This window comes from Pseudacidovorax intermedius (assembly GCF_003350475.1).
GTDB classification, from domain to species: domain Bacteria; phylum Pseudomonadota; class Gammaproteobacteria; order Burkholderiales; family Burkholderiaceae_C; genus Xenophilus; species Xenophilus intermedius.
In genome coordinates this window covers 373,093-428,885 of sequence record NZ_QQAV01000003.1, presented here as the reverse complement: position 1 = coordinate 428,885, position 55,793 = coordinate 373,093, and the positions used below count along the sequence as shown (strand labels likewise).

Sequence of the window (55,793 nt, the reverse complement as noted above, 5' to 3'; positions counted from 1 at the left end):
GATGCGGCGCCGTGGGGCGGAGGGTGCGCGCCGGGCCGGCGCGCGAGGGCTGCGACAGTGCTCAGTCGCGTCCCGTCATCTCGCGATGCCACACCGGATGGTTGAGCCGCGCCCAGCCTTCGGTGACGGTGCCGCGCGTCATGGCCCGCATGGTGCCCTTGACCCAGATGGCGGCGTACACATGCATGATCACCGCCAGCACCAAGAACACGGCCGAGGCCGCATGCAGCACCACCGCGATGCGGCGCAGCGTGATCGGGAAGTAGTGCACGAACCACGGACTCCAGAACAGGAAGCCCGTCGCCAGCAGCACCAGCAGCGACAGCGCCATGACCCAGAACACCAGCTTCTGGCCCGCGTTGTACTTGCCCACTGGCGGCATGTGCTCCTTGTGGCCGGCCAGCATCTGGCCCGAGCGCTTCATCCATTCGACGTCGTTGCGGTCGATCAGGTTCTCGCGCCAGAGGCCGAAGAACATGAAGACGAAGCCCAGCACCATCAGCAGGCCCATGAAGGGATGCAGGATGCGCGTCCACTGCCCGCCGCCGAAGAGGTTGGTCAGCGGAAACAGCGCGGGGTGGAAGAAGGCCAGGCCCGAGAGGGCGGCGCAGAAGAACATGACGACGATGAACCAGTGGTTCATCCGCGTGCCGTCCTTGTAGCGGCGCAGGTAGACACGGCTCATGGCTGGGCTCCTTCACGGCGGTCTGCGACGGGTTTCTCGATGACGACGACCTCGCCGTCATCGGCAACGCCATCGGCATCCTTGTCTTCCTTGGCCTCGACCGGCCCCACCTTCATGTAGTGGAAGAAGCCGCCGATCACCGCGCCGGCCATGGCCAGCAGGCCCAGCGGCTTGGCGATGCCCTTCCAGAGCGAGACCAGCGGGCTGATCGTCGGATCCTTGGGCAGGCCGTGGTAGAGCTCGGGCCGGTCGGCATGCTGCAGCACGTACATGACGTGCGTGCCGCCAACGCCTTGCGGGTCGTAGACGCCCGCATTGGCATAGCCGCGCTCCTTGAGGTCGACGAGGCGCTCGGCGGCGTACTCGTGCATGTCCTCCTTCGTGCCGAACTGGATGGCGCCGGTGGGGCAGACCTTGGCGCAGGCCGGCTCCAGGCCCACGCCCACGCGGTCGGAGCACAGCGAGCACTTGTAGGCCCGGTTGTCCGCCTTGTTGATGCGCGGCACATTGAAGGGGCAGCCCGTGACGCAGTTGCCGCAGCCCACGCAATGCTCGCTGATGAAGTCGACGATGCCGTTGGTGTACTTGACGATGGCGCCGGGCGCCGGGCAGGCCTTGAGGCAGCCCGGGTCCTCGCAGTGCATGCAGCCGTCCTTGCGGATCAGCCATTCGAGCTTGCCCTCTTCGGGCTCGACTTCCGAGAAGCGCATCACCGTCCAGGAGGCCGGCGAGAGGTCCATCGGGTTGTCGTAGGTGCCGTGGGTGGTGCCGACCTCGTCGCGCAGGTCGTTCCACTGCATGCATGCCACCTGGCAGGCCTTGCAGCCGATGCAGGCGGACACGTCGATCAGCTTGGCCACCGGCTGCACCTGCGGCTGGTGGCGCACCACGGGCGGCTGCACCGTGGTGGCCGAGCGCTTGGCGATGTCCAGGGATTGGAGTGAAGACATGGGTGCGCTCCTTCCCTAGGCTTTTTCGATGTTGACGGTGAAGGACTTGTATTCGGGCGTCTGCGTGTTCGCATCCCCCACGAACGGCGTCAGCGTGTTCACCAGGTAACCCGGCTTGGCCACGCCCACGAATCCCCAGTGGTTCGGCAGGCCGACGGTGTGCACCGTCTTGCCGTCCACCTGCAGCACCGAGATGCGCTTGGAGACCAGCGCGACGGCCTTGATGTAGCCGCGCTTGCTCGACACCTTGACCCAGTCGCCATTGGCGATGCCCTTTTCCTTCGCCAGCACATCGCTGATCTCCACGAACTGCTGCGGCTGGATGATGGCCGAGGTCATGACGTTCTTCGTCCAGTAGTGGAAGTGCTCCGTCAAGCGGTAGCTGGTCGCCACGTACGGGAAGTCCTTGGGCACGCCCAGGCGCTCCAGGTCGCCCTTGAAGATGCGTGCCGCCGGGTTGGCCCGCGCCACCTTGTTGTTGGGGTGAAGCGGGTTGTTCTCCAGCGGCGACTCGAAGGGCTCGTAGTGCTCCGGCAGCGGCCCTTCGGCCATGCCGGTGGGCGCGAACAGGCGTGCCACGCCCTCGGCGGTCATGATGAAGGGGCGCACCGCGTCCGGGTCGGCCGGGTTGGCGTCGGGGCGGATGTCCGGCACGTCGGCGCCGGTCCACTTGGCACCGTCCCAGAACACCAGCGGGCGCTTGGTCACCCAGGGCTTGCCGGTCTTGGGGTCGGCGGAGGCGGCGTTGTAGAGGACGCGCCGGTTGGCCGGCCAGGCCCAGGCCCAGTCCTGCACCATGCCGATGCCGTAGGGGTCGGCATTGCCGCGGCGCGCCATCTGGTTGCCCGCCTGCGTCCAGGCGCCGGCATAGATCCAGCAGCCGCTGGCCGTCGAGCCGTCGTCGCGCAGCAGGCCGAAGCCGGCCAGTTGTTCGCCGGCCTTGGCCAGAACCTTGGTCGGATCCTTCGGGTCGGTCAGGTCCGACAGCGCCTTGCCGTTGTATTCCATCGCCAGCTCTTCGGGGGAGGGCGAAGTCGGAATCTTGTAGTTCCAGGCCAGGTTGACGATCGGATCCGGGAAGGCGCCGCCCTCCTTGGCATAGGCCGCGCGCAAGCGCGTGAACAGCTGACCCACGATCTCGGTGTCGGCCAGCGCCTCGCCCGGTGGCTCGGCGCCCTTCCAGTGCCACTGCAGCCAGCGGCTGGAGTTGGTGACCGAGCCGTTCTCCTCCGCGAAGCAGGTGGAGGGCAGGCGGAACACCGTGGTCTGGATCTGCTTGGGGTCGACGTCGTTGTGCTCGCCGAAGTTGCGCCAGAACTCGCTGGTCTCGGTCATCAGCGGATCGATGGTGACCAGGAACTTGAGCTTGGACAGGCTGCGCACGATCTTGTGCTTGTCCGGGAAGGAGCCGACGGGGTTGAAGCCCTGGCAGATGTAGCCGTTGAGCTTGCCCTGGTCCATCAGCTCGAAGGCCTGGAGCACGTCGTAGAGCTTGTCGATCTTGGGCAGGTAGTGGAAGGCCCAGTCGTTCTCCTTGGTGGCCGCCTTGCCGAACCAGGCCTTCTGCATGCTGACGAAGAACTTGGGGTAGTTCTGCCAGTAGCTCATCTGGTTGGGGCGCAGCGGCTTGAGGGCGCGGGGCTTGTAGTAGTCGTCCAGCGTCTGCTCGGTGTCGCGTGCCAGCGAGAGGTAGCCGGGCAGCGAGTTCGACAGCAGGCCCAGGTCCGTCAGGCCCTGGATGTTGCTGTGGCCGCGCAGCGCGTTCATGCCGCCGCCGGGTGCGCCGATGTTGCCCAGCAGCAGCTGGACGATGGCGCCGGTGCGGATGATCTGCGAGCCCTGGCTGTGCTGCGTCCAGCCCAGCGCATACATGATGGTCATGGTGCGGCCGGGCACCGCGGTACTGGCGATGTACTCGCAGACCTTCAGGAACTTGTCCTGGGGCGTGCCCGTGATGCGGCTGACCATCTCGGGCGTGTAGCGCGAATAGTGGCGCTTCATGACCTGCAGCACGCAGTTCGGGTCCTGCATGGTCATGTCGACCTTGGCATTGCCCTGCTCGTCGAGCGCGTAGCCCCAGCTCTTGTTGTCGTAGCTGCGCTTCTCGGCGTTGTAGCCGCTGAACAGGCCGTCCTCGAACTTGTAGTCCGGGCCCACGATGAAGGGGGCGTTGGTGTAGTTGCGGACGTACTCGGTCTGGATCTTGTCCTGGCTCAGCAGGTAGTGGATGACGCCGCCCAGGAAGGCGATGTCGGAGCCGGCGCGAATGGGCGCGTAATAGTCCGCCACGGCGGCCGAGCGCGTGAAGCGCGGGTCCACCACGACGAGGCGTGCCTTGTTGTGCTTCTTGGCCTCGATGACCCACTTGAAGCCGCACGGATGCGCTTCTGCGGCATTGCCGCCCATGATCAGGACCAGATCAGCGTTCTGGATGTCCTGCCAATGGTTGGTCATCGCACCGCGGCCGAACGTCGGGGCCAGACTGGCCACCGTCGGTCCGTGTCAAACGCGGGCTTGGTTGTCGAAGGCGAGCATTCCGAGCGAACGGAATGCCTTGTGCGTGAGATAGCCGGTTTCGTTGGAGGAAGCCGAGGCGCAGAGCATCCCGGTCGAGATCCAGCGGTTGACCACCTGCCCGGCGGCATTGGTGGCCTGGAAGTTGGCGTCGCGGTCGGCCTTGAGCAGTTGGGCGAGGCGGGTGAAGGCTTCGTCCCAGCTGACTCGCTTCCATTCGGTGCTGCCGGGCTCGCGCACTTCGGGGTACTTCAGCCGGTTGGGGCTGTGCACGAAGTCGAGCAGGCCGGCGCCCTTGGGGCAGAGCGTGCCGCGGTTGACGGGATGGTCCGGGTCGCCCTCGATGTGAAGGATGGAGGCCTTCACGTTCTTGGCCTTGTCGCCCAGGCTGTACATCAGAAGGCCGCAGCCCACGGAGCAGTAGGTGCAGGTCTGGCGCGTCTCGGTGGTGCGGGCCAGCTTGAACTGGCGGGTCTCGGCCAGCGCGGCGGTGGGCGAGAAGCCCAGGGCCACCAGGCTGGAGCCGACCAGGCCGGCACCGCTGACGCGGAAGAAATGGCGGCGGTTCATGTCCATGACCGAACCTCCTGCAATGACACGGGTTTCGTGGGCTTCATCGTGGGTCGCGCTGTGATGCGTCTGTCGTGGGAATTCTTCGGGCCGCCGCCGGGGTGCTCTTCAGTTCTTGGGCGCCGCACCGTCGCCGCTGGACGGTGCCGGTGTGGGGCCATCGACGGTGTGGCCGCCAGCCGCCTGGCCTGCCGCCACCCCGCCGATGGCCGAACTGCCTTCGGCCGGGCCCTTGTGGGCGCCGGAGTCTACGCCCGCATGGGAGGGCGCGGGGTTGATGCCCTGAGGTGTCCCACTGGCGCCGGAGGTTGATGCGGCGGTGGGCGTCTCGGCCTTGGGTTTGGGGTCGCAGCCGGCCAGCAGGCCGCCCGCGGCGGCGAGGGTGGCAATGGCGAGGGCGGATCGGGCGAGGGCGTTCATGGGCTTCCTTGGACGTCGTATCGGTTGGGCCGCCATGGTTGCAGCGCCCGCCGCATGGCAGCGTCGGAGGACGCCGCGTCCGCCGGACCATCATGGCCGCCGGCCGCCCGGATGCGCATGCGGGAAATCCCTTCGGGATTGCCCCGCATTCCCGCGCGGCTGCAAGCGCTGGGCTATCGTGCGTCACTCCTATGAAAGACGCTCTTTTCCTTGGCTGGCGCACGCTGCGCCGCGACCTGCGTGCGGGCGAGCTGCGCCTGCTGATCGTGGCCGTGCTGCTGGCCGTGGCGGCGCTGACGGCGGTGGGCTTCTTCGCCGACCGGCTCAAGGGCGGGCTGGCGCGCGACGCCCGCCAGCTGCTGGGCGGCGACGCGGTGCTGGTCACGGACAACCCGCCACCGCAGGCGCAAGTGGACGCAGCCCATGGCCAGGGCCTGCAGTCGGCCCTGACCTACGACTTCCCCACCATGGCCCGGGCGCCCGACGACCGCGGGGGCGCGAGCCGGCTGGTGGCGCTCAAGGCCGTGACGGCCGGCTATCCGCTGCGGGGCAGCCTGCGCGTGGCCGATGCCGCCGGCGCGCCGGACGCCGCCACCCGCGACGTGCCCTCGCCCGGCGATGTGTGGGTCGATGCCAGCCTGCTCGAAGCCCTGGACCTGAAGGTGGGCGACACCCTGCTGCTCGGCGACGCCTCGCTCACGATCCGCCGCGTGCTGGTGATCGAACCCGACCGCGGCGCCGGCTTCCTCAACTTCGCGCCGCGGGTCATGATGAACCAGGCCGACGTGGCCCGCACCGCCCTCGTTCAGCCGGCCAGCCGCGTCCGCTACCGGCTTGCCGTGGCGGGCGAGGCGCCGGCGGTCAAGCGCTTTTCGGACCAGGTGCAGCAGCGCCTGGATGCCGGCGATCTGCGCGGTGCCCGGCTGGAGTCGCTGGACAGCGGCCGGCCCGAGATGCGCCAGACGCTGGACCGGGCCGAGAAATTCCTGAACCTCGTGGCCCTGCTGGCCGCACTGCTGTCGGCCGTGGCCGTGGCGCTGGCGGCGCGCGGCTTCGCGGCCCGGCATCTGGACGGCGCCGCCATGCTGCGTGTGCTGGGCCAGCGGCAGCGCACCATCGCCGGGGCCTACGCGGTCGAGTTCGGCGTCATTGGCCTGGGCGCCAGCCTGGCGGGCGTGGCCATCGGTTATGCGGTGCACCATGTGTTCGTGCGCCTGCTGGCGGGGCTGGTCGATGGCGACCTGCCTGCTGCCACGGCATCGCCCGCGCTATTCGGCGTGGGCATGGGTCTCACGCTGCTCTTCGCCTTCGGTCTGCCGCCGGTGCTGCAGCTGGCGCAGGTGCCACCACTGCGGGTCATCCGCCGCGAGCTGGGTGCGCTGCGGCCGGCGTCGGCGGCGGTGCTCGGCCTGGGCGTGGCCGGCTTCGCGGCCCTGCTGCTGGCCGCGAGCAGCGACCTCAAGCTGGGCCTGATCGCCGTCGGCGGCTTCGCCGGCGCGGTGGCGGTGTTCGCGGTGCTGGCCTGGCTGGCCGTGCTGATGCTGCGGCGTGTGGTGCGCGAAGGCAGCGCACCGCGCTGGCTGGTGCTGGCCACGCGGCAGGTGTCGGCGCGGCCGGTGTATGCGGTGCTGCAGGTCAGCAGCCTGGCCGTGGGCCTGCTGGCGCTGATGCTGCTGGTGCTGCTGCGCACCGACCTGGTGGACAGCTGGCGCCAGGCCACGCCGCCCGATGCGCCCAACCGCTTCGTCATCAACGTCATGCCCGACCAGGCGCAGGCCTTCCAGGACGCGTTGCGCCAGGGCGGGGTGGCGCAGTACGACTGGTACCCGATGTTCCGCGGCCGGCTGGTGGCCATCAACGACAAGCCGGTCACCCCCGACGACTACAGCGAGGACCGCGCCAAGCGCCTGGTCGACCGCGAGTTCAACCTCAGCAATGCCGCCGACCGGCCGGGCCACAACAGCATCGTGCAGGGTGCGTGGACCTCGGGTGAGGCCGATGCCGTGAGCGTGGAAGAGGGCCTGATGGAGACGCTGGGCCTGAAGCTGGGCGACCGGCTGCGCTTCGACATCGGCGGCGTGACCAGCGAGGGCCGCATCACCTCGACGCGCAAGGTGGACTGGGGCTCGCTGCATGCGAACTTCTTCGTGATGTACCCCTTGGCAGCGATGCCGGCCGAGGTGCCGGTCACCTATCTGGCCGCCTTCCGCGCACCAGAAAAGCTGCCCCCACGCTCCCCCGCTGCGCGAGGTCCGCTGCCCCCCGAGGGGGCGCCTTCCGTCTTGGGGCGGCCCGGCGACGGAAGCGCGAGCTTCGACAACACCCTGGTCCGGCAGTTTCCCAACGTGACCAATGTCGACATGAGCAGCACCATCGCCCAGGTGCAGCGCGTGCTGGACCAGGTGATCCGCGCGGTGGAGTTCCTGTTCGGCTTCACGCTCGCGGCGGGCCTGGTGGTGCTGTTCGCCGCGGTGAGCGCCACGCGCGAGGAGCGGGCGCGCGAGTTCGCCGTGATGCGCGCGCTGGGTGCCCGCGCCGCCCTGCTGCGGCAGGTTCAGCGCGCGGAGCTGGCCGGCACCGGGCTGCTCGCGGGTCTGTTGGCGAGCATCGTGGCCTCGGCCATCGGCTGGGCGCTGGCGCGCTGGGTGTTCGACTTCCGCTGGACGGCCTCGCCGCTGGTGCCGCTATTCGGCGCCATCGTGGGCGCGCTGCTGGCCCTGGGCGCCGGCTGGTGGAGCCTGCGCGAAGTGCTGCGCCGGCCGGTGGCCGCCACGCTGCGGCAGGCGGCCGAGTGAGGGGCGGTTGCTGGCACGCCGGGTGCTAAAGTCCTCGCGCCGTTGGCCGGGGTGCACTCGCGATGGCTCACCCGCTTGCCCATCGTGACTGCTTCCTCTCCCCCGCCCGAGTCCTCTTCAGAAGATTCCAAGCAGGTGCGCGCCGCGCGCCGCGCCCTCGACATCATCGAGCTGGTGGCCGAGGCCCGGCTGCTCAAGCATTCCGACATCGCGGCGCGGCTGGGCATTCCCAAGAGCACGACCACGCTCATCCTCGACACGCTGGTGCGTTCCGGCTACCTGCGGCGCGACGCCTTCAGCCGGGCCTATTCGCTGGGCTCCCGCATCCTCGGCATTGCCGGGCGCTACCTCTCCGAAGCCGACATCGTGCAGATCAGCCAGCCGGTGCTCAGCCGCCTGGTGCTGGACATCGACGAGAGCTGCTTCTTGGTGCAGGCCGAAGGCGACGAGGTGCTGGTGATGTGGCGCGAGGTCTGCCGGCGGCGCCTGACCTACATGTTCTCGCTGGGCGAGCGCGCCTCGATCACCGACACGGCCGGCGGCCTGGCCATGCTGGCGATGCGCGGCATGGCCCAGTGGGCGCCCACGCTGGCGCGCTGTGGCGTGCCCGCGGGGGCAGAGGCCGACGCGCTGCTTGCGCATCTGCGCGAGGTGGCCGATGGCGCCGTCGCGTTCCGCGCTCCGGGCCGCATTCCGGAGGTCGCCTCGCTGGCATTGCCCATCGTCAATGCCATGGGCGTCCCGCTGGCGGCGGTGTCGGTGGCCGTGCCTGCCCATCGGCTGGATGCGCCGCTGCGGCAGCGGGTGGAGGCTGCGCTGCGCACCGCGCAGGCGGACATCGCGGGCCAGGCCCGTGCGCTCGGCCCTCAGCAGCCCAGCGCGTAGAGACCGGCGAGCACGGCGCCGGCGACCAGGCCGCTGCGCAGCACGAAGCCGCGGTTCCACCCCAGCGCGATCTCGCGCGGCGGCACGCCGGTCATGGCGCCCGCCAGCAGCAGCGTGGCGCTCACGGGCGAGACCGTGATGGCCAGCGACCAGCCCAGCGTCAGCGCCAGCGCGTGCGTGAGCGGCGCTGCCAGTGCGGAGGCTGTGCCCGCGAAGACCTGCGCCCAGATCAGCACGGCGATGGTGGGCGCCACCGACAGGGCTGCCACCAGCGGAATGGTGACCAGGCACAGCAGCGGCAGCAGCCAGCCGGGCAGGCCGGTACCGCCCGCGCCCAGGCCCGCCGCATGCGCGACGGCCAGCACGCCCTGGCCGATGAAGATGGCGGCCGAGAAGATGAAGATCTCGCTGCGGGTCTCGGTGAGGACCTCGAAGAAGTGCGACAGTGCCGCCCGCGCGCCGTGGCGGCCATGGCCGTCCTCGCGCTGCCGCGACCGGGACTGCGCCAGCGCCCAGACCAGGCTGAGGGTGGGGATGGTCAGCGTGGCACAGGCCATGAAGCTCCAGCCTGTTGCCGCGTGCAGCGACAGCGTGGCCAGGAAGAGCAGCACGCTCATGCCCAGGATGAGCCAGAGGGCGCGCCGGTCCGAAGGCGAGGCGGGCACCGGCGCGGCGTCCGGGCCGGCGGGTTCGGTGACGACGCGGCGCTCGCTCCAGGTCTCCACGCCCAGCAGGAATGCAGCCACCAGCATCCCGGCGCCGACGAAGGGCAGCACACCCAGCATGGGGAAGGCCGCACTCACGATGGCGAAGCTGATCGCCATGGGCGACCAGGTGGTCGTCATGGCCAGTCCGCGGATCACGGTGGCCAGCATGCCGCGGGCGACCGTGCTGGAGCGCACATGCAGGCCTGCGCGCTCCAGCAGTTCGCCCATCATGGGCACCACGCCGAAGCTGAACATCAGACTCAGCCAGTGGCTGCCGAACAGCACGGTGCCGTGCCGCGCACCGGGGCTGGCGGCGAGCAGGGAGGCGGCGGCGCGGCCCATCAGCGGCGAGCGGCGCATCGGCAGGCGCAGCGTCGCCAGGGCGGCCAGCAGCGCGGCGAACTGCGTGCTCTGCCCCACCGCGGCTTGCAGCACAGGGGCCGGCGCGGGCGCCAGCAGCCACACCAGCAGTGCGCCTGGCACGGCCAAGCCGGCGAACAGCCGCGCCTGTCTGCTGACGCGCGACCAGGCCGCCGCAATGAACACCGCCAGACCCAGCGCGGCGGCCACCTGCCAGGCACGGCCGCCCAGCACGATCTGCAGGATGGTGCAGGCCGCCGTGATGGCCAGGCCGGCCTGGGCCAGGCGCTCGTGTGCCTTGGCGGGGCGCGCGAGCACGGTTGAACCTCCGGCTTCGCCTGCGACGCGGGAGCGCTCGGGAATGGCTGCGCCGCCGCTCACGCCGCTTCGAGGATGTTCACTGCCAGCGGCGGCCAATGCGCCCACACCTCGGTGCCGACGGAAAGCGGGGCCTGGCCGGCGCTCTCCTGCCGCACCAGCAACTGCTGCCCGTCGGGTAGCTGCACGGTGTAGTCCGAGGCATGGCCGTGGTAGATCGCCTGGGTCAGGCGGCCACACACGCGGGCCGAGGTGTCCTGGGCCTGTGGGGCCAGCCGGATGCGCTCGGGCCGCACGGCGATCTCCACCTCGCTGCCCGCGGGCAGCGCGCTGGCCGGCGCCTCGAAGCGCTGGCCGAAGGCGCTGAGCACGCTGCCCTGCGGGCCGGCCTGCTCGAGCCGGGCGCGCACGAAGTTGTCCAGGCCCATGAACTCCGCGACGAAGCGGTTGCGCGGCTTTTCGTACAACTCGGCGGGCGGGCCGACCTGCTCGATGCGGCCGCGGTTCATCACCGCCACGCTGTCGCTGAGCATCAGCGCCTCTTCCTGGTCGTGGGTGACGAACAGGGCGGTGATGCCCAGCTCGCGCGTGATGCCGTAGAGCTCGGTCTGCATGGCCTCGCGCAGCTTGCGGTCGAGCGCGCCGAAAGGCTCGTCGAGGATCAGGATGCTCGGCTCCACCACCAGCGCGCGGGCGATGGCCACGCGCTGCTGCTGGCCGCCCGAGAGCTGCTGCGGAAAGCGCTCGCCGAAGTCCTCCAGCCGCACCTGCGCCAGGGCACGCCGCACGCGGCGCTGCTGTTCGGCGCCGGAGACCTTGCGCATGCGCAGACCGAAGGCCACGTTCTCGTTCACCGACATGTGCGGGAACAGGGCGTGGCTCTGGAACACCATGCCGATGTTGCGCTTCTGCACCTCCAGCCGCGTCACGTCGCGGTCGTCGATCAGGATGCGGCCGGCGTCGGGCGAGGAGAGACCCGCCACGATGCGCAGCGTCGAGCTCTTGCCGCAGCCACTCGGGCCGAGCAGCGTGAGGAACTGCCCGCTGGGGATGTCCAGCGAGATGTCGTCGAGCACCAGCTGGCTGCCGTGGCTCTTGCGCAGGCGTTCGGCGCGGACATGGGCCATGCTCAGCTCCCCAGGATCTTCTTGAGGCCGAACACGCGTTCGACCACCAGCGCGATGGCCAGCGTGGCGAGGATCAGCATGGCGGAGATCGCCGCGATGGACGGGTCGAAGTTGTACTGCATGTAGGACATGATGGCGATGGGCAGCGTGGTGTGCTGGGCGCTGCCGAGGAAGAGCGAGACCGAGACGTCGTCGAAAGAGAGGATGAAGCTCAGGATGGCGCCGGCCGCGATCGCGCCACGCAGCTGCGGCAGCAGGATGTGGCGCAGCACCTGCGAGCGCGAGGCGCCGAACACGATGCCGGCTTCTTCCAGCGTCGGGTCCATCCGCGTCAGGGCGGCCAGCACGGTGCGCAGCGTGTAGGGCAGCACGATCAGCGCGTGGCCCAGCAACAGGCGCAGCGGCGCATTGCCGATGCCCAGGCCCGCCATGGCCACCAGCACCGCGATGCCGATCACGATGCCCGGCACGATCAGCGGCGACAGGAACAGCGACTCCACCAGCGTGCGCCCCGGCCAGCGTCCGCGCGCGATGGCGAAGGCCGCGGCCACGCCGACGGGCAGGGCCACCAGCGTCGCCGCCGCGGCCAGCCACAGGCTGGTGAGCAGCCCGCCCATGAAGTTGTCCGAGGCCAGGGCCTCGCCGTACCAGTGCAGCGACAGGTCGGTGGGCGGAAAGCTGGGCACCGGCCCGCCGTTGAACGACACCACCACCACCATCGCCAGCGGCGCCAGCAGGAAGACGTAGAGCAGTACGGTCAGCACGCGCATGCCCAGGGAAAGAAGGCGGTTCATCGGGCCAGGCTCCATTGGCGCGTGTACCAGCGGCTCCAGCCCACCACGGCCAGCAGCAGGGCCAGCGTGGCGGCCAGCAGCACGGCCACCATGGTGGCGCCGAAGTGCCAGTTCATCGTGACCGAGAACTGCTGGTAGATGAAGGTGGTCATCAGCCCCGAGCGGCTGCCGCCCATGAGCGCCGGCGTGACGTACGAGGACATCGACAGGCTGAAGACGATGATGGTGCCGCTGGCCAGACCCGGTACCGACAGGGGAAGGATCACATGCCGGAACACATGCCAGCGCGAGGCGCCCAGCGTGGCCGCGGCCTCGGTGAGCGAGGGGTCGATGCGGTCCAGTGCGCCCAGCAGCGACAGCACCATGAAGGGCAGGAACACGTGCACCAGCCCGATGAGCACGGCCGGCTGCGTGTACATGATGCGCAGGGGCTCGTCCGTCAGGCCCAGGGCCATGAGCACGCTGTTGAGCGCGCCCTTGTCACCCAGCAGCACGACCCAGCCGTAGGTGCGCGCGACGATGCTCACCAGCAATGGCGCCAGGATCATCACCAGCAGCATGCCGCGCACCGAAGGACGCGCGCGCCACACCGACAGGCCCAGCACCATGCCGAACACCGCGGTGAGCAGCGTGGTCAGCGCCGACAGCCACAGCGTGCGGACGACGATGCCCAGGTAGAAGTCGCTGCGCATCAGGCGCGCGTAGTTGGCCAGCGTGAGCTCGGCGACTGGCGCGATGACGCCGGGCTCGGGCGGGTTCAGGCTCATCCACAGCACCTGGCCGAGCGGCAGGAACAGGCCGAGCACCAGCAGGGCCAGGCCAGGCAGCACCAGCAGGCCCACGGGCGGCCGGCCTCGCGCCGGGGCGACGACGGTGAGGGAGTCGGGCGCCAGGATGGCGGCGTGCGCGGTCATGGGCCGGCGTCCTGCGGCGCAGCGTGGCTCTGCAGCGCCTCGGCGATGCGGGCCACGGGCTCGACCCGCGCGAAGTAGGTGCGCATCTGCTCGAGCGAGGCCTCGTGCAGCGCCACCACCGAGTTCTTCACGCCCACGGCGTCCTCGGCGACGACGATGTGGAAGTCCAGCATGGAGGCATCGCGCACCGTGGACTCGACGCAGCAGTTGGTGGTCACGCCGGCCACGATCAGCGTGCGGATGCCGCGGGCGCGCAGCATCACTTCGAGCGGCGTATCGACGAAGGCGCTGAAGCGGTGCTTGGTGATCTGCAGTTCGCCGGCCCGCGGTGCGACGGCTTCGAGCGGCGCACGGCCCCAACTGCCCGGCAGGCAGACCTCCACCTCGCCGGGCGCGAACTGGTGGGCATCGTCCACTTCCGCGGCCGACAGGCTCCAGACGGCGCCCTCACGCGTCAGCGCGCTCGGGAAGCGGTAGGGCGAACCGACATGGCGCACATGCTGGCCATATTCGGCATGCACATGCACGACGGTGCAGCCTGCCGTGCGCGCGGCCTCCAGCAGGGCCGGCATCTGGGCGACGGCCGACTGCACCAGCGGCATGGCCTCGCGCCGGCCGGTGGCGCCGTCGGCGCTGACGAAGTCGTTCTGCACGTCGATCAGCAGCAGGGCCGTGTGGGCGGGCGCCACGCGCTGTTCCAGCGTACGCAGCCAGCGCGAATGCTTGACCTGCGGCTGCCAGCTGCGCGGCGCATCCGATCCCGCGGGCCATCGCTGCGCGACGGCATGCGTCGTCGGGGCGTCCACAGCGGCCTGCGCCTGCAGACCGCGGGCGCGGGCATCGCGCAGCAGACTGGCCACGGCCAGATCCATCTGCAGGCCGGCCACGACGAGTTGCTCGATGGCGTTGGCGCGCAGGAGCAGGTTGAGCGTGCTGGCGCCGAAGGCGCCCGTGTCCGGTGCGCGGACCACGAACTCGTGCGGGCCCGGCCGCGGCACGAGGGCCTCGGGCCAGGCGAAGGCCGTCTCGACCGGCGCGATAAAGACGGTGAACACGCGGGCCGCCCGCGCGGCCTGCAGCAGCGCAGCCAGATCGTCCAGTGCGGCCGGTGCCGCTTCAAGGAGGGCGGCCGTGGCGGGAATCACCAGTGCGGCCGCGAAGGGATCGGCGCCCTGTGTCGGCTCTTTCAGGGACTGCTCGGCGCTCAACCTGCGATCTCCTGGTTCCAACGGTCGGTGATCTCCGACATCTGCGGAATGACCTTGGCCCAATCGAAGAGCTTGAGCTGATCGAGCGCCGGCACGCGCTCGGCCGCCTTGCCGCTCAGGCGGGCGAGGCGGTTGGTGGGGCCGGCGATCACGGCGTTGCAGAAGGCTTCCTGGCATTCCTTGCTCAGCGCGTGGTCGATGAACTGCATGCAGAGGTCGGCGTTGGCCGTGTTGCGCGCCACGTGGTAGGAGACCATGCCCACCATCGAGCCGTCCTTCGGAAACACGAACTTGACCGGCTTGCCGCTGTCGATGAGCGCGTAGGCCGGGATGTTGGTGGTCATCGCCACGACCGAGACCTCGCCGGTGTCGAGCATCTGCATCGCATCGGTGGAGCCACTGAAGAAGCGCCGGATGTTCGGCCGCAGCTCGCGCAGGGCCTTGAAGCCGGGGTCGAGGTTGCTCTCGTCGCCGCCGCGGGTGCGGGCGGCGGCCACCAGCATCTCCCAGCTGCCCCAGACGCCGATGTTGGGCACCGTGACCCGGCCCTTGAGGGCCGGGTCCCACAGGTCGCTCCAGGCTTCGGGCGGCTTCTTCACCAGGTCGGTGCGGTAGGCGATGCCATAGGCCACGTAGTCCAGGCCCACCGCCTCCTTGCGGAACTGGTCGAACCACATCGGGTGCACGTTGCGGATGTTGGGGATCTTGTCGGGCGACAGCGGCATGCCGATGCCCGCACGCACCGCCTTGATGCTGTCCGGGTAGGGCAGCAGCAGCATGTCGATCTCGGGCTTGGCGCGGTTGACCATGCCGTTGGTCAGCCACTCGCTGGCCGTGCCCAGCTTGAGCGCGACCTTCACGCCCAGCTTCTTCTCGAAGCTGTCGACGATGGCGGCGCGGTAGTTCTTCTCCCAGACGCCGCCGAAGACGGTGGACGTGAAGCCCCCTGCGGCCCGCGCCGGCAGGGCGAGGCCCACCGTCAGCGAGGAGGCGGCGCCGAGGAAGTGGCGTCGGGAGAAAGCGTCGCTCATGGTCATGCTCATCACTCCTTGTTCAATATATTGAACTAATTTCAATATGAAGAACAAAAACGAGCAAGACACATGCCAGTGTCCGTGCGGTCCGAAGGGCCCGCGTCGCACCGATTCCGGGCGTGGCACAGGAGCCGCGGACAATCGGCCCCATGCAGATTCAGGAAAAGCCGCCCTACGACACCGTCTTCGAGTGGATCGGCGGCGAAGACAAGATCCGCGCCATGGTCGAGCGCTTCTACGACCTGATGGAACTGGAGCCGAAGTACGCCGACCTGCGCGCCGCCCACGGCCCCAGCCTGGACAACGCGCGGCAGCGACTGACGTGGTTCCTGACGGGCTGGATGGGCGGTCCGCAGCACTACACCGAGCGCTTCGGCCATCCGCGGCTGCGGGCGCGGCACCTGCCCTTTCCCATCGGCATCAAGGAGCGTGACCAATGGCTCGCCTGCATGGACCAGGCGATGGGCGAGACCGCCGTGCCCGAGGCCCTGCGCGCGCGCCTGCGCGACTCCTTCTTCCAGACGGCCGACTGGATGCGCAACAAGGGCGTCTGAGCGCCCCGGGTTGCCTCAGCGCCCAGCCGGTGCCAGCAGCACCACCAGCGCGCCGGCACCACCTTCGGCCGGCTTGGCCTGCACGAAGGCCAGCACTTCCTTCTTCTGGATCAGCCAGCGCTGCGCCTTGGTCTTGAGCACTGGCTGCTTTCCGGGCGAGCCCAGGCCCTTGCCGTGTACCACCCGCACGCAGCGCACGCCGTGGCGGTGGGCCTCGCGGATGAAGCCGCCCAGCGCCTCGCGGGCCTCGTCGCTGCGCAGGCCGTGCAGGTCGAGCTGGCGCTGGATGGACCAGTCGCCCGCGCGCAGGCGGCGCGTCACGTCCAGGCCCACGCCGGGGCGGCGGAAGCTCATCTGATCGTCGGCGTCCAGCAGCGTGGTGACGTCGAACTCGTCGCTGATGGTTTCGCGCAGGGCCTTCGCTTCGTCGAGGTGAAACTGCGTGGCCACGGGCGCGGGCCGCTCCTTGGTCAGCACGACCATGGGTTTGTGCTTGAGCGGCTTGGTGGCGCCGGTGTCGGCGCCGATGGCGCGGGCGAACAGGTTCTGCCGCGCCAGGCGCTGCTCTTCCAGCTGCTTCTGGCGCAGGGCCTCGGCCGCTTCGCGCGCGCGGTCCTCGGCCAGCTGGCGCTGCACCTGCTTGAGGTCGGCCAAGCTCTTGAGGGCCGGGGTCTTCGGGGGCATCGGGGCAGTGTCTCACGGGCCCGCGGGCCGTTAGGCGCGGCTCACAGGAGTCCCTGCTGGGCCATCGAGAGGAAGCGACCCGGCCCGACGATCACGTGGTCCAGCACCCGCATGTCCAGCAGGGCGAGGGCCGCCCGCAGCGATTCGGTCAGCGCCAGGTCGGCCCGCGAGGGCTGCACGTCGCCGCTGGGGTGGTTGTGGGCCAGCACGACCGCCGCGGCGCCGTGGTGCAGGGCGCGCTGCACCACCTCGCGCGGATAGACGCTGGTCTGCGCCAGCGTGCCGCGGAACAGCTCTTCCATCGCCAGCAGGTGATGGCGGGTGTCGAGAAAGAGCACGGCGAACACCTCGTGCGGCTTGTGGGCCAGGTGCAGCTGCAGGTACTGCGCGACGGCATCGGGCGTCTCGAAGGCCGGGCGCTCGGCGAGCCGCTGCGCCATGGCGCGACGGGCCAGCTCCATCACGGCCAGCAGCTCGGCCCGCTTGGCCGTGCCGCCCAAACCGCGGATCTTGCGCAACGCCTCGCCATCGGCATGCAGCAGGCCGGCGATGCCGCCGCAGGCATCGAGCACGTCCTGCGCCAGCTGCAGCACGTGCCGGCCCGCGAGGCCGGTGCGCAGCAGCAGCGCCAGCAGTTCGGTGTCGCTCAGCGCGGCAGGGCCGCGCGCGAGCAGCTTCTCCCGCGGGCGCGCATCGGCCGGCAGGTCGTGGAATGCCATGTGGTTCCTCCCTTGGGGGCCGTGGCGTCGACGGCCCCACGGCACGGCGGCCCAACCCCCCTCCTTTAAACTCGCGGGCCAGTTTATCGGGGGCCTCCCTTGTCTTCGTCCACCCAAATTCCCGTGGTGCAGCCCGGCTCCTTCCTCACGCTGCACTACCGCCTGGCCGGCCCGGCCGGCGACATCATCAACACCTTCAACGACAAGCCCGCCACGCTGTCGCTGGGCGCGGGCGAACTCTCGCCCGCCGTCGAGCAGCGCCTGCTGGGCCTGGAAGAGGGCACGCACACCACCTTCGAGCTGCCGGCCGGCGAGGCCTTCGGCGAGCGCAACGCCGAGATGCAGCAATGGGTAGCGCGCACGCTGCTCGCGCAGCTGGGCGACCCCGACGAGCAGTACGCCGTCGGCGACGTGGTGCAGTTCCCCACGCCCGATGGCGCGGGCAGCTATGCGGGTGCCGTGATCGCGCTGTCGGACAGCGCGGTGCAGTTCGACTTCAACCATCCGCTGGCGGGCCAGCCGGTGACCTTCGAGGTGCGCCTGATCGGCGTCCTGTGATGACCACCGGTACCGCGCTCAACGAAATCCTCCTGGCCGAGCCGCGCGGCTTCTGCGCCGGCGTGGACCGGGCCATCGAGATCGTGGAGCGGGCCCTCGCCAAGTTCGGCGCGCCGATCTATGTGCGCCACGAGATCGTGCACAACACCTATGTGGTCAACGAGCTCAAGGCCAAGGGTGCGATCTTCATCGAGGAACTCGACGAGGTGCCGCCCGGCGCCACGCTGGTCTTCAGCGCCCACGGCGTGAGCAAGGCGGTGGAGAACGAGGCCCGCGCGCGTGGCTTCTCGATCTTCGACGCCACCTGTCCGCTGGTGACCAAGGTGCACGTCGAGGTGGCCAAGCTGGCCAGGGAAGGCTACGAGTTCATCATGATCGGCCACAAGGGGCATCCCGAGGTCGAGGGCACGATGGGCCAGCTCTCCAGCGGCATCCACCTCGTCGAAGACGTGGCGGACGTCGCCCGCGTGCAGCCCGGCCAGACCGACAAGCTCGCCGTCGTCACCCAGACCACGCTTAGCGTGGACGACGCCGCCGAGATCGCCGCTGCCGTGCGGGCGCGCTTTCCGAAGGTGCGCGAGCCCAAGCAGCAGGACATCTGCTACGCCACGCAGAACCGGCAGGACGCGGTCAAGCTGCTGTCGCCGCAGGTCGACGTGGTGATCGTGGTGGGCAGCCCCACCAGCTCCAACAGCAACCGCCTGCGCGAGCTGGCCGAGCGGCTGGGCACCACGGCCTACATGGTCGATTCCGCCGCCGAGCTGCAGGCCGAATGGTTCGAGGGCCGCGCCCGCGTCGGCCTCACGGCCGGTGCCTCGGCGCCCGAGGTGCTGGTGCGCGAGGTGATCGACCGCATCAGGTCGCTGGGCGCCGTGTCGGTGCGCAGCCTGCCGGGCGTGGAGGAGCACCTCAAGTTCCCGCTGCCCAAGGGCCTCAAGCTGGACGACCAGCCGCCGCCGCAGCACATCTCCTGATCCTTCCCGGACGCCATCCGCAGCGCGCAGGCGCGCGGCGCGAGGCCTCCCGCCAGCCGGCCGCATGATGCGGCCGGTGCCACTTCTGGACCACCCATGACGACTTCGACCTCTTCTTCGCAAGATTTCCGGGGCTGGCGCGCCGACATCGAGGCGGCCGCCCAGCGCCTGCAGCAACAGGGCCGCGGCTTCGTGCGCGAGACGCCGCTGTGGCGCCTGCCCGCCTCGGCCCTGGGCCTAGACGCGCCCGGCGCCGAGGTCTGGCTCAAGCTGGAGCACCTTCAGTCCGGCGGCAGCTTCAAGGCCCGCGGCATGATGAACCGGCTGCTGGCCAACCCCATTCCCGAGGCGGGCGTGGTGGTCGCCTCCGGCGGCAATGCCGGCATCGCCACCGCCGGTGCGGCGCGGGCGCTGGGCGTGCCCTGCGAGGTCTTCCTGCCCGGCGTCTCGCCCGAGGCCAAGCGTCAGAAGCTGCGCGACCTGGGCGCCACGGTCAACGTGGTCGGCCAGCTGTATGCCGATGCGCTCGAAGCCTGCCTGGCTCGCCAGAAAGCCACCGGCGCGTTGCTCACCCATGCCTACGACCAGCCCGAGGTCGTGGCTGGCGCCGGCACGCTGGGCCGCGAGATCGAATCCCAGGCCGGTGGCGTGCCCGATGCGGTGCTGGTCAGCGTGGGCGGCGGTGGCCTGATCGGTGGCCTGGCCGGCTGGTTCGAGGACCGCACGCGCGTCATCGCGCTGGAGCCCGAGGGCTCACCCACGCTCTACCGCGCCCGCGAGGCGGGCGAGCCGGTCGACGTGGCCGTGGGCGGCCTGGCCGCCGATTCGCTGGGCGCGGGCCGCATCGGCAGCATTGCCTGGGAGATCGCGAAGCACCATGTGCCCGAGGCACTGCTGCTGACCGAGGCCGCCATCCGCGACGCGCAGCAGTGGCTGTGGAAGGAGATGAAGCTCGCCGTCGAGGCCGCCGCTGCGCTGCCACTGGCGGCGCTGCACAGCGGCGCCGTGCGCCTGCAGCCGGGCCAGCGCGTGTGCCTGATCGTTTGCGGCGCCAACGTCGATCCGGCGACGGTCGCCTGAGTCCGGCGCGCACACCATGAGCCTGCCTTCCTGGCGACTGCTGCTGCGCCGCACGGCGCGGCGCATCTGGTTCCGTTCGGTCGTCTTCAGCCTGGTGGCGGTGCTGCTGGCGGTCGCGGCGCGCTACTTGGCGCCCTGGCTGCCGGAGCACTTCGAGGGCAACATCGGGCAGGACTCGGTGGGCGGCATCCTGCAGATCCTCGCGTCGTCGATGCTGGCGGTGACCACCTTCTCGCTCACGGCCATGGTGTCGGCCTATTCCTCCGCCACCACCCTGGCCACGCCGCGCGCCACGCAACTGCTCATTCAGGACCCGACCTCGCAGAACGCGCTCTCGACCTTCCTGGGCGCCTTCCTGTTCTCCATCGTCGGCATCATTGCCCTGTCGACCGGTTTCTACGGCGACCGTGGGCGGGTGATCCTGTTCGTCGGCACTCTGGCCGTGGTGGCGCTGATCGTGTTCACGCTGCTGCGCTGGATCGCGCACCTCACGGCCTTCGGCCGCATGTCCGACGTGATCGACCGCGTCGAGCGCGCGGCCGTCGAATCCGTCCGCGAATGGCGCGAGGCGCCGTACCTGGGGGGCCAGCCGGCCGTGGCCGTGCCCGAAGGCGCGTGGCCGGTCTTCGGCGAGCGCACGGGTTACGTCACGCATGTGGACGTGGGTGCGCTGCAGCGCATCGCCGCACAGGCCGACCTGCGCCTGCATGTGGCCGTCCTGCCCGGCACGCTGGTGCATCCGCAGCGGCCGCTGCTGCAGGTCGAGGGCCAGGCCGATGACGACGGCCGCGCCGCGCTGGCCCGGGCCTTCACCGTCGAGCGCCACCGCAGCTTCGACCACGACCCGCGGCTGGGTCTGGTCACGCTGGCGGAGATCGGCAGCCGCGCCCTGTCGGCGGCCGTCAACGACGCCGGCACCGCCATCGAGGTGATCGATGCGCAGCACCGCGTCTTCCGCGCCGTGCTCGCGCGGCCGGACGATGCGCCGGGCGATGCCGATTGCGACCGCGTCTTCGTGCCGCTGCCTGCGATGGCCGACCTGCTGGAGGACGCCTTCCGACCGCTGGCGCGCGATGGCACCGGTGCCATCGAGGTGTCGATCCGGCTGCAGAAGACGCTGGCCGCGCTGGCCGAGGCTGAGCCGGCCCATGCCGAGGCCATCGACGCCATGGCCCGCCAGGCCTTCGCTCGGGCGAGCGAGGCCTTCGCCAGCAATGCCGACCGCGCTGCACTGGCGCAGGCGACGCAAAGCCGTTTCCTACAATGAGCCGATGCTCGACATCACTCTCCTGCGCAAGGACCTGCCTTCGGTCGTTGCGCGTCTCGAATCCCGCAAGAAGAACCAGCCCTACCTCGACGTCGCGCGCTTTTCCGCCCTGGAAGCCGAGCGCAAGCAACTGCAGACGCGCACCGAGGAGATCCAGGCCCGCCGCAACGCGCTGAACAAGCAGATCGGCCCGCTCAAGGCCAAGGGCGAGTCGGTCGATGCGCTGATGGCCGAGGTCAACGCGCTCAAGGCCGAGATGGAGTCGTCCGCCGTGCGCCTGGACGCGCTGCAGCCCGAACTGCAGACCCTGCTGCTTGCGGTGCCCAACCTGCCGCACGAGAGCGTGCCGCAGGGTGAGGACGAAGCCGGCAACGTCGAGGTGCGGCGCTGGAGCCCGCAGGGCGGGGAGGGCGGCAACGCACCGCAGCTCGGCTTTACGCCGCGGGACCATGTGGAACTGGGTGAGCCGCTGGGCCTGGACTTCGAGATGGGCGTCAAGCTCGCCGGCTCGCGCTTCACCGTCATGAAGGGTGCCATCGCCCGCCTGCACCGTGCGCTGGCGCAGTTCATGATCGACCTGCAGACCGGGCAGCACGGCTACACCGAGTGCTACGTGCCCTACATCGTCAATGGCGAGACGCTGCGCGGCACGGGCCAGCTGCCCAAGTTCGAAGGCGATCTCTTCGCCGCCAAGAAGGGCGGGCAGGACGGCGAGCCGGTGCCCGACCTGTCCGCGCTCTACCTCATTCCCACCAGCGAGGTGCCGCTGACCAACTTCGTGCGCGACACCGTCGTGCCCGAGTCGCAACTGCCCATCCGCCTGACGGCGCACACGCCCTGCTTCCGCTCCGAGGCGGGCAGCGCCGGCCGCGACACGCGCGGCATGATCCGCCAGCACCAGTTCGACAAGGTCGAGATGGTGCAGATCGTGCACCCCGAGAAGAGCTACGACACGCTGGAAGAAATGACCCGCCATGCCGAGGCGGTGCTGCAGGCGCTGGAACTGCCTTACCGCGTGGTGCTGCTGTGCACCGGCGACATGGGCTTCGGCTCGTCCAAGACCTACGACCTGGAAGTGTGGATTCCGGCACAGGCCACCTACCGCGAGATCAGCTCCGTCTCCAACTGCGAGGCCTTCCAGGCACGCCGGCTGCAGGCCCGCTTCAAGAACGCGCAGGGCAAGAACGAACTGCTGCACACCCTGAACGGCTCCGGCCTGGCCGTGGGCCGTGCGCTGGTCGCGGTGTTGGAGAACCACCAGCAGGCCGACGGCAGCATCGCCATCCCCAAGGCGCTGCGCCCCTACCTGGGCAACCAGGCCGTCCTGCGCGCGTGATCGAATCGCTGCGACCCGCTTCCCAGCGGGTCAAAAGCCTGGCTATAATGCAAGGCTTCGACTGAATCGCACAGCTTGTGGAGAGGTGGCAGAGTGGTCGAATGTACCTGACTCGAAATCAGGCGTACGGTTTCCCCGTACCGTGGGTTCGAATCCCACCCTCTCCGCCAGTTACCGTCCATGACGGTTCCAGAAAGCCCGGTAGCGCACTGCTCACCGGGCTTTTTTCTTTGGGGCGGCGTCCGCCGTCGTTCAAGACTCCCGAGCGATGCTGCCCACGCCAGCGGCGAGGATATGGTGTGGGCCGCGCACAGAATGCCGCATGAACTCCCAAGACGCCCATTCCCAAGAGAGCGAACGCCTCCAGCGCGCCCGTGCGCAATGGCGCTATGTCGGCGACGCTCGCCCATCCTTCGCGCAGACACCGGGTCCAGGTCAGGAATCGGTCTGGGACTATCCGCGCCCGCCGCGCATCGAGGCGGATGGGCGCGAGATCGTGGTGAGCGTTGGCGATGTCGAGATCGCACGCACCCGCCAGGCGCTGCGGCTGCTCGAGACCGCCAGCCCGCCGACCTTCTACCTCCCGCGCGCCGATGTGCGTGCCGACGCGCTGGCGCCTGCCGCAGGAGCGTCGTATTGCGAATGGAAAGGGCAGGCGCGCTACCTGACCGTGATCGCCGGAACGGGGCGGTTCGAGGCGGCAGCGTGGTTTTACCCCCAGCCCGAACCAAGCTACTCGGCATTGCGTGACCACATCGCGTTCTATCCGCACCAGCTCGGCTGCTGGGTCGACGGCATTCGCGTGGTGCCGCAGCCGGGTCGCTTCTACGCAGGCTGGATCACGCCCGAGGTCGTGGGTCCTTTCAAGGGCGAGCCCGGGTCTGCGGGCTGGTGATGTGCGGAGTCGGTGGCCCCGTCCTCGACGCGAAGGCCCCTGCCCGCCCTCTCGACGCACGCGGCGGGGGCTTCGGGTTTGTGCATCGCGGGCGTGGCATCGGCGCGCCACAAGCGGCAACGCGAGGAACTCGCCCGCCTCGACCCTGCGGCCGCACCGCCTACACCGTCGGCACGGTGCCGCCGTCGATCCGCACCTCTGAGCCTGTGATCGAACCAGATCTCGGCGACGCAAGAAACGCGATCAGGTCGGCGACCTCGTCGGGCCTCGCGGGGCGTCCAACGGGAATGCCTCCGAGCCAATCCATGACGATCTTCTTGCCGCCCTCGTAATCGGTGCCGGCCTCTGCGGCCATCCGTTGGGCAAACTCGACGGACGCCTCGGTCTCGATCCAGCCGGGCGCAATGCTCAGCACGCGCACGCCCTTGGGGGTGACCTCTCGCGCCAGCGACTTGCTGTACGTGGTGAGGGCACCCTTGGCGGCGGCATAGGCCGTGGTGGACTCGGGCAGCGGCAGCGCGCGCTGGATGGAGCTGACGTGGATGATGACGCCAGCGCCTTGTGCCAGCATGCTTGGCAGCAGTGCACGGTCCATGCGGACGGCCGGCATCAGGTTCAGGTTCAGCTCGGCCAGCCAGTGCGCATCGGTGATCGCGGCGAATCCACCGCCGGGCGTCTTCGAGCCACCGAGCACGTTGATCAGGATGTCGGCGCCGCCCCAGTCCTTCAGCACGGTCTGGGCAAAGTGATGGGTGCCTTCCGCGGTCGACAGGTCGGCGGGCACATACGTGACGCCCTCGACCGGCTGCGCCGGCGCACTGCGTGCCGATGTCGCCACTCTGGCGCCGGCTTCGGCAAAGACCTTCACCACGGCCGCGCCGAGGCCGGCCGTGCCGCCCGTGACCACGACACGCCGGCCTTCGAGGTGCAGATCGAAGCTCATGACGTGATCTCCAGCGATGCGATCAGGGCCCCCGCGAGCCGGAAGCGGTACGAGAGAACGATGGGGCTGCCCGGAAAGTTGCCGGTGACCGTGGCGCGGACCACATGGGATCCATCTTCCTGCTCCAAGGCGAACGGAACCGCCGTCGCGTTGTACTTGGCCGATGCGTCGGCCATGAAGGTCTGAATAGCGCGGGCTCCGGTGTAGGTGTGACCTTCGTCCTTCAGGACCGCCTGCGCCGTGAAGCAATGTGCCAAGGCTTCGGTCTCGGGGTCGGCGGCGAAGTACGCAGCAATCGGCGCGGGAAGATTCAAGGTGTCCATGGCATTGGCTCCATGCGGTGAGTGAAGGCCCCGAGGATGCGCGCCGCCCAGTCTTTAGGGAATATGCTTGAATCTGCATGGGTTGTGTAGCAAGGAATACAGAATGCGAGGCTCCGATTTCGCTGAGCTGAAGGCCTTCGTCGCCGTCGTGGAGCGCCAGAGCTTTGCCCGGGCCGCAGAGCACCTGGGGCTCTCGCCGTCGGCACTGAGCCAGACCATCCGGCAGCTCGAAGGCCGTATCGGCGCGCGGCTTCTGAATCGCACGACCCGCAGCGTCGCGCCGTCGGCGAGCGGCGAGCGGCTCTACCGGCGGATCGCGCCGTTGTTCCAGGAGATGGCCGTTGCGGTGGCCGAGGCCAGCGAAGCCACCGGGCAGATCAGCGGCACGCTGCGCATCAACACGCTGGGCATCGCGGCAAGAACCCTCATTGCGCCGCGGCTGGCCCGCTTCCACCAGACCCATCCCGATGTGGTGCTCGACATCGTGGTCGATGATGCGCTGGCCGACATCGTCGTGGGGCGCTTCGATGCGGGCATACGCGTGGGCGGACGACTGGAGAAGGACATGGTGGCCGTGCGCCTCACGCCGGACCTGAAGATGGTGGCCGTCGCGTCCCCCGACTACCTCGCGCGTCGAGGAGCACCCCAATCACCCCAGGACCTGCATGACCATGCATGCATCAACTGGCGACTGCAGCCGGATGGCCGGCCCTACCGCTGGGAGTTCCGCAAGCGGGGTCAGCGGCTCGAGGTCGCCGTCGACGGTCCCGTGGTCACCAACCATGCCGACGTCGGCATCGCTGCCGCCTTGAACGGGCTGGGCATCGCCTACCACTTCGAGCAGGACGGCGTCGGTGAGCTCCTGGCGCAGGGGCGCCTGGTTCAGGTGCTCGCGGACTGGTCGATCACTCGTCCGGGCTTGTTCCTCTACTACCCCAACAGGCAGCATCGGCCGGCGCTGCTCGGCGCGTTCATCGACTGCCTGCTGGACCGGCCGGCAGCGCCCTCGTGATCAGCGCGAGGGCCGCTCGAAGCCGCCCTCGATCCACGCCGCGGCACTGTCGGCATTGAGTTTGAAGGTCGGCGGCACGCGGGCTTCGCCGAGCGCTTCGCCCAGCTCGTCCTCCGCACGCAGGATGGCGTAGGGGTTGTCCTCGTCCGGCACGATCTGCAGCGACACCCGGATGCGCTCGGAGCCGCTGCAGACGCTCACGCTCTTGTTCAGCCGGGCATGCAGTTGCTGCTCGTGCCGACGCAGCACCTCGTTGGCCGTCTTGACCAGGGTATGGAAGGCCGCGGTGTCGAGGGGCTTGGGGTTCTTCTTGTCGCGGCCCATGGTCCAGGGGCCGACCAGCGCCGGCTCGGCATCGCCCTGGCGGGTCATCGAGACGGCCCAGCCGTCGTCGTCTTCGTTCTTGATGACGCGCGCGGTCCAGCGCTCGTCGCTCCATAGCCGGGGCTCCTGGATGGGAGTGGTCGGTTCACTCATGGGTACAGCTAAGGTGGGTAAGAGGGGGTTCGGGGGCGGCGATCTTAGGCCCATGCCCGTACGGGGATGGTCTTGCGCCACGGGCCGACCGCAGGGTGCATGACTCGTCACAATGGCCGCATGCCCGTGGGGCGCCTGGGAGCACGGCGCTGCCGGCCTTCACCGACCCGTCTGCAGCATGCCGGAAACGGCCGAGCCAGGAACATCGCCATGCCTTCCATCGCCTCCCATTTCTCCGGCAGCTATGCCGAAGCCCGCCGCAAGTTCCTGGATGCCGCCGAGGACCGCGGGGCGCGCATCCAGTCCATCGAGTTGCCCGGCCATCGAGGCGCCCTGGGAGAAACGCTGGCCATGGACGCCGCGCGGCTTGGCGCGGCGGATGCCAGCCGCCTCATCATCGTCAGTGCCGGCACCCATGGGCCCGAGGGCTTCTGCGGCTCCGGCTGCCAGGTCGCGCTGCTGCGCGACGATGACCTGCTGCGGCGGCTGGACGAGGCGCGTCTGGGTCTGCTGCTGATCCATGCCATCAATCCGCATGGCTTCTCACACCTGCGGCGGGTCAACGAGGACAACATCGACCTCAACCGCAACCACGTCGACTTCGAACGGCCTCTACCGGTCAACGCCGACTATGCGGCGGTCGATTCGCTCGCGCTTCCCGACCACTGGCCGCCCACGGCCGAACAGGCCGCCGCGCTGGCGGACTACATCGCCGAGCACGGGATGGCGGCCTACCGCGCGGCGCTCAGCCGCGGCCAGTACACCGTGCCGGACGGCCTGTTCTATGGCGGCACGGCACCGAGCTGGAGTAACCGCACGATGCGCGCGCTGCTGCGCGAGCATGCGGCCACCGCCACGCATCTGGCCTGGATCGATGTGCACACCGGCCTGGGCCCGTGGGGGCATGGCGAGAAGATCTTCCCGGGACGCGCGGCCGGGCTGCCGCTGGCGCGGTCGCTGTGGGGTGCGGACGTGCTGGCCATGTTCGAGGCCGGATCGGCGTCGCCCGATGTGTCCGGGCCGGTGGTGAGTGCTGCCTACGACGAGTGCCCGCAGGCCCTCTTCGCGCCGATGGGCCTGGAGTTCGGAACGCTGCCGGACCAGCAGGTGCTGGACCGCCTGCGCGCGGACTGCTGGCTGCATCGGCATCCCGAGGCCGACGACCTGCAGCGCCGCGCCATCCGCCGTGATGTGCGCGATGCCTTCTACTGCGATGACGACGCCTGGAAGGGCATGGTGCTCGGCCAGGCACGGGTGGTGATGCTGCAGACCATCCTCGGGCTTGCGCGCGCGGCCTGATTGGCCGTGGCCAGCCGCGGCCAACGCCGGGTTCTGCGGCTGATGTCGACACAGTTCGCCGGTCCGCCACGCGTGCGCGACTGACCCTGCGGCGCGGGCGCCACGCGCCGCGCCCCAGTCGCGTGCGCGGCGCCCCGCCATGGGGAGCGTCGTCGACCCCCTGGCGGGTCAGACCCGCGACGGTGCATCGTCGTGCTGCAAGGCACCGGTCCATGCGGGCATGACTCCTGCATGCCCGGATGCCCTGCCGCGCTGACGACCCTTTGCCCTCGGCACAGCCAAGGCAAAGTTCCGCTCTCAAATGTCTTATTGACAGAACAATAAAACGGCTCCTACGATCATTTCCCATGTCCTCGGCGCTGCCGCTTCCCAAGTACCACCGCATCTACCTCGTGCTCCGACAGCAGCTGGAGGAGGGCATCTTCCAGGCGGGACTGCCGGGCGAGCATGCCTTGATGGAGCAGTTCGAGGTGTCGCGCGTCACGGTGCGCAAGGCGCTGGAGCGCCTGTCCGACGAGGGCCTCATCAAGCGCGAACCCGGCCGCGGCACCCGGCCCACCACGGCCAATGCCTCCGTCGCCGCGCCCGACCACACGCCGCTCACCGGCCTGCTCGAGAACCTCGTCGCCATGGGCCTGAAGACCTCGGTGAAGGTGCTGGAGGTGGCGGGCATCACCGCCTCTGAATCGGTGGCGCAGGCACTGGCCATTCCGGTCGGGGCCGAGGTCCAGAAGGCGGTGCGGGTGCGCAGCACGCGCGAAGGGCCGCTGTCGCTCATCACCACCTATGTGCCGCAGGCGCTGGCCAAGGGCTTCGGCCGCCGCGAGCTGGCGCGCAAGCCCATCCTGCTGCTGCTGGAGGAGTCGGGGGTGCGCGTGGGCCGGGCGCACCAGACCATCTCGGCCCGCCTGGCCGACGCCCACATGGCCGAGCACCTCGACGTGTCGGTCGGCACGGCGTTGCTGGCCGTGCGTCGCCTCATCTACGACGTGGACGACCGGCCCGTGCAATGGCTGCACGGCCTGTACCGGCCCGACCGCTACGAGTACCAGATGGAGCTGTCCCGCGTTGGCGACATCGACGCCAAGGTGTGGGTCAGCAAGGACGCTTCCGCCCGCTTTTCCTGACATCGACCCACGAAGGAGTTCGCCGTGACCCAGCCCACCCGCAACCGTCGCCAGTTCATCGCCCAGTCGGCCGCCGCCGCGTCCGCGCTGGCCCTCCCGACCATCGGCGGCGCGCAGCCGCGCAGCATCAAGGTCGGCGTGCTGCACCCGGTCACCGGGGCGCTCGCCTATTCGGGCCAGCAATGCCGGGCCGGCGCGCTCATGGCCATCGAGGACATCAACAAGGCCGGTGGCATCAAGTCGCTCGGCGGTGCGCGCATCGAGGCCCTGCTGGGCGATGCCCAGTCACAGCCGCAGGCCGGCGCGGCCGAGGTCGAGAAGATGAACGAGGCCGGTGTGTCGGCCGTGGTCGGCGCCTTCGCCTCGGCCATCTGCCTGGCCACCACGCAGGCCGCCGCCAAGTACAACCTGCCGCACATCGTGGACGTGGGCGTGGCCGACCAGATCGTCGAGCGCGGTCTGAAGAACACCTTCCGCTTCGGCCCCGGCTACAAGGCCGTGACGGATCTGGCGATGGCCAACCTGCACGTGCTCAACAGCGTGGCGGGCAAGCCGGCCAAGACCGTGATGATCATCCACGAGGAGTCGCTCTTCGGCACCGGCACGGCCAACCTGCTGTCGCGCGAACTGCCGGGCTATGGCTTCGAGGTGAAGGAAGTCATCAAGCACGCCAACCCCACGCGCGACTTCAACAACATCGTGCTGCGCATCAAGTCCGTCAACCCGGACATCGTGATCCCGGCCAACTACTACAACGAATACGCACTGCTGGTGCGCACCATGCAGCAGCAGCGCGTGGTGCCCAAGGCCATCTACTCGGTGCTGGGCGGCGCGGCGTCGAGCTACAAGTTCGTGCAGGAGTTCCCCGATGCCTCGCACGGCATCATCGACTGCAACCACTGGTTCAACCCCAAGGACGCGCGCGCCCAGGCGCTGAAGAAGCGGGCCGAGGCCCAGAAGCTGTACTTCAGCTATGAGCTGTTCATGACCTACACCAGCATGATGCTGCTGGCCGATGCGCTGGAGCGGGCCAAGTCCAGCGAGCGCGCGGCGCTGATCGACGCGCTGGAGAAGAGCACCTTCTCCGACCACTTCATGCCCTATGGCCCGACCAAGTTCGTCAATGGCCAGAACCAGGGCGGCCGTCCGCTGATGACGCAGGTCATCGACAAGGACATCAAGGTCATCATCCCGCGCGAATACCGCGAGGCCGAGCCCCTGTTCCCGCTCAAGGCCTGAACGGCACCACCAGGCTCCTTTTCCATGTTCGATCTGTCGATCGTGGTGCCGTCCGTGCTGAACGGACTCACCACCGGGGCGGTCTACGCCCTCATCGCCCTGGGGCTCACGCTGATCTACGGCGTGCTGCACATCATCAACTTCGCGCACGGCGCATCGCTGATGCTGGCGCTCTATGCCGTCTACTGGCTGCGTGCGCAGTTCGGCATCGACCCCTACCTGGCGCTGCCGCTGGTGGTGGCGGGCATGTTCGCGCTGGGCTACGCACTGCAGCGCGGCATCATCAACCGCGCCAGCCACGGCAAGGACGAGAACATCCTGCTGGTCACGCTGGGCCTGTCGATCGTGATGGAGAACCTGGCGCTGCTGTTCTTCCGCTCCGACACGCGCACCATCGACACGCCCTACACGCTGACGACGCTGCAGATCGGCCCGGCCTTCATCGCGCTGCCCAAGCTCATCGCCTTCGGCGGTGCGTTGGCCGGGGCGGCCGTGCTGCTGTGGATCGTCAAGGCCACCGACCTGGGCCGCGCGATCCGCGCCGTGGCCAAGGAGAAGCAGGGCGCGCGGCTCATGGGCATCGACGTCGACCATGTCTACGCGATGAGCTTCGGCATCGGCCTGGCCTGCCTGGGCGCGGCCGCCTGCTTCCTGCTGCCGGCCTACTACGTCAACCCGCAGGTGGGCGGCGGCTTCGTGCTGGTGGCCTTCACCATCGTGGTGCTGGGCGGCATGGGCAGCTTCACCGGGGCACTGGTGGGCGGGCTGCTGATCGGCGTGGTCGAGTCGCTGGGCGGCCTCTTCCTGGGCGAGTCGCTGGGACAGATCGGCATCTTCCTCATCTTCATCGCGGTGCTGCTGTTCCGTCCCCAGGGCCTCTTCGGAAGCAAGGCATGAAATCGGTTCTCTTCATCGTGGTGTTCGCCCTCGTGGTGGGCGCCATCCCGCTCGTGACGACCTCGGGCGTCTGGCTCAACTTCGTCATGATGGCGCTGTATGCGGGGCTGCTGGCGCAGGCCTGGAACATCCTGGGTGGCTTCGGCGGGCAGTTCTCCTTCGGGCATGCGCTGTTCTTCGGCTTCGGCGCCTATGTGCAGGCCATCGCGCAGCTGCAGTGGGGCCTCAACCCCTGGGTGGCGCTGGTGGCGGCGGCGGGCGTCGCGGCGCTGGTCGGCCTGATCGTGGGGGCGCTGAGCTTCCGCTACGGCCTCAAGGGTTCGTACTTCGCGCTGGTCACGCTGGCCTTTGCCGAGGTCTGTCGCATCCTCGCGCTGTCGCTGCCCTTCACCGGGGCCGGGGTCGGCCTGATGGTGCCGCTGCGCGAATCGGTGGCCAACCTGCAGTTCGGCTCGCGGGTGGGCTACCTGTACGTGATCCTCGCCATGGTGGTGGCCGCACTGCTGGTCAGTGCCTGGCTGCGGCACTCGCGCTTCGGCGCCTACCTGCAGGCGGTGCGCGACAACGAGGACGCGGCCCGCGCGGCCGGCGTCGACCCGCTGCGCGTCAAGCTCGGCGCCATCGTGCTCTCGGGCGGCTTCATGGGCCTGGCCGGCGCCTTCTATGTGCAGGTGTTCCAGTACATCGACCCGGGCATCGCCTTCGGCTCCACTGCGTCGGTGGAGGCGCTGGTGGCGGCCATCGTGGGCGGCATGGGCACCGTGTGGGGTCCGCTGCTGGGTGCCTTTGCGCTGCATGTGCTGGCCGACCTGACGCGCAACCTGTTCGGCGAGCTGCCGGGCATCAACATGGTCATCTATGGCTGCGTGCTGGTGCTGATCGTGATGTTCCTGCCGCGCGGCATCGCCGGCGTGGGGCAGAACGTGCGCCGGCTCTGGAAGGGAGGCCGCGGTGGCTGAGTACCTGCTCGAAGTCGAAGGCGTCTCCAAGACCTTCGGCGGCCTGCGCGCTGTGCGCGAGGTCTCGCTGGCGGTGCCGGCGGGCTCGCTCACCGCGCTGATCGGCCCCAATGGCGCCGGCAAGACCACGCTGTTTTCGCTGATGTCGGGCTTCCAGCGCCCCGACACCGGCCGGGTGCGCCTGGGCGGGCGCGACATCACCGGCCAGGCGCCGCACCTCAATGCCCGCATGGGCATGGGCCGCACCTTCCAGATCGTGCAGCCCTTCGCGGCGCAGACCGTGCGCGAGAACATCGCGGTGGGCGCCCACCTGCACCATGCCAACCGGCGCGAGGCCCTGGCCAGCGCCACGGCCGTTGCCGAGCGCGTGGGCCTGGGGCCGCAGCTGGACAAGCCGGCCTCCGACCTCACCGTGGCCGGCCGCAAGCGGCTGGAGCTGGCGCGCGCGCTGGCCACCCGGCCGCGGCTGCTGCTGCTCGACGAGGTGCTGGCCGGCCTCAATCCGCAGGAGATCGCCGAGATGCTGCCCGTGGTGCGCGCCATCCGCGAGGAGGGCGTCACCGTCCTCATGATCGAGCATGTGATGCAGGCCGTGATGAACCTGGCCGAGCATGTGTGGGTGCTGGCCCAGGGCGAGCTGATCGCCGAAGGGCCGCCGCAGGTCGTCACCCGCGACCCCAAGGTGGTCGAGGCCTACCTGGGCCATGGCACGGCCGCCCGGCTGCAGCGCGGCATGACGGCGCAGGCGGAGGTGCAGGCATGAGTGCACAGGCAATCGAGACGCAGACCGTGCGCGACGCGAGCACGCCCGCCGCAGAGACCCTGCTCGACGTGCGCGGCCTGCGCGGCGGCTACGGCCGCATCGAGGTGCTGCGCGGCGTGGACCTGCAGGTCGCGCGCGGCGAGATGGTGGCCCTGCTGGGCAGCAACGGCGCCGGCAAGACCACCTTCAACCACACGCTGTGCGGCCTGATGAAGCCCTGGGCGGGCTCGGTGCGCTTCAACGGCGTGGAGCTGGGCGGCGCGCACTACCGCGAGGTGGTGCGGGCGGGTCTGATCCAGGTGCCCGAGGGCCGCAAGATCTTCCCCAACCTGAGCGTGATGGAGAACCTGGAGCTGGGCTCCTTCACCCGCGCCCGGGCGCGCCGCGCGCAGAACCTGGAGAAGGTGTTCGGCATCTTCCCGCGGCTCAAGGAGCGCACCGCCCAGTTGGCCGGCACCATGAGCGGTGGCGAGCAGCAGATGCTGGCCATCGGCCGCGGCCTGATGGCCGAGCCCGAGCTGCTGATCCTGGATGAGCCCTCGCTCGGCCTGTCGCCGCTGCTGGTGGAGGAGATGTTCGCCCTCATCGGCCGCCTGCGCGGCGAGGGCCTGGCCATCCTGCTGGTGGAGCAGAACGTGGGCCAGGCGCTGGAGATGGCCGACCGCGCCTACGTGATCGAGAACGGCAGCATGCGCTTCTCGGGTCGTCCGGAGGAACTCCTGAACTCCGACGCCCTGCGCCGCGCCTACCTGGGGGTATGACATGAGCACCCCCCAGACCCTGGCGCAGAAGCTCATCGCGCAAGCCGCGGGCATACCCGCGGTGCGCGAAGGCGAGATCGTCAACTGCCGTGTGGACCTGGCCATGTTCCACGACTCCTCCGGCCCGCGGCGGCTCAAGCCCATGCTGGAGGAGCTGGGCGCGCGCATCTGGGATCCGTCCCGCGTGGTGCTGGTGATGGACCACTTCGTGCCCGAGGCCGACGACGACGCGCGGCGCATCGTGCGCATCGCGCGCGACTGGGCGGCCGAGCAGGGCCTGCCCCATGTGCACGACAGCCAGGGCATCTGCCATGTGGTGCTGCCGCAGAAGGGGCACCTGCGCCCGGGCCTGTTCTGCGTCGGCGGCGATTCGCACTCGCCCACCGGCGGCGCCTTCGGCAGCTACATGTTCGGCATCGGCAGCACCGAGATGCTGGGCGTGGTGGTCACCGGCGAGATCTGGGTGAAGGTGCCGCGCACCCTGCGCATGCGCTGGCAGGGCCGGCTGGCCGACGGCGTGTGCGCCAAGGACATGATGCTGCACATGATCGGCCGCCTGGGCATGAACGGCGGCGACTACCAGGCGGTGGAGTTCGCGGGCGACACGGTGCGCGGCCTCTCGATGGCCGAGCGCATGACACTGTCCAACCTGAGCGCCGAGCTGGGCGCCCAGGCCGGCCTGGTGGCGCCCGATGCCACGACCGCCGCCTGGTTGCGCGAGGTGGGTGTGACGGTGAGCGACGAGGAACTCGCCCGCTGGCAGACCGATGAAGACGCCGCGTGCATTGACCACGACTTCGATGCGACGCAACTCGTGCCCATGGTGGCCTTGCCCCACAGCCCGCAGAACGGCCGCACGGTGGATGCCGTGGCGGACGAGCCGGTGCAGCTGGCCTACATCGGCGCCTGCACCGGCGCCAAGCTGGAGGACCTGCAGGCCGCCGCCCGCGTGCTGGCGGGCCGCCGCATCGCCGCCGGCATGCGGCTGCTGGTGGCGCCGGCCAGCGTGCACGACTGGCAGCGGGCCGAGGCGGCCGGCGTGGCCCAGGTGCTGCGCGATGCAGGCGCCGAGCTGCTGCCCAGCGCCTGCGGTGCCTGCGCCGGCTACGGCCAGGCCATCCAGGGCGCGACGCGGGTCATCTCCAGCACGGCGCGCAACTTCAAGGGCCGCATGGGCTCGGCGCAGGCCGAGGTGTTCCTCGCTTCGCCCTACACCGTGGCGGCCTCGGCGCTGCGGGGGTGCATCACCGATCCGCGCGAGCTGCTCGCGGAGTCGCGTTCTTCCGTCGTCGCTCCTTCGTCGCCGAGCACCCCGTCATGAGCCCGTCTTCTCTCCCCGGCGACGACAGCGCCGCAGCCGGCCACCGCGTGTGGCGCCTGGGCGCCAACGTCGACACCGATGCGCTGGCCCCCGGCCATGCCATGAAGTTCGGCATGGACGTCATCGCCCGCCATTGCCTCGAATCGATGCGGCCCGAGTTCGCCGCCCAGGTGCGCCCCGGCGACGTGGTGGTGGCCGGGCCGGGCTTCGGCATCGGCTCCTCGCGCGAGCAGGCCGCGTCCGTGCTCGTGGCCCTGGGCGTGCGCGCCGTCATCGCGCCCAGCTACAGCGGCCTGTACTTCCGCAACGCCTTCAACGTCGGCCTGCTGCTGCTGACCTGCCCCGCCGTGGCCGCGCTGCAGGAAGGCGAGCGCATCGGCCTGGCCGTGGACGACCCCGACCAGCCCCAGGTGCGGGCCGCCGACGGCCGCATGCTCGCCTGCGACCCCGTGCCCGCCTTTCTGATGGCGCGGGTGCGCGCCGGCGGCCTGCTCAACGAACTCAAGCAACGCTTCTCCAAGGAATCCCATGTCTGAAGCCACACTCGACCCCGTCACGCTGGCGGTGCTCAAGGGGCGACTCGAGCAGATCGCCGACGAGATGGACGCGACGCTCTACCGCAGCGCGTTCAATCCCATCATTGCCGAGGCGCACGATGCCTGCCACGGCCTGTACGACGCCGCGAGCGGCGACACGCTGGTGCAGGGCAAGTCGGGCCTGCCCGTGTTCGTGGGCGCCATGGCCTTCGCGGTGCGCGCCGCCAAGCGCGCGGCCGAGTCCCTGGGCGGCATGCGCGACGGCGAGGTCTGGCTGTTCAACGACCCCTACGAGGGCGGCACCCATGCCAACGACTTCAAGCTGGTGCGCCCGGTGTTCCGCGACGGCCGGCTGCTGTGCTTCCTGGCCTCGGCCGCGCACTGGCACGACGTGGGCGGCGCGGTGCCGGGCAACTACAACCCCGCCGCCACCGAATGTTGGCAGGAGGCGGTGCAGATCCCGCCGGTGCGCATCGTGCAGGGCGGGCAGATCAATCCCGACGTGCTGGCCATCCTGCGGGCCAACACCCGTCTGCCCGACAGCCTGTGGGGCGACCTCAACGGCCAGCTGGCTGCGCTGGAGCTGGGCGCGCGCCGCCTGGCCGAACTGCTCGATGCCTACGGCGACGCCGTGGTGCTGCAGGCCCTGCAGGCGCTGCGCGAGCGCGCCCGCCGGCTGATGCGCGCGCAGATCGCCTCGCTGCCCGACGGTGTCTACAGTTTCTCGGACGTGCTCGACAACGACGGAGTGACGGACGAGGCCCTCACCATCGCGCTGGACATGACGGTGCAGGGCGAGCGGCTGGTGCTGGACTTCTCGCGCAGCTCGCCCCAATGCCAGGGTCCCGTCAACATCTCGCGCGCCACGGCCGTGGCGGCCTGCTACGTGGCGCTCAAGCACCTGTTTCCCGAGGTGCCGGCCAATGCCGGCGTGCTCGATGCGGTGGAGTTCGTCATGCCCGAAGGCCTGGTCATCACGGCGCAGCGCCCGCGGCCGGTGGGCGGCTACACCGAGACCATCCTGCGCATGATCGACGTGATCTTCAGCGCCGCGGCCCAGGCCGATCCACGGCGCGCCGTGGCCCAGGCCTACGGCACCATCAACGCGCTGTCCATCGCCGGCCACCGCAGCGAAGGCGCGCGCAGCGGCCAGCGCTGGGTGATGTTCAGCTTCTTCGGTGGCGGCCACGGTGCCCATGCGGGCGGCGACGGCCTCAACCACGGCAATGCGCCGATCTCCACCGCCACCATCCCGCCGCTGGAGATCCTGGAGGCCGCCTATCCGGTGCGCTTCACCGAATGGGCGCTGCGCCCGGGCTCGGGCGGCGACGGCACGCACCGCGGCGGCCTGGGTGCCGTCTACGAGATCGAACTGCTGGAGCGCCAGGCCCAGGCCTTCGTCTTCGGCGAGCGCGGCAAGTCGGCGCCCAAGGGCATCGCCGGTGGCGGCGATGCGCAGGCCAACCGCTTCAGCTGGCATTCGCAGGGCGCGTGGCACACGCCGCCCATGGTGTCGAAGATGCTGGGCATCACGCTCGAGCGCGGCGACCGCGTGCGGCTCGAAACCCCCGGCGGCGGTGGCTGGGGTCCGCCCGCGGAGCGCAGCGCCGACGAACGCGCGGTGGATGCCCGCCGCGGCTACCTGGCCGACGCAGCCGACGCGGCCCACCCAGGAGAACAGCCATGAGCGACGCGCGCACCCGTGTCGTCGGCGTGGACGTCGGCGGCACCTTCACCGACCTCTTCGTGCTCGACGAGGCGGCCGGCACCGCCGAGATCGTCAAGGTGCCCTCCACCCGCGGCGAAGAATCGGTGGGCTTCATGAACGGCATCGCGCGCGTGGACGACCGCGGCGCGCAGAGCCTGGCCACCATCATCCACGGCACCACCGTGGGCACCAACGCGCTGCTGGAGCGCAAGGTGGCCCGCACCGGCCTGATCACCACCCGCGGCTTTCGCGACGTGCTGGAGATGCGCCGGCGCGACCGGCCCCAGACCTGGGGCCTGCGCGGCGGCTTCGAGCCGGTGATCGAGCGCGCCCTGCGCCTGGAGGTGGACGAGCGCGTGCTGGCCGACGGCAGCGTGCACACGCCGGTGGACCTGGACCAGGTGCGCAGCGCCGCCCGCCAGCTGCTGGAGCAGGGCTGCGAGGCCGTGTGCGTGTTCTTCATCAACACCTATGCCAACCCCAGCAACGAGCAGGCCGCGGTGGCGGCGGTGCGCGCGCTCTGGCCCAACGACCATGTGACCGCCGCGGCCGAGGTGCTGCCCGAGATCCGCGAGTTCGAGCGCGCCTCCACCGCCAGCCTCAACGCGGCACTGCAGCCCGTGGTCGGCCGCTACCTGGAGCGGCTGGACGGCGACCTGCGCGCGCGCGGCTTCGGCGGCGAGCTGCTGATCGTGCAGAGCAACGGCGGCGTGATGTCGCGCCGCACGGCGGGCGAACTGCCGGTGCGCACGGCGCTCTCCGGCCCGGCCGCGGGCGTCATCGCCTGCGCGGCCATCGCCACGGCGGCGGGACATCCGGACGTAATCACTGGCGACATCGGCGGCACCTCCTTCGACGTGTCGCTCATCGCCGGCGGGCAGGCTGCCCTGGCCTCGCAGACCAGCATCGACTTCGGCCTGGTGGTGCGCTCGCCCATGATCCAGATCGAGACCATCGGCGCTGGCGGCGGCTCCATCGCCAGCGTGGACGCGGGCGGCATGCTGCAGGTCGGCCCCGAGTCCGCCGGCAGCGTGCCCGGCCCGGCCTGCTATGGCCGCGGCAACGAGCGGCCCACCGTCACCGATGCGAATGTGCTGCTGGGCCGCATCGCGGCGCAGCGCCCGCTCGGCGGCGGGCTGCTGGGCGCGCTGGATGTCGAAAAGGCCCGCGAGGCCATCCGCCGCCATGTGGCCGAGCCGCTGGGCCTGGACGTGCTGGCCGCGGCCGAGGCCATCCTCACGGTGGCCAATGCCAAGATGGCCGGCGCGATGCGGCTGGTGTCCATCGAGCGCGGCCACGACCCACGGCGCTTCGCCTACATGCCCTTCGGCGGCGGTGGCGGCCTGCATGTGTGCGCCATGATGCGCGAGGTGGGCGTGGTCACCGGCATCGTGCCGCGCTACCCGGGCGTCACCTCGGCCCTGGGCTGCGTGATGGCCGACATGCGCCACGACGCGGTGCAGACCCTCAACCAGGACCTGGCCGCCATCGACTTCGCCGCGCTGCGCGAACTGCGCGCCGGCTTCGAGTCGCACTGCCGCGCCCGGCTGGACAGCGCCGGCGTGGCCTTCGAGTCGGTGCGCGAGGAGCTGGTGCTGGACATGCTCTACCAGGGCCAGACCCATACCGTGGCCGTGCCGGTGCGTGCCGATGCGCTCGATGCCGACGCCGCCCGCGCCGCCTTCGAGGCCGCCTACCGCGCCGAGTTCGGCCGCGTGCTCGACGGCATCGGCCTGCGGGTCATGAACCTGCGCTATGCCCTCATCGGCGTGCGGCCCAAGTTCGACCTGTCGGTGCTGGCGCCGCGCGGCGAGGGCCGCACCGAGCCGCTGGGCGAGCAGCCGGTCTACTTCGGCGGCGACTGGGTGCAGGCGCGGCGCTATGCGCGGCTGGACCTGCCGGTGGGCGCGCGCATCGCCGGCCCGGCCATCCTCGAACAGGCCGACACCACCGTCTGGCTCGAACCCGGCTTCGAGGCCGTGGTCGATGCCCTGGGCAACCTCATCCTTCGCCAACCATGAAAACCGCCCTGGTCATCATCGACCTGCAGAACGACTTCCTCGACGCCCGCGGCGCCTATGCGCGCGGCGGCTGTGCCAACCCGGCCGCGCAGGCCCTGCCCGAGCGCGTGCTGCCGCTGGCGCAGGCCGTGCGCGCGGCGGGCGGCCTGGTGGTGGCCAGCCAGTTCACGCTGTGGCCCGGCGTGGGCGGTGCGCCCATGATCTCGCCGCACCTGCTGGCGCTGCGGCCCTTTCTGCGCCAGGGCGACTTCGCGCCCGGCAGCTGGGGCCAGGCCAATGTGGAGCTGCTGCAGCCGGTCATCGACGCCACGGTGCACAAGGTGGCGTACTCCGCCTTCTTCAACACCCAGCTCGACTGGCTGCTGCGCAAGAACGGCATCGAGCGCGTGGCGGTGTGCGGCATCGTCACCAACGGCGGGGTGGCCAGCACCGTGCGCGATGCGCACATGCGCGACTACGACACCTGGGTGGTGGCCGACGGCTGCGCCGCCTTCAAGCCCGAGACCCATGCGACCGCACTGGCCGACATGGCCACCGTCGCCCATGTGGTGGACTGCGCCGACTTCGGCGCCCGGGTGCTGGCATGAGCGTCGGTGCCGCGGGCGTAGCGGCGCCGGACAGCATGGCCCGCGTGGTGGTCGAACCCGGCTTCGAGGCCCCGGTACAGACCGACGTGCTCATCGTCGGTGCCGGTGCCTGCGGCCTCACGGCTGGGCTGCTGCTGGCCGACCTGGGCGTGGACGCCGTGGTGCTGGAGCGCGATGCGCAGCCCAGCGGCTCCACCAGCCTGTCCTCCGGCTTCATCCCGGCGGCCGGCACGCGCGCGCAGCAGGCACTGGGCGTCCAGGACAGTGCGGAGCGCTTCGCCGAGGACATCCAGGGCAAGGCCCATGGCACGGCAGCCCCGGCCCTGGTGGCGGCCTACACGCAGGCCATCGCCCCGGCGCTGGACCATCTCGAATCGCGCCATGGCCTGCAGTGGGAAGTGCTGACGGGCTTTCTCTATCCGGGCCACAGCCGCCATCGCATGCACACGCTGGCCGCCCGCACCGGCGTCGCGCTGGAGCAGGCGCTGGAGGCCGCGGTCGAGGCGGCGGCGGTGCCCATCCTCTGCGAGGCGCGGGCGACCGAGCTGGTGGTCGACGCGGCGCGCCGCGTGCTCGGTGTGCGCGCCCGTCGGCCCGACGGCAGCGTGGAGGCCATCGGCTGCCGTGCGCTGCTGCTGGCCTGCAATGGCTACGGTGGGGCGCCCGCGCTGGTGCGCCGCTACATCCCCGAGATGGCCGAGGCCACCTTCGGCGGCCACACCGGCAACGACGGCACCGCGCTGCACTGGGGCGAGGCGCTGGGCGCACACCTCGCGGACATGCAGGCCTACCAGGGCCACGGCTCCTGGGCGGTGCCGCACGGCGTGCTGATGACCTGGGCCCTGATGGTCGAGGGTGGCGTGCAGATCAACCGCGAAGGCCGCCGCTTCCACGACGAGTCGCAGGGCTACTCCGAAGCCGCGCTGCACGTGGTCGCCCAGCCCGGCGGCATCGCCTGGAACGTGTTCGACACGCCGGTGCATACGCTGGCGCAGGGCTTTCCCGACTTCGTCGAGGCCGAGCGCGCCGGTGCCGTCCGGCGGGCCGATTCGCTCGAAGCGCTGGCGGCGCTCATCGCCTGCGATCCGGGCACGCTCGGCGAGACGCTGTCTGCCTGGACGCCGGGCGAGCCCGATGCCTTCGGCCGCCGGCTGCCGCGCCGCCTCGACGCACCCTTCTACGCCGTGAAGGTGACCGGCGCCCTGTTCCATACGCAGGGCGGGCTCGACATCGATGCACGCACCCGCGTGCTCGATAGCCAGGGCCAGCCGCTGCCCAACCTCTGGGCGGCGGGCGGCGCGGCGCGGGGCGTCTCCGGCAACCATGTCAGCGGCTACCTCTCCGGCAACGGCCTGCTCAGCGCGGTGGCGGGCGGCTACATCGCGGCCCACGACATGGCAGCCTTCCTGCGCACATCCACGACCACATGAACGAGACAACTTATTCATCGGCGCGCCCTGGGCGCGGCGCTTCCGTTCCTGCAGGCGCCGGGCTTGCCGCGCGCCTGGCACGGCCCGAGCCCCTGCTGTGCCCGGGCGTCTACGACGCCTTCAGCGCGCTGCTCGCAGAGCAGGCCGGCTTCGAGGCGCTGTACCTGTCGGGTGCCTCCATCGCCTACACGAAGCTGGGCCGCTCCGACATCGGGCTCACCACCTTCACCGAGGTCTGCGACACGCTGGCCCACATCACCGAGCGGGTGGGCACGCCGGTGATCGTCGATGCCGACACCGGCTTCGGCAATGCGCTGAACACGCAGCGCACCGTGGCCGGCCTGGAGCGCGCCGGCGCCGCCATGATCCAGCTGGAGGACCAGGGCTTTCCCAAGCGCTGCGGCCACCTGGACGGCAAGACCGTGGTGCCCATCGCCGAGATGCAGGGCAAGCTGCGCGCCGCACTGGACGCGCGCCGCAGCGCCGACACGCTCGTCCTCGCCCGCACCGACGCGCTGGCCGTGGAAGGCTGGGACGCCGCCATGGACCGGGCCGAGGCCTACCTGGCCTGCGGTGTCGATGCGCTCTTCATCGAGGCCCTGCGCACGCCGGAGCAACTGGCCAAGGCGGCGCAGCAATTTGCCGGCCGCGTGCCGCTGCTGGCCAACATGGTGGAAGGCGGCAAGACGCCGATCACACCGGCGGACGAGCTCGGCCGCCTGGGCTTTCGCATCGTCATCTTTCCCGGGGGCACGGTGCGCGCGCTGGCGCATGCCATGCAGGGCTACTTCGCCAGCCTGCGGGCGCACCAGACCACCGAGCCCTGGCGTTCGTCGATGCTGAACTTCGATGGGCTCAATGCCGTGATCGGCACGCCCGAGTTGCTCGCCCGGGGGCGGCGGTACGAAGGGTAGAGCCCGGCCATGGCGCTGGCTCAGGGCCACGCGGTGCCGCGCCAGAATGTCGGCCATCGTCCATTCCTGCGAGGCCGCCATGCCGCACATGCTCCTGATCGTCGAACCGCTGGGCCAGCGCGCCGGGCGCAGCCGTCCCGAAGGGGAGGCCGCGTACAAGCGCATGCTGGACTTCGGCGCCGAACTGCAGGAGGCCGGCCTGCTGATCGCCCGCGAGTCGCTGGGCACCGCCGCGCGGCGGCTCACCCGCCGGGCCCAGGACGTGCAGGTGCTGGACGGACCCTTTGCCGAGGCCAAGGAGATGGTGGGCGGCTTCTTCCTGCTCGACACCGAGGACGAGGCCGTGGCGCTGCACTGGGCCGGGCGCTGCCCGGCCGCGGAATGGGCCACGGTCGAGATCCGTGGCGTAGGGCCCTGCTACGCCTGAGCCGCCGTCCGGCGGCTCAGGGGCGGCTTGCTAGGTAGTTTCCCGGTGTCTGTCGATTCCGGGCCGGCCGGATCGTCGTAGGCATGAAGGCAGCGAAAGGCGCTGCCGCCCCACCAGGAGAAAGCCTGCCATGCGATTCATGATCCAGGTCCGCGCGACGGACACCAGCGAGCGCGGCGACAAGCCCGGCCCCGAGTTCGCCCAACTGTTCGAAGACATGGGCGCCTTCCACGAGGAGATGGCCCGCGCCGGCGTGCTGCTCGACGGCGCCGGCCTGCGCCCCAGCCGCCAGGGGTGGCGCCAGCGCTACCACGCCGATGGCCGGCGCGAGGTCGTCGACGGGCCCTTCGCCGAGACCAAGGAGCTGATCGCCGGCTACACGCTGATCCAGGTGCGCTCCGAAGAGGAGGCCCGCGCCTGGGCCAGCCGCTTCCCGGCCCCCTTCATCGGCATCACCTGCGAGATCGAGGTCCGGCGCCTGTACGAGGAGGCCGACTTTGGACCCGGCGGCGACATGGAGATCGGCCGCTGAGGCGGCCGTGCCGAGGAGTCACCCGCCATGAGAATCGTCGTCTTCGTGTTGATCGGCCTGGCCGTTCTGGTGCTGGCCCTGTTGGCCTATGCCGCCACCCGGCCCGCCACCTTCTCGGTCGAGCGCCAGCTGCGCATCCAGGCCAGCCCCGAGCAGCTGTGGCCGCTGGTGAGCGAGCTGCAGGGCTTCAACCGCTGGAATCCCTACGCCCGCAAGGACCCGCAGATGCGCAGCCACTACAGCGGCCCGCCGACGGGCGTCGGCTCGCGCTACGACTGGGAAAGCAGCAAGGTCGGCACCGGCAGCATGACGCTCACCGGCCAGCAGCCCGGTCGGGCGGTCCAGCTGCAGCTGGACTTTCTGAAGCCCTTCGAAGGCCACAACCAGGCCGAGTTCCTGCTCGAGCCGGCGCCAGGCGGCGGCTCGACCGTGCACTGGCGCATGCACGGCCCGGCCAACCTGATTGGCCGCGTCATGGGCCTCTTCATCGACATGGACCGCATGGTGGGCCGCGACTTCGAGGACGGCCTGCAGAACCTGAAACAGATCGCGGAGGCCCGGGCATGAGCGACCAGCAACACACCATCGACATCGACGCCACGCCCGAGCGGGTCTGGGCCTGCCTGTTCGATCCCGTCGCCTTCCGCGACTGGGCCAGTGCCTTCTGCGAAGGGGCGTACTGCGAGGGCGACTGGTCGGAAGGCAGCCGCATGCGCTTCCTCGACCCCGACTGCAACGGCATGGAGGCCGTCGTCGAGCAGCGCCGGCCGCCCACGCATCTGAGCCTGCGCATCCTGGGCGAGCTGCGCGAAGGCCAGCCGATGACGCCGCCCCTGCCCGATTCAGCACCGATGCATGAGCGCTACACCCTCGCCCCACTTTCCGAGGGCGGCACCCGCCTGCAGCTGCGGCTGGAAGGCTGGAGCGAGGAACATGCAGCGATGCTCGACGGCATGTGGCCGAAGGCCCTGCACCGGCTCAAGGCGCTGGCCGAATCGTCTTCCACCCCCTGAAAGGAATCCGCATGCACAAGCAGATCTTCATCAACCTGCCCTGCAAGAGCCTGCCGGCCAGCAAGGCCTTCTTCGAGGCGCTGGGCTACCGCTTCAACCCGCAGTTCACCAACGAACACGGCGCCTGCCTGGTGCTGGGCGAGAACCTCTTCGCCATGCTGCTGACCGAGGACTTCGCCCGTGGCTTCACCGCCAAGCCGTTGGTGGATGCGAAGACCGCCACCGAGGTGCTGGTGTGCCTCTCGTGCGAGAGTCGCGAAGAGGTGGACGAACTCGTGGCCAAGGCCCGCGCCGCCGGCGCCGCCGTGCCACGGCCGCCGCAGGACCATGGCTTCATGTACGGCCATGGCTTCGAGGACCTGGATGGCCACATCTGGGAGCTGGCCTTCATGAGCGGCATGCCGCCCAACGCCTGAGCAAGGAGATCGCCATGGAGATGCTGAACAAGCTCACGCCCTTCATCTGGTACCAGAAAGGCGCTGAAGACGCGGTGGCCCACTACCTGCGGGTCTTCGGTCCCGGCAGTGGCCGCGTGTTGCACACGCAGCACTGGGGCGAGAACGCGCCGGGGCCGGCCGGCACCGTCATGCTGCAGCACGTCGAGCTGCTGGGCCTGCAGATGACGGCCTTCAACGGCGGGCCGCACTTCAAGCTGAACGAGGCCTTCTCGCTCACCGTGGCCTGCGAGGACCAGGCCGAGATCGACCACCTCTGGGAGCAGCTGCCCGCGGGCGGTGGCACTGCGCTCGCCTGTGGCTGGGTGCGCGATGCCTGGGGCCTGTCGTGGCAGATCATTCCCCAGGCGTGGTTCCGCATGGTCAACGACCCCGACGCGGCGCGCGTGCAGCGCGTGTTCCAGGCGGTCTGGGGCATGCAGAAGATCGACCTCGCAGCGCTGCAGCGGGCCTACGACGGCGCCTGACAGGTCGCCCGACACGCCGCCGATGCCGCCGCACCATGCCGACACCGCTGCCGCCGTCTGGCGCATCGAGCGCGGCCGCCTGGTGGGCGCGGCGGCCAGGCTGCTGCGCGACCTGGACGAGGCCGAGGACTGCGCGCAGGACGCCCTGCTGGCCGCCCTCGATGCCTGGCCGCGCGATGGCCCACCCGCCAACCCGGCAGCCTGGCTGATGACCGCCACACGCAACAAGGCGCTGGACCGCCTGCGCCGCCGCGCCATGCTGGAGCGCGAGCATGCGCAGCTTGCCGCCGACGACGAGGCCCTGGGCGCGCAGGTGGTGCCGGACTTCGCCGATCAGCTCGATGCCGCGCGCGACCAGGCCGCGATCGGCGACGAGCAACTGCGGCTGATCTTCATCGCCTGCCATCCGGTACTGCCGCGCGAGTCGCAGGTGGCGCTCACGCTGCGCCTGCTGGGCGGACTGGAGACGCACGAGATCGCGCGCGCCTTCCTGCTGCCCGAGGCCACGGTGGCCCAGCGCATCGTGCGTGCCAAGAAGGCGCTTAAGGGCCAGCCCTACGAGCTGCCCGATGCGGGCGAGCGGACGCAGCGACTGGGGGCCGTGCTGGCGGTGGTCTATCTCATCTTCAACGAAGGCCACAGCGCGGGCAGTGGCGCGAGCCTGCTGCGCCCGGCGCTGTGCGACGAGGCGCTGCGCCTGGCGCGACAGTTGCAGCATCTGCTGCCGAACGAGGCCGAGGTGCATGGTCTGGCGGCATTGCTGGAGATCCAGGCCAGCCGCCTGCCGGCCCGGCTCGATGCGCAGGGCCGTCCCGTGCTGCTGCCGGACCAGGACCGCCGGCGCTGGGACCGCCTGCTGATCCAGCGGGGGCTCGGCGCGCTGGCGCGGGCCCAGCGGCTCGATCCCGATGGCCCCTACACATTGCAGGCCGCCATTGCCACTTGCCATGCGCGCGCAGCCCGCGCCGAGGACACCGACTGGCACGCCATCGTGGCCGGCTACGACCGGCTGCTGGCGCGCCATCCATCGCCGGTGGTGGCACTCAACCGGGCCGTGGCCCTGAGCTTTGCCGAAGGCCCCGCTGCGGCGCTGCCCGTGCTGGACGCCCTGGCCGGGGAACCGCAGCTCCAGCGCTATCCCTACCTGCACGGTGCGCGCGCCGACGTGCTGGAGCGCCTGGGCCGCATCGCCGAGGCGCGCGAGGCCTATCGCCAGGCGGCGGACTTGACGCAGAACCAGGCCCAGCGCGCGCTGCTGCTGTCGCGCATGCAGGCGCTCGCCCACTGACCGAGACCCGCGGGCGCACGACGTCGCGCATGCCCGCCCGCTGCGGCGTCGCCCACATCACGTTGTCCGGCGCGCGGCCGGCAGTCGGACGCCCAGCCCCCTCTTCCTAGAATGCCGCGATGACCGACGACGCGCCCCGCCGAAGCCGCCGCAGCAGCGGGGCCGTGACCCTGCATGATGTGGCCCGCCTGGCCGGCGTGGCGCCCATCACTGCCTCGCGGGCGGTCAACACGCCCTCCCAGGTCTCGGCCGACGTGCTGCGGCGCGTGCAGGAGGCGGTGGCCAGCACCGGCTACGTGCCCAACCGCATCGCGGGCGGCCTCGCCTCGTCGCGCAGCCGCCTGGTGGCGGCGCTGGTGCCCACCATCTCGGGGCCGGTGTTCCAGAACGCGATCCAGGCGCTGATCCAGACCCTGGCCGACCACGACTACCAGCTGATGCTGGGGCAGTCGGGCTACGGCCACAGCCGCGAGGATGCGCTGCTGGAGGCCATCATCAGCCGGCGGCCCGACGGCATCGTGCTCACCGGCATCATGCATTCGGCCCAGGGGCGCAAGCGCCTGGCCGCGGCGGGCATCCCGGTGGTGGAGACCTGGGACCTGACACCCACGCCCATCGACATGCTGGTCGGCTTCTCGCATGCCGAGGCGGGGCGGCAGGTGGCGTTGCTGCTGCATGCCAAGGGGCGGCGCCGGCTGGCCATCATTGCGGGCGACGACGAGCGCGCCAGTCGCCGCACCTCGGCCTTCGCAGAGGCGGTGCGCAGTCTGGGACTGCCCGAGGCGCGGCACATCCGCGTGCCGGCGCCCACCACCATGCGCAGCGGCCGCCTGGCGCTGCGCGAGCTGCTGCAGTCGGGCGAGGCGGTGGACGGCATCTTCTGCAGCTCCGACCTGCTGGCGCTGGGCGTGCTGGCCGAGGCGCACAGCCAGGGCATCGCGGTGCCCGAGGCGCTGGCGCTGGTGGGCTTCGGCGACCAGGAATTCGCGGCGGACTCGCATCCCGCGCTGACCTCGGTCCACATCAAGGGTGCCGCCATCGGCGAGCAGGCGGCGCGCTTCATCCTCGACCGGGCCGAAGGCCGCCGCGTCGAGCAGCCGGTGATCGACATCGGCTTTTCCATCATCGAGCGCGAGACGACCTGAGGGCTGGCGGCAGGTCAAGGCGCTGCCGCACTAGGACAAACCCGAGCAGCAAATCAATTCGGTAGCGCTACCATTTCGTCATACTTGGTAGCGCTACCGGTTGGGCTTGCGCGCTTGCGTGCCTGGTGCCCCAGGACCTGCAGCATCTCAGGCTGTCCGCGGTGCGCCTCGACCTTCCCCCATTCCTTTCTTCCGGAGACCTCGCATGAAAAAGTTGATCGCCTGCCTTGCCCTGGCCGCCACGGCCGCGGCGCCCGCCCTGGCCCAGGGCTGGCCCAACAAAACGATCAACCTGATCGTTCCCTTCCCGGCCGGCGGCTCCACCGACATGGTCGCCCGCGCCATCGGCCCCAAGGTCACGGCCGCGCTTGGCCAGCCCGTCGTGGTCGACAACAAGGCCGGGGCCACTGGCACCATCGGCGCCACCTTCGTCAAGCGCGCCGCGCCCGACGGCTACACCTTTCTCGTCACCTCGCTCGGCCCGCTGGTGATCGCGCCGCACCTGATCAAGGGCGTGCAGTACGACGCGCTGAAGGACTTCGACACCATCACCGTCGCCGTGCAGGCGCCGAACGTGCTCGTGGTGCCCGCCAACTCGCCCTACAAGACCGTGGCCGATGTCGTGGCCTTCGAGAAGGCCAATCCCGGCAAGATGAGCTTCGGCTCCTCGGGCACCGGCTCCAGCGACCACCTGACGGCCGCGCTGTTCTGGCAGCAGACCGGCACCTCGGGCCTGCATGTGCCCTACAAGGGCGGCGCTCCGGTGATCACCGACCTGCTGGGCGGGCAGGTGGACGCCTCGTTCCAGAACATCAATGCCGTCATCCAGTACATCCGCGGCGGCAAGCTCAAGGCGCTGGCCATCACCTCCGACAAGCGCTCCACGCTGCTGCCCGACGTGCCCACGCTGGCGGAGTCGGGCATCAAGGGCGTGGACGTCTACTCGTGGCAGGCCGTCGTCGGACCCAAGGGCCTGCCGGTCGACGTGCGCAAGAAGTTCCACGATGCCGTCGTCGCCGCACTGAACGACGCCTCGGTCAAGGAGCCCTTCACCGCCCTGGGCTTCGAGATCGTGGCCAACACGCCCGAGCAGTTCGCGGCCTTCCAGCAGAAGGAATTCGCGCGCTGGCAGAAGGTCATCGAGACCGGCAAGATCAGCGCGGAGTAAGCCACCGTGCTGGACCGAGTCACGACGGCGATGGCCGTCGACACGCCGCGCATCGCGTCGGTGCAGGCCATCCCCGTGGCCGGACGCGACAGCATGCTGCTCAACCTGAGCGGCGCGCATGCGCCCTTCTTCACCCGCAACCTGCTGCTCGTGACCGACACCGCCGGCCGCACCGGCGTGGGCGAGGTGCCCGGCGGCGAATCCATCCGCCAGGTGCTGGAGGAGTCCGCGCCGCTGCTGGTGGGCCAGCCCGTCGGTGCGCTGCGCCAGCTGCTGCAAAAGGTCGAGGCGGCCTTCAGCGACCGCGACGCCGGCGGCCGTGGCCTGCAGACCTTCGACCTGCGCACCACGGTGCATGCGGTCACCGCCATCGAGTCGGCCCTGCTCGATCTGCTGGGCCAGCATCTGGGCGTGCCCGTGGCGGCCCTGCTCGGCGAAGGCCAGCAGCGCGACCACGTGCCCGTGCTGGGCTACCTGTTCTACGTGGGCGACCGCCGCCGGAGCAGCCTGCCCTATGCCGGCGAACCCGACGCGCAGGACGACTGGCTGCGGCTGCGCCACGAGGAGGCCCTCACGCCCGAGGCGGTCGTGCGCCTCGCCGAGGCAGCGCATGCGCGCTACGGCTTCGAGGACTTCAAGCTCAAGGGCGGCGTGCTCGCCGGCGGTGCCGAGGTCGATGCGGTGACCGCATTGCACGAGCGCTTTCCGCAGGCGCGCATCACGCTCGACCCCAATGGCGCCTGGCTGCTCAAGGACGCCGTGCGCCTGGGCCACCGCATGAAGGGCGTGGTCGCCTATGCCGAAGATCCCTGCGGCGCCGAAGGCGGCTTCAGCGGGCGCGAGGTGATGGCCGAGTTCCGCCGCGAGACCGGCCTGCCCACCGCCACCAACATGGTCGCCACCGACTGGCGCCAGATGGTGCATGCGCTGGCGCTGCAGTCGGTGGACATCCCGCTGGCCGATCCGCATTTCTGGACCATGGCCGGCAGCGTGCGCGTGGCCCAGACCTGCCGCGACTGGGGCCTGACCTGGGGCTCGCATTCCAACAATCACTTCGATGTGTCGCTGGCCATGTTCACCCATGTGGCCGCCGCGGCACCGGGGCGCATCACGGCCATCGACACCCACTGGATCTGGCAGGACGGCCAGCGCCTGACGCGCGAGCCGCTGACCATCGCCGGCGGCCGGATCGCCGTGCCGGCACGCCCGGGCCTGGGCATCGAGCTGGACATGGACGAAGTGCACAAGGCGCATGCGCTCTACCGCGCGCACGGCCTGGGCGCGCGCGACGACGCCATCGCCATGGGGCATCTGGTGCCCGGCTGGCGCTTCGATCCCAAGCGGCCCGCGATGGTGCGATGAGCCGTGGGCGGGCCAACGCCCGCCCTTGCCGAATCCGCGAAGCCGTCGCCCAAGAACGGCCGCAACGAGCCACCCACAACGAGTCGGAGAAGACAATGCAATCCATCCTCAGAAGCGGCACGTCGTCGCTCGCCCTGACCGTCGCGGCCGCCGCCGCGATGCTTGCCGCCTGTGGCGGTGGCGGGGGCAACAACAGCGGGGCCGCGGCGCTGCTGCTGGCGGCCTCCGGCGGCACAGGGGGCAGCGGCACCACCAGCCCCTCGACGCCGGGACAGACCGATCCGGTCACCCAGACGACGCCGCCGCGCCAGGCGGGCCTGGTCTACCAGGCCCCGGTCACCGAAGGTGGCAACGGCGGCTCGGTCGTCAAGGTGGCCGTGCTGGCCGCCTCGGGCCCGGTCACGCTGACCACCGCACCGCTGGCGACCGATGCGGCGCAGGCGCTGGTGGCCAAGCTGGTGCCCGGCAACCTGGTGGACTGGGTGGCGGGCAGCACGGCGGACAGCGTCGTCACGGCCGACGAGGCGGCCGACACCTTCAACGTGATCCTGCGCAAGGGCAGCTCGGCTGCGGCGCAGTTCAACCTGGCCCGCTATGGCGCGGCCGTCTCGCGCCGGGGCGACGAGCCCGGGCCCATGGTGGCCGCGGGCTGGGTCTACGGCAAGACCGGCACGAGCGTGACGGTGGGCGATGGCCGCGTGGTGACCGCCGACCAGGCTGGCCGCGCCTACAACCCGCCGATCAAGCGTTACGAGGAAAGCTACACGCTGGCGCCGGACGTGAAGGTCTACAACGTCAACACCGCCGACTACAGCCAGAGTGCGGCCTCCACGCTCGATGCGCTGCCCGTCACGGCCAATTACGACTACGCCACCACCAGCCGCCAGGCGGCGTACCTGCTCTTCGACCAGAACTACAAGAACGCCGACAAGGCCCGCGTGGTCGCCATCTGGTACTTCACGCCGACTTCGACGAGCGATGGCAAGCCCGTGTGGGACGTGCCGTCCAACAGCCCCATGCTGGCGGACAAGGGCACCGACCCGGTCTCGGGCCAGGCCTACGTCAACATCAACGCCACCACGCCCACCACGGCACCGTACGCGCGCAGCACCGAGCCCTTCGAGATGGTGAAGAACACCATGTACTACGTGGGCGACAACGAGGTGGCCTCGTACCTGCTCGTGGCCGACATGGGCACGCCCGACGACAAGTCCGACGACAAGGTCATCAAGGTCGACGCCGGCTGGCCCAACAGCGGCTACCAGTACTGGAAGAACATCGAGCTGCTGGGCCTGGACCCGCGCTCGGTCACCGACATCTGGCTCACCCACGGCCATTCGGACCACTACGGCACCGTGGTCGAGCAGCTGCGCATGATGGACAACGCCGGCAAGCCGGTGGCGCTGTGGGCCTCCAAGGAAGACGTGCAGGGCGTCAAGGCCGACCTGCAGGGCAACACCTTCGACATCACCGGCGCGCTGCCGGCGACCGAGACGGTGATCCGCGCCCGCACCACCAACTTCTACGAATACGACAAGTGGTACGACTACGGCAACGTGAAGATCATGGTGATCTGGGCCCCGGGCCACACGCCGGGCACCACCAACATGCTGTTCAAGGTGAAGAACCCGGTCGACGGCCAGTTCTACACCTTCGGCTACCACGGCGGCTACGGCTTCAATGGCCTGACCTCACCGACGGAGGCCAACGGCTGGTTGCGCCTGTCGTACCAGCACGGCTTCAGCTACCTGCAGAACAGCATCACGGCCGACTTCGTCAGCCCGCAGCACACCAACCAGTTCCCCATCGTGGAGGTCTACCAGGCACTCAAGGCCTACAACCGCGACCCGGCCAATGCCGGCCGGCAGCTGACCATGATGGAGGCCATGCAGTCGAAGGTGTATGACTCGCCGTCCATCAACGGCACGAAGATCACCAGCGAATTCGCCAACCAGCTGGAGAAGCGCCGCTCGGTGGCCTCGTACAAGGCCAGCGACGCCGCCAACAGCAGCTACAAGAGCATCGAGACCTCGGGGCCCTTCAAGCCGGGCCGCGAGAACGGGCTCACGTCGGTGCCGGCGCGCATCCTCGACGATGCGCGCATCGTGCAGGGCTTCGTCGGTCCGCAGAACAAGAACCCGGCCATCCCGCTGCTGGCCAACGGTATCGTGACCGCCACCGACCAGTACGTGAACGATCCGGGCGGCTACTACGTGCAGGTGTCGCTGGAGGTGCTGGACAACGGCCCGTACCGCGGGTTCATTCCCGAGGGCTACACCCAGTTCAGCCCGGGCCTGAACCGCAGCATCGTCTACAAGGGCGGGCCGGTGGAGTCGGTGCATGCGGCCAAGGGCACGATCCGGCCGCCCGAAGTCCTTCGCACCCAGCGCCTGGGCTCGCTGGCCGACGCGGTGCGCATCCTGGGCACGCTGCAGAAGGGCGCGACGGTGACGCTGTCGCTCACGCCGGCCAGCGAGATCGTGGTGCCGGCCGATCCGACCAAGACCTTCCAGTGAGCGTGCGGCCCGTCGTCGCCATGCGCAGGGCCTGCCGGCAGGGCGCCACCCTCGTCTTGATGGTGGCCGCGCTGGTGGCGGCCCCGGCGGGCGCCACGGCGCGCAGCGATGCCGAGGCGGCCTATGCGCTGTCGCGGCACTACCGCGGCCTGACCGGCCTGGCCAACGATCCGCAACGCGCCCGTGAGGAGCTGGAACGAGCGGCCCAGCGTCAGCATCTGCGGGCGCAGGTGGAACTGGCCTTCCTCTATCTCAACGGCATGCCGCCGGTGCAACGGGATCTGGATGCGGCCTACCGCTGGTTCTTGGTGGCCGCCCGTCGCGGCTCCGTGGCGGCGGCCTGCCAACTGGGCGACTTCCACCAGCAGGGCTGGGGCGGTGCCAAGCAGAGTGCGACGCTGGCCGTGGGCTGGTGGCAGCGCACGGCGGGCAGTGCCGATGGATGCGCCGCGCATTCGCAATTTGCGCTGTATCGCGCCTATCTGAAAGGCGAGGGCGTGCCGCGCAACGGCGCGCGTGCCATGGCCTGGCTGGAGAAGGCCGCCGAGTCGGGCGACGTGCGCGCGCAGCGGGCCCTGGGCCGCGCCTATGAGCGCGGCGAAGGCGTGCCGCGCGATGCAGGCCTGGCCCGCCACTGGCTGCGCAAGTCGCGCGAAGGCGTGGCCCCCCATGACGATCACGAGCACGACCTGCCCAGCTTTGCCGGTCCGCTGCTGTTCCAGAAGCTCGCGCCCTTTCAGCCCAACCGCCCGCCGGATGGCGGCAATCGCCCATGACGCTGTCGCGAAGAACCCTCATCGCGGGTCTGCTGCTGCCTGGCCTCGCTGCGGCAGCCTGGGCCCGGGAGCCCGCCTACCGCACCATCGGCTGGGACGCCCTGCTGCCCGCGGGCTGGGACCCGTGGGCGGAGTTCAGCGCCGGCGGCGTCGACCTGCGCCAGCTGTCGGACGACGACCCGCGCGCCAAGGCCGCTCTGGCGCGACTGCGCCGAGTGTGGGACCAGGCACCCACCAACGCCGCGCTGGACGGCACCCTGGTGCGCCTGCCCGGCTATGTGGTACCGCTGGAGCAAACGGCGCAGGGCCTGCGGGAGCTTCTGCTGGTGCCGCACTACGGTGCCTGCATCCACACGCCGCCGCCACCCGCCAACCAGATCGTTCATGTGCGGCTGGAAACGCCGGCCCGTTCGGTGGGCACCATGGACACGGTCTGGATCAGCGGCCGGCTGCAGGTGGCGCGCACGGAAACCAACGAAGCCGTCAGCGGCTGGAAGCTGGCAGGCCAGCGCGTGGAGCGCTACGCCGGCACGCCGTCCGCATCCGCCCTGCGCTGACCACTCGCGCGCAGACGCGTCCTGCCCGGTGCTCAGCCCCCCACCGTGTGCGAGCCGGTGGGCCCGTCCAGCACGTCGCGCACCTTGCGCGCCAGGTCGGCGAGGCGGTAGGGCTTCTTGATGATCTCGAACTCCGCGGGCGCCACATGGTCCAGGCTGCCCAGGTCGCGGTCGAAGCCGGTGGTCAGCAGCACCCGCGTGGAGGGGCGCAGCTTCTGGATCTCGCGGGCCAGCGTGTAGCCGTTCATGCCGCCCGGCATCACCACGTCCGAGAACAGCAGGTCGGGTTGCTCGAAGGGACCAAGGCTGCGGAACAGCGTGAGTGCCTCCTGGGCCGAGGTGGCCAGGCGCACGCTGTAGCCCAGGCCCTCGAGCATGTCGCGCGCGAGCATGCCGACCTCCTCACGGTCTTCCACCAGCAGGATGCGTTCGTCGCCGCCGCGGTAGTGCGCCTGCGCACCGCGCACGACCGCCGTCGGACGTGCCTCGACGGTCGGGAAGTACATGCGCACGGTCGTGCCCATGCCCACCTCGGAGTACAGCGTGACGGTGCCGCCCGACTGCTTGACGAAGCCATACACCATCGACAGGCCGAGGCCGGTGCCCTTGCCTTCCTCCTTGGTGGTGAAGAAGGGGTCCATCACCCGGGCCAGCAGCGCCTTGTCGATGCCGTGGCCGGTGTCGGTGACGGACAGCGTGGCATAGCGGCCCGGCGGCAGGCCGGCGAAGGCGTTGGCATCGTCTTCGCCCACGTCCACGCTGGCCGTCTGCAGCGTCAGCGTGCCGCCCTCGGGCATGGCGTCGCGCGCATTGACCAGCACGTTGAGCAGCGCCACCTCGAGCTGGGTCGGGTCGAGCTGGCAGTTGCCGATGTTCTCTTCGAGCTTGAACTCCACCCGGATCTGCTCGCCCAGCGTGCGCACCGCCAGGTCGGTCATGTCCTTGGTCACCGCATTGAGGTTGATCACCCGCCCGCGCAGGCTCTGCTTGCGCGAGAAGGCCAGCAGCTGGCTGGTGAGTCTGGAGGCCTTGCTCACCGCCTCGCGGATGTTGTCGACGCCGCGACGCACATGCTCGGGGTCGAGCTTGTTCATGCGGCCGCGCAGCTCCAGCAGGTCGAGGTGCCCCGACATCACCTGCAGCAGGTTGTTGAAGTCGTGCGAGATGCCGCCGGTGAGCTGGCCCAGGGCCTCCATCTTCTGCGCCTGGGCCAGGCCGTCCTCGGCGTCGCGGCGGCGGCTCACGTCCAGCTGCGAGGCGAAGAAGTACACCAGCTCGCCCGCCGGGTTGTAGACCGGCGAGATGAACAGCGCATTCCAGAAGGTGCTGCCGTCCTTGCGGTAGTTGAGCAGCTCGATCTGCACCTCGGTGCGGCTCTCGATGGCGTCGCGGATCACGGCCACCGACGCGCGGTCCGTGCCGGGGCCCTGCAGGAAGCGGCAGTTGGTCCCCATGATCTCTTCCGGCGAGTAGCCGGTCATCGACAGGAAGGCCCGGTTGGCGAAGACGATGGGGTTGTCGGGCTGCCGCGGATCGGTGACCAGCATGGGCATGCGGGTCATCTCGATGGCGGCGAAGAAGATGTCGTCCTTGTGGTCTTGCACCTCGCGCGGCGAGCCTTCGGCCCGCACCGGCTTGCGGACGTTGTTGAAGGGCGGCTTTTCGGGGGTACGTGTCACGGCGGAGGCCTTCGCAGAGTGCGTTGGGCCGGGATCGTCCCGCGGATGGCGGCGAGATTCGTGTAGGACGGCAGTCAGAGGCGCCGTCTGGCGCCCGTGTCCTACGGGGGCGCGAGGTCGCGGCCGAGTCCGGCGATGGCGATTCGGGCGCTTGCGCCCTCTCTGAGCGCCGCTCTCGGCCGCGGCATCAGCTGGCGATGCCCAGCCGGCTGCGCACGGCCGCGGCGTCGGGCAAATACTCGATGCCGCGCACCGTGCCGCCCTCCAGCACCATCAGCGTCAGCATGCCCGCCTTGCGCGGCAGCGCGGCGGTGAGCTGCGCGTCGCGCACCAGGCCGACGGGAAAGGGCAGGTCGCGCATCTTGGGCAGCGCGAACATGCGGGTGATGACGGCCGGCATGCCGCTGATGTCGGCCACGTACACCAGCCGTTGCTGGGCCAGCACGTCCGGATGCGCCTTCAGCGCCTCCGTGGCAACGTCTCCGGCCGCCTTGTCGGCCGCGAACAGCACCAGCCGGGTGCCGACGTCCACCACCACCGGCCGGTCGAACTGGTCGTTGACGGACAGGGGCGGCAGGGCGCTGCCCACGGCGAGTTCGGATTCTGCGGCGCCGGCCGCCGGCAGCAGCGCAACGGCCAGCAACGCGGCGCCTGCGCGCAGGGCCTGGCGCCGTGCAGTGGAGGGGGACAGGGCGAGGAAGGACGAAGCGGATCGGTGGGTCATGGAGAAGGCGAGGGGCGGT

Annotated in this window: 54 protein-coding genes and 1 tRNA gene; 38 read left to right on the top strand and 17 right to left on the bottom strand. The window is 70.2% G+C overall.

Annotated elements, in window-relative coordinates; all coding sequences use genetic code 11:
- Window positions 1-61: 61 nt before the first annotated feature.
- From DFR41_RS11525 to DFR41_RS11505, 4 genes are all read right to left on the bottom strand, one after another.
- On the bottom strand, window positions 62-685 hold the full coding sequence (locus tag DFR41_RS11525; RefSeq protein WP_114802796.1) for a formate dehydrogenase subunit gamma: 624 nt from the start codon (window positions 683-685) through the stop codon (window positions 62-64).
- A complete protein-coding gene (gene fdxH, locus DFR41_RS11520) occupies window positions 682-1,635 on the bottom strand; it encodes a formate dehydrogenase subunit beta (protein WP_017760181.1) in 954 nt (317 codons plus the stop codon). Before fdxH ends, DFR41_RS11525 begins: the two co-directional genes overlap by 4 nt.
- Before the next feature lie 15 nt (window positions 1,636-1,650).
- The gene (gene fdnG, locus DFR41_RS11515; protein WP_147284337.1) at window positions 1,651-4,725 is read right to left on the bottom strand and encodes a formate dehydrogenase-N subunit alpha; all 3,075 of its coding nucleotides are present in this window, start codon (window positions 4,723-4,725) and stop codon (window positions 1,651-1,653) included.
- A gap of 102 nt (window positions 4,726-4,827) precedes the next feature.
- Window positions 4,828-5,139 (bottom strand): hypothetical protein, encoded by a 312-nt coding sequence (locus tag DFR41_RS11505; protein WP_114802794.1) that lies wholly within the window; start codon window positions 5,137-5,139, stop codon window positions 4,828-4,830.
- Between the two features lie 191 nt (window positions 5,140-5,330).
- Here DFR41_RS11505 and DFR41_RS11500 point away from each other — a divergent pair, with 191 nt between their 5' ends.
- The gene (locus tag DFR41_RS11500; protein ID WP_114802793.1) at window positions 5,331-7,934 is read left to right on the top strand and encodes an ABC transporter permease; all 2,604 of its coding nucleotides are present in this window, start codon (window positions 5,331-5,333) and stop codon (window positions 7,932-7,934) included.
- Window positions 7,935-8,018: 84 nt separating this feature from the next.
- Window positions 8,019-8,819 (top strand): IclR family transcriptional regulator, encoded by an 801-nt coding sequence (locus tag DFR41_RS11495; protein ID WP_170159355.1) that lies wholly within the window; start codon window positions 8,019-8,021, stop codon window positions 8,817-8,819.
- Here DFR41_RS11495 and DFR41_RS11490 read toward each other — a convergent pair.
- From DFR41_RS11490 to DFR41_RS11465, 6 genes are read right to left on the bottom strand one after another with little or no spacing between them, the layout of a single operon-like run.
- On the bottom strand, window positions 8,801-10,204 hold the full coding sequence (locus DFR41_RS11490; RefSeq protein WP_114802791.1) for a hypothetical protein: 1,404 nt from the start codon (window positions 10,202-10,204) through the stop codon (window positions 8,801-8,803). The genes DFR41_RS11495 and DFR41_RS11490 overlap by 19 nt on opposite strands.
- A gap of 59 nt (window positions 10,205-10,263) precedes the next feature.
- Complete coding sequence (locus DFR41_RS11485; RefSeq protein ID WP_114802790.1) at window positions 10,264-11,331, bottom strand: ABC transporter ATP-binding protein; 1,068 nt, start codon at window positions 11,329-11,331, stop codon at window positions 10,264-10,266.
- Window positions 11,332-11,333: 2 nt separating this feature from the next.
- Window positions 11,334-12,125 (bottom strand): ABC transporter permease, encoded by a 792-nt coding sequence (locus tag DFR41_RS11480; RefSeq protein WP_170159354.1) that lies wholly within the window; start codon window positions 12,123-12,125, stop codon window positions 11,334-11,336.
- A complete protein-coding gene (locus tag DFR41_RS11475) occupies window positions 12,122-13,039 on the bottom strand; it encodes an ABC transporter permease (protein WP_114802788.1) in 918 nt (305 codons plus the stop codon). Before DFR41_RS11475 ends, DFR41_RS11480 begins: the two co-directional genes overlap by 4 nt.
- A complete protein-coding gene (locus DFR41_RS11470) occupies window positions 13,036-14,247 on the bottom strand; it encodes an isochorismatase family protein (protein WP_170159353.1) in 1,212 nt (403 codons plus the stop codon). The genes DFR41_RS11475 and DFR41_RS11470 overlap by 4 nt, the downstream gene beginning before the upstream one ends.
- Window positions 14,244-15,284 (bottom strand): ABC transporter substrate-binding protein, encoded by a 1,041-nt coding sequence (locus tag DFR41_RS11465; RefSeq protein WP_170159352.1) that lies wholly within the window; start codon window positions 15,282-15,284, stop codon window positions 14,244-14,246. Before DFR41_RS11465 ends, DFR41_RS11470 begins: the two co-directional genes overlap by 4 nt.
- Before the next feature lie 146 nt (window positions 15,285-15,430).
- On the opposite strand from DFR41_RS11465, the gene DFR41_RS11460 reads away from it, so the two are divergent.
- Window positions 15,431-15,835 carry a group II truncated hemoglobin gene (locus DFR41_RS11460; protein ID WP_017756907.1) on the top strand — a complete coding sequence of 135 codons (405 nt, stop codon included), beginning with the start codon at window positions 15,431-15,433 and terminating at the stop codon, window positions 15,833-15,835.
- 15 nt (window positions 15,836-15,850) lie between these two features.
- On the opposite strand, the gene DFR41_RS11455 is transcribed toward DFR41_RS11460, so the two are convergent.
- Window positions 15,851-16,519, bottom strand: coding sequence for a Smr/MutS family protein (locus DFR41_RS11455; RefSeq protein WP_114802785.1), 669 nt, complete (start codon window positions 16,517-16,519; stop codon window positions 15,851-15,853).
- Window positions 16,520-16,560: 41 nt separating this feature from the next.
- Window positions 16,561-17,238 carry a RadC family protein gene (gene radC / locus DFR41_RS11450; protein WP_114802784.1) on the bottom strand — a complete coding sequence of 226 codons (678 nt, stop codon included), beginning with the start codon at window positions 17,236-17,238 and terminating at the stop codon, window positions 16,561-16,563.
- A gap of 99 nt (window positions 17,239-17,337) precedes the next feature.
- Here radC and DFR41_RS11445 point away from each other — a divergent pair, with 99 nt between their 5' ends.
- The 7 genes from DFR41_RS11445 to DFR41_RS11415 all read left to right on the top strand — a co-directional run bounded on the left by DFR41_RS11445 (window position 17,338) and on the right by DFR41_RS11415 (window position 23,348).
- Complete coding sequence (locus DFR41_RS11445; protein WP_043112907.1) at window positions 17,338-17,796, top strand: FKBP-type peptidyl-prolyl cis-trans isomerase; 459 nt, start codon at window positions 17,338-17,340, stop codon at window positions 17,794-17,796.
- Entirely contained in the window at window positions 17,796-18,770 is a 975-nt protein-coding gene (gene ispH / locus DFR41_RS11440; RefSeq protein WP_114802783.1) for a 4-hydroxy-3-methylbut-2-enyl diphosphate reductase, read from the top strand. Before DFR41_RS11445 ends, ispH begins: the two co-directional genes overlap by 1 nt.
- Before the next feature lie 96 nt (window positions 18,771-18,866).
- Window positions 18,867-19,850: a threonine/serine dehydratase gene (locus tag DFR41_RS11435; RefSeq protein ID WP_114802782.1), complete on the top strand. Its 984-nt coding sequence runs from the start codon at window positions 18,867-18,869 to the stop codon at window positions 19,848-19,850.
- Between the two features lie 16 nt (window positions 19,851-19,866).
- Window positions 19,867-21,117, top strand: coding sequence for a DUF2254 domain-containing protein (locus tag DFR41_RS11430; protein ID WP_114802781.1), 1,251 nt, complete (start codon window positions 19,867-19,869; stop codon window positions 21,115-21,117).
- A 4-nt stretch (window positions 21,118-21,121) separates the two neighbouring features.
- A complete protein-coding gene (serS, locus tag DFR41_RS11425; RefSeq protein WP_114802780.1) occupies window positions 21,122-22,453 on the top strand; it encodes a serine--tRNA ligase in 1,332 nt (443 codons plus the stop codon).
- A gap of 79 nt (window positions 22,454-22,532) precedes the next feature.
- A tRNA-Ser gene (locus DFR41_RS11420) sits at window positions 22,533-22,623 on the top strand.
- Between the two features lie 152 nt (window positions 22,624-22,775).
- Window positions 22,776-23,348 (top strand): DUF427 domain-containing protein, encoded by a 573-nt coding sequence (locus DFR41_RS11415; RefSeq protein WP_114802779.1) that lies wholly within the window; start codon window positions 22,776-22,778, stop codon window positions 23,346-23,348.
- Window positions 23,349-23,508: 160 nt separating this feature from the next.
- Here the strand turns inward: DFR41_RS11415 and DFR41_RS11410 are convergent, their stop codons facing one another.
- Together DFR41_RS11410 and DFR41_RS11405 are read right to left on the bottom strand one after the other, a co-directional pair.
- Window positions 23,509-24,291: an SDR family oxidoreductase gene (locus DFR41_RS11410; RefSeq protein ID WP_114802778.1), complete on the bottom strand. Its 783-nt coding sequence runs from the start codon at window positions 24,289-24,291 to the stop codon at window positions 23,509-23,511.
- The gene (locus DFR41_RS11405) at window positions 24,288-24,614 is read right to left on the bottom strand and encodes a nuclear transport factor 2 family protein (RefSeq protein ID WP_114802777.1); all 327 of its coding nucleotides are present in this window, start codon (window positions 24,612-24,614) and stop codon (window positions 24,288-24,290) included. The genes DFR41_RS11410 and DFR41_RS11405 overlap by 4 nt, the downstream gene beginning before the upstream one ends.
- 103 nt (window positions 24,615-24,717) lie before the next feature.
- Here DFR41_RS11405 and DFR41_RS11400 point away from each other — a divergent pair, with 103 nt between their 5' ends.
- Window positions 24,718-25,626, top strand: coding sequence for a LysR family transcriptional regulator (locus tag DFR41_RS11400; RefSeq protein WP_114802776.1), 909 nt, complete (start codon window positions 24,718-24,720; stop codon window positions 25,624-25,626).
- Here DFR41_RS11400 and DFR41_RS11395 read toward each other — a convergent pair whose 3' ends face one another.
- Window positions 25,627-26,103 carry a hypothetical protein gene (locus tag DFR41_RS11395; RefSeq protein WP_114802775.1) on the bottom strand — a complete coding sequence of 159 codons (477 nt, stop codon included), beginning with the start codon at window positions 26,101-26,103 and terminating at the stop codon, window positions 25,627-25,629. It lies immediately after the preceding gene.
- A gap of 210 nt (window positions 26,104-26,313) precedes the next feature.
- On the opposite strand from DFR41_RS11395, the gene DFR41_RS11390 reads away from it, so the two are divergent.
- The 27 genes from DFR41_RS11390 to DFR41_RS11260 all read left to right on the top strand — a co-directional run bounded on the left by DFR41_RS11390 (window position 26,314) and on the right by DFR41_RS11260 (window position 53,371).
- Complete coding sequence (locus tag DFR41_RS11390; RefSeq protein WP_114802774.1) at window positions 26,314-27,402, top strand: M14 family metallopeptidase; 1,089 nt, start codon at window positions 26,314-26,316, stop codon at window positions 27,400-27,402.
- Window positions 27,403-27,749: 347 nt separating this feature from the next.
- Window positions 27,750-28,529 carry a GntR family transcriptional regulator gene (locus DFR41_RS11385; protein WP_170159351.1) on the top strand — a complete coding sequence of 260 codons (780 nt, stop codon included), beginning with the start codon at window positions 27,750-27,752 and terminating at the stop codon, window positions 28,527-28,529.
- A gap of 24 nt (window positions 28,530-28,553) precedes the next feature.
- Window positions 28,554-29,768 (top strand): ABC transporter substrate-binding protein, encoded by a 1,215-nt coding sequence (locus tag DFR41_RS11380; protein ID WP_114802773.1) that lies wholly within the window; start codon window positions 28,554-28,556, stop codon window positions 29,766-29,768.
- 24 nt (window positions 29,769-29,792) lie between these two features.
- Window positions 29,793-30,665 (top strand): branched-chain amino acid ABC transporter permease, encoded by an 873-nt coding sequence (locus DFR41_RS11375; protein ID WP_076503263.1) that lies wholly within the window; start codon window positions 29,793-29,795, stop codon window positions 30,663-30,665.
- Window positions 30,662-31,624 (top strand): branched-chain amino acid ABC transporter permease, encoded by a 963-nt coding sequence (locus DFR41_RS11370; RefSeq protein WP_017760185.1) that lies wholly within the window; start codon window positions 30,662-30,664, stop codon window positions 31,622-31,624. The genes DFR41_RS11375 and DFR41_RS11370 overlap by 4 nt, the downstream gene beginning before the upstream one ends.
- Window positions 31,617-32,387 (top strand): ABC transporter ATP-binding protein, encoded by a 771-nt coding sequence (locus DFR41_RS11365; RefSeq protein ID WP_114802772.1) that lies wholly within the window; start codon window positions 31,617-31,619, stop codon window positions 32,385-32,387. Before DFR41_RS11370 ends, DFR41_RS11365 begins: the two co-directional genes overlap by 8 nt.
- The gene (locus tag DFR41_RS11360) at window positions 32,384-33,148 is read left to right on the top strand and encodes an ABC transporter ATP-binding protein (protein WP_114802771.1); all 765 of its coding nucleotides are present in this window, start codon (window positions 32,384-32,386) and stop codon (window positions 33,146-33,148) included. Before DFR41_RS11365 ends, DFR41_RS11360 begins: the two co-directional genes overlap by 4 nt.
- A gap of 1 nt (window position 33,149) precedes the next feature.
- Window positions 33,150-34,469 (top strand): 3-isopropylmalate dehydratase large subunit, encoded by a 1,320-nt coding sequence (locus DFR41_RS11355; protein WP_114802770.1) that lies wholly within the window; start codon window positions 33,150-33,152, stop codon window positions 34,467-34,469.
- Entirely contained in the window at window positions 34,466-35,005 is a 540-nt protein-coding gene (locus DFR41_RS11350) for a LeuD/DmdB family oxidoreductase small subunit (protein ID WP_114802769.1), read from the top strand. The genes DFR41_RS11355 and DFR41_RS11350 overlap by 4 nt, the downstream gene beginning before the upstream one ends.
- Window positions 34,998-36,692 carry a hydantoinase B/oxoprolinase family protein gene (locus tag DFR41_RS11345; protein WP_114802768.1) on the top strand — a complete coding sequence of 565 codons (1,695 nt, stop codon included), beginning with the start codon at window positions 34,998-35,000 and terminating at the stop codon, window positions 36,690-36,692. The genes DFR41_RS11350 and DFR41_RS11345 overlap by 8 nt, the downstream gene beginning before the upstream one ends.
- Complete coding sequence (locus tag DFR41_RS11340) at window positions 36,689-38,734, top strand: hydantoinase/oxoprolinase family protein (RefSeq protein ID WP_114802767.1); 2,046 nt, start codon at window positions 36,689-36,691, stop codon at window positions 38,732-38,734. The genes DFR41_RS11345 and DFR41_RS11340 overlap by 4 nt, the downstream gene beginning before the upstream one ends.
- Entirely contained in the window at window positions 38,731-39,321 is a 591-nt protein-coding gene (locus tag DFR41_RS11335; RefSeq protein ID WP_114802766.1) for a cysteine hydrolase family protein, read from the top strand. The genes DFR41_RS11340 and DFR41_RS11335 overlap by 4 nt, the downstream gene beginning before the upstream one ends.
- Window positions 39,322-39,356: 35 nt before the next feature.
- A complete protein-coding gene (locus tag DFR41_RS11330; protein WP_043113889.1) occupies window positions 39,357-40,751 on the top strand; it encodes an FAD-dependent oxidoreductase in 1,395 nt (464 codons plus the stop codon).
- On the top strand, window positions 40,748-41,665 hold the full coding sequence (locus DFR41_RS11325) for an isocitrate lyase/PEP mutase family protein (protein ID WP_017762316.1): 918 nt from the start codon (window positions 40,748-40,750) through the stop codon (window positions 41,663-41,665). The genes DFR41_RS11330 and DFR41_RS11325 overlap by 4 nt, the downstream gene beginning before the upstream one ends.
- Before the next feature lie 79 nt (window positions 41,666-41,744).
- A complete protein-coding gene (locus DFR41_RS11320) occupies window positions 41,745-42,092 on the top strand; it encodes a YciI family protein (RefSeq protein WP_043113886.1) in 348 nt (115 codons plus the stop codon).
- A 130-nt stretch (window positions 42,093-42,222) separates the two neighbouring features.
- Window positions 42,223-42,624 carry a YciI family protein gene (locus tag DFR41_RS11315; protein WP_017762318.1) on the top strand — a complete coding sequence of 134 codons (402 nt, stop codon included), beginning with the start codon at window positions 42,223-42,225 and terminating at the stop codon, window positions 42,622-42,624.
- Between the two features lie 27 nt (window positions 42,625-42,651).
- Window positions 42,652-43,191: an SRPBCC family protein gene (locus tag DFR41_RS11310; RefSeq protein ID WP_017762319.1), complete on the top strand. Its 540-nt coding sequence runs from the start codon at window positions 42,652-42,654 to the stop codon at window positions 43,189-43,191.
- Window positions 43,188-43,637 (top strand): SRPBCC family protein, encoded by a 450-nt coding sequence (locus tag DFR41_RS11305; protein WP_114802765.1) that lies wholly within the window; start codon window positions 43,188-43,190, stop codon window positions 43,635-43,637. Before DFR41_RS11310 ends, DFR41_RS11305 begins: the two co-directional genes overlap by 4 nt.
- An 11-nt stretch (window positions 43,638-43,648) precedes the next feature.
- Window positions 43,649-44,053 (top strand): VOC family protein, encoded by a 405-nt coding sequence (locus tag DFR41_RS11300; protein WP_017762321.1) that lies wholly within the window; start codon window positions 43,649-43,651, stop codon window positions 44,051-44,053.
- 14 nt (window positions 44,054-44,067) lie between these two features.
- Window positions 44,068-44,559, top strand: a complete 492-nt coding sequence (locus DFR41_RS11295) for a VOC family protein (RefSeq protein ID WP_017762322.1) — start codon at window positions 44,068-44,070, stop codon at window positions 44,557-44,559.
- 22 nt (window positions 44,560-44,581) lie between these two features.
- Window positions 44,582-45,847 carry an RNA polymerase sigma factor gene (locus DFR41_RS11290; RefSeq protein ID WP_114802764.1) on the top strand — a complete coding sequence of 422 codons (1,266 nt, stop codon included), beginning with the start codon at window positions 44,582-44,584 and terminating at the stop codon, window positions 45,845-45,847.
- 119 nt (window positions 45,848-45,966) lie between these two features.
- The gene (locus DFR41_RS11285) at window positions 45,967-46,992 is read left to right on the top strand and encodes a LacI family DNA-binding transcriptional regulator (RefSeq protein WP_017761854.1); all 1,026 of its coding nucleotides are present in this window, start codon (window positions 45,967-45,969) and stop codon (window positions 46,990-46,992) included.
- Window positions 46,993-47,197: 205 nt separating this feature from the next.
- The gene (locus DFR41_RS11280; RefSeq protein WP_114802763.1) at window positions 47,198-48,160 is read left to right on the top strand and encodes a Bug family tripartite tricarboxylate transporter substrate binding protein; all 963 of its coding nucleotides are present in this window, start codon (window positions 47,198-47,200) and stop codon (window positions 48,158-48,160) included.
- Window positions 48,161-48,190: 30 nt separating this feature from the next.
- Complete coding sequence (gene gudD, locus DFR41_RS11275) at window positions 48,191-49,522, top strand: glucarate dehydratase (RefSeq protein ID WP_114802762.1); 1,332 nt, start codon at window positions 48,191-48,193, stop codon at window positions 49,520-49,522.
- Window positions 49,523-49,617: 95 nt separating this feature from the next.
- Window positions 49,618-52,038, top strand: coding sequence for an MBL fold metallo-hydrolase (locus tag DFR41_RS11270; protein WP_170159350.1), 2,421 nt, complete (start codon window positions 49,618-49,620; stop codon window positions 52,036-52,038).
- Window positions 52,035-52,814 (top strand): tetratricopeptide repeat protein, encoded by a 780-nt coding sequence (locus DFR41_RS11265; RefSeq protein ID WP_114802760.1) that lies wholly within the window; start codon window positions 52,035-52,037, stop codon window positions 52,812-52,814. Before DFR41_RS11270 ends, DFR41_RS11265 begins: the two co-directional genes overlap by 4 nt.
- Window positions 52,811-53,371 (top strand): DUF3299 domain-containing protein, encoded by a 561-nt coding sequence (locus DFR41_RS11260; protein ID WP_114802759.1) that lies wholly within the window; start codon window positions 52,811-52,813, stop codon window positions 53,369-53,371. The genes DFR41_RS11265 and DFR41_RS11260 overlap by 4 nt, the downstream gene beginning before the upstream one ends.
- 32 nt (window positions 53,372-53,403) lie before the next feature.
- On the opposite strand, the gene DFR41_RS11255 is transcribed toward DFR41_RS11260, so the two are convergent.
- Both DFR41_RS11255 and DFR41_RS11250 read right to left on the bottom strand, forming a co-directional pair.
- Window positions 53,404-55,050 (bottom strand): histidine kinase famiy protein, encoded by a 1,647-nt coding sequence (locus DFR41_RS11255; RefSeq protein WP_114802758.1) that lies wholly within the window; start codon window positions 55,048-55,050, stop codon window positions 53,404-53,406.
- Between the two features lie 187 nt (window positions 55,051-55,237).
- A complete protein-coding gene (locus DFR41_RS11250; protein ID WP_147284336.1) occupies window positions 55,238-55,774 on the bottom strand; it encodes a hypothetical protein in 537 nt (178 codons plus the stop codon).
- Between the last annotated feature and the right edge of the window lie 19 nt (window positions 55,775-55,793).

Bases quoted from the DNA above. Each gene is read 5' to 3' on its own strand.
- DFR41_RS11310 (WP_017762319.1), top strand. From the start codon at position 42,652: ATGAGAATCGTCGTCTTCGTGTTGATCGGCCTGGCCGTTCTGGTGCTG.
- DFR41_RS11430 (WP_114802781.1), top strand. From the start codon at position 19,867: ATGAGCCTGCCTTCCTGGCGACTGCTGCTGCGCCGCACGGCGCGGCGC.
- DFR41_RS11415 (WP_114802779.1), top strand. From the start codon at position 22,776: ATGAACTCCCAAGACGCCCATTCCCAAGAGAGCGAACGCCTCCAGCGC.
- DFR41_RS11480 (WP_170159354.1), bottom strand. From the start codon at position 12,125: ATGAACCGCCTTCTTTCCCTGGGCATGCGCGTGCTGACCGTACTGCTC.
- serS (WP_114802780.1), top strand. From the start codon at position 21,122: ATGCTCGACATCACTCTCCTGCGCAAGGACCTGCCTTCGGTCGTTGCG.
- fdxH (WP_017760181.1), bottom strand. From the start codon at position 1,635: ATGTCTTCACTCCAATCCCTGGACATCGCCAAGCGCTCGGCCACCACG.
- DFR41_RS11390 (WP_114802774.1), top strand. From the start codon at position 26,314: ATGCCTTCCATCGCCTCCCATTTCTCCGGCAGCTATGCCGAAGCCCGC.
- DFR41_RS11345 (WP_114802768.1), top strand. From the start codon at position 34,998: ATGTCTGAAGCCACACTCGACCCCGTCACGCTGGCGGTGCTCAAGGGG.
- DFR41_RS11290 (WP_114802764.1), top strand. From the start codon at position 44,582: ATGCCGCCGCACCATGCCGACACCGCTGCCGCCGTCTGGCGCATCGAG.
- DFR41_RS11360 (WP_114802771.1), top strand. From the start codon at position 32,384: ATGAGTGCACAGGCAATCGAGACGCAGACCGTGCGCGACGCGAGCACG.
- DFR41_RS11505 (WP_114802794.1), bottom strand. From the start codon at position 5,139: ATGAACGCCCTCGCCCGATCCGCCCTCGCCATTGCCACCCTCGCCGCC.
- DFR41_RS11435 (WP_114802782.1), top strand. From the start codon at position 18,867: ATGACGACTTCGACCTCTTCTTCGCAAGATTTCCGGGGCTGGCGCGCC.
- DFR41_RS11460 (WP_017756907.1), top strand. From the start codon at position 15,431: ATGCAGATTCAGGAAAAGCCGCCCTACGACACCGTCTTCGAGTGGATC.
- DFR41_RS11410 (WP_114802778.1), bottom strand. From the start codon at position 24,291: ATGAGCTTCGATCTGCACCTCGAAGGCCGGCGTGTCGTGGTCACGGGC.
- DFR41_RS11300 (WP_017762321.1), top strand. From the start codon at position 43,649: ATGCACAAGCAGATCTTCATCAACCTGCCCTGCAAGAGCCTGCCGGCC.
- ispH (WP_114802783.1), top strand. From the start codon at position 17,796: ATGACCACCGGTACCGCGCTCAACGAAATCCTCCTGGCCGAGCCGCGC.
- DFR41_RS11355 (WP_114802770.1), top strand. From the start codon at position 33,150: ATGAGCACCCCCCAGACCCTGGCGCAGAAGCTCATCGCGCAAGCCGCG.
- DFR41_RS11465 (WP_170159352.1), bottom strand. From the start codon at position 15,284: ATGACCATGAGCGACGCTTTCTCCCGACGCCACTTCCTCGGCGCCGCC.
- DFR41_RS11350 (WP_114802769.1), top strand. From the start codon at position 34,466: ATGAGCCCGTCTTCTCTCCCCGGCGACGACAGCGCCGCAGCCGGCCAC.
- DFR41_RS11370 (WP_017760185.1), top strand. From the start codon at position 30,662: ATGAAATCGGTTCTCTTCATCGTGGTGTTCGCCCTCGTGGTGGGCGCC.
- DFR41_RS11280 (WP_114802763.1), top strand. From the start codon at position 47,198: ATGAAAAAGTTGATCGCCTGCCTTGCCCTGGCCGCCACGGCCGCGGCG.
- DFR41_RS11385 (WP_170159351.1), top strand. From the start codon at position 27,750: ATGTCCTCGGCGCTGCCGCTTCCCAAGTACCACCGCATCTACCTCGTG.
- DFR41_RS11270 (WP_170159350.1), top strand. From the start codon at position 49,618: ATGCAATCCATCCTCAGAAGCGGCACGTCGTCGCTCGCCCTGACCGTC.
- DFR41_RS11475 (WP_114802788.1), bottom strand. From the start codon at position 13,039: ATGACCGCGCACGCCGCCATCCTGGCGCCCGACTCCCTCACCGTCGTC.
- DFR41_RS11295 (WP_017762322.1), top strand. From the start codon at position 44,068: ATGGAGATGCTGAACAAGCTCACGCCCTTCATCTGGTACCAGAAAGGC.
- DFR41_RS11320 (WP_043113886.1), top strand. From the start codon at position 41,745: ATGCCGCACATGCTCCTGATCGTCGAACCGCTGGGCCAGCGCGCCGGG.
- DFR41_RS11340 (WP_114802767.1), top strand. From the start codon at position 36,689: ATGAGCGACGCGCGCACCCGTGTCGTCGGCGTGGACGTCGGCGGCACC.
- DFR41_RS11250 (WP_147284336.1), bottom strand. From the start codon at position 55,774: ATGACCCACCGATCCGCTTCGTCCTTCCTCGCCCTGTCCCCCTCCACT.
- DFR41_RS11395 (WP_114802775.1), bottom strand. From the start codon at position 26,103: ATGAGTGAACCGACCACTCCCATCCAGGAGCCCCGGCTATGGAGCGAC.
- DFR41_RS11305 (WP_114802765.1), top strand. From the start codon at position 43,188: ATGAGCGACCAGCAACACACCATCGACATCGACGCCACGCCCGAGCGG.
- DFR41_RS11375 (WP_076503263.1), top strand. From the start codon at position 29,793: ATGTTCGATCTGTCGATCGTGGTGCCGTCCGTGCTGAACGGACTCACC.
- DFR41_RS11400 (WP_114802776.1), top strand. From the start codon at position 24,718: ATGCGAGGCTCCGATTTCGCTGAGCTGAAGGCCTTCGTCGCCGTCGTG.
- DFR41_RS11285 (WP_017761854.1), top strand. From the start codon at position 45,967: ATGACCGACGACGCGCCCCGCCGAAGCCGCCGCAGCAGCGGGGCCGTG.
- DFR41_RS11485 (WP_114802790.1), bottom strand. From the start codon at position 11,331: ATGGCCCATGTCCGCGCCGAACGCCTGCGCAAGAGCCACGGCAGCCAG.
- gudD (WP_114802762.1), top strand. From the start codon at position 48,191: ATGGCCGTCGACACGCCGCGCATCGCGTCGGTGCAGGCCATCCCCGTG.
- DFR41_RS11260 (WP_114802759.1), top strand. From the start codon at position 52,811: ATGACGCTGTCGCGAAGAACCCTCATCGCGGGTCTGCTGCTGCCTGGC.
- DFR41_RS11315 (WP_017762318.1), top strand. From the start codon at position 42,223: ATGCGATTCATGATCCAGGTCCGCGCGACGGACACCAGCGAGCGCGGC.
- DFR41_RS11325 (WP_017762316.1), top strand. From the start codon at position 40,748: ATGAACGAGACAACTTATTCATCGGCGCGCCCTGGGCGCGGCGCTTCC.
- radC (WP_114802784.1), bottom strand. From the start codon at position 17,238: ATGGCATTCCACGACCTGCCGGCCGATGCGCGCCCGCGGGAGAAGCTG.
- DFR41_RS11405 (WP_114802777.1), bottom strand. From the start codon at position 24,614: ATGGACACCTTGAATCTTCCCGCGCCGATTGCTGCGTACTTCGCCGCC.
- DFR41_RS11525 (WP_114802796.1), bottom strand. From the start codon at position 685: ATGAGCCGTGTCTACCTGCGCCGCTACAAGGACGGCACGCGGATGAAC.
- DFR41_RS11455 (WP_114802785.1), bottom strand. From the start codon at position 16,519: ATGCCCCCGAAGACCCCGGCCCTCAAGAGCTTGGCCGACCTCAAGCAG.
- DFR41_RS11500 (WP_114802793.1), top strand. From the start codon at position 5,331: ATGAAAGACGCTCTTTTCCTTGGCTGGCGCACGCTGCGCCGCGACCTG.
- DFR41_RS11330 (WP_043113889.1), top strand. From the start codon at position 39,357: ATGGCCCGCGTGGTGGTCGAACCCGGCTTCGAGGCCCCGGTACAGACC.
- DFR41_RS11335 (WP_114802766.1), top strand. From the start codon at position 38,731: ATGAAAACCGCCCTGGTCATCATCGACCTGCAGAACGACTTCCTCGAC.